Here is a 51161-nt window from a genome sequence, read left to right on the forward strand (position 1 = left end):
CTGAAAAGGTTGTTTTTTTGTGTTTTCTTAATAAGGACAATAACAATAGTAAAAAGTACGAAGTGTTTTTAAAGAAATTACGAATAGACATACACCCAATCGTGAACTGTTACATACTATATTAATTAAGATGGTGCGAAAAGATTATTCGAAAAATTGCATACAATTAAAATTTTCCGGGCAGAATGGATGTATGGAGGTGGAGGGATTGAGTTCATTTTTAGCACAGAAATATCATCAGGAAATGTGTGTTATATGTGAGAATTTAAAACCAAAAGGCATACATCTATATACTTCATTTATTTGTACAGAATGTGAAAATGATTTAATACAAACAGATACAAAGGATCCAAAATATAAATATTTTCTTAAACAGCTGAAAAAAATAACCACGCCAGAAATTTTTTCATAAAAGTCCATTATGGGCTTATTTTTTTTCAGTCAAATGAGAAAGGGGATCGTTTTTTTGTTAGAATAAATTAGACACTAAGAAGGAAGTAAATGAATGAATAATCAATCAAAAACACCATTATATGATGCTTTGAGTCAACACATAAATAAAAGACCAGTTTCCTTTCATGTTCCTGGACATAAATATGGGGAAGTGCTTCAACCCAAAGCTCACCGCTATTTTCAGAATATCCTAGAAATAGATGCGACTGAATTATCGGGATTAGATGACTTGCACTCACCCGAAGGGGCGATTCTAGAGGCAGAAGTGCTATTAGCGGACCTCTATCAGACGAGAAGAAGTTATTTTCTTGTGAATGGTTCAACTGTCGGAAATCTAGCAATGATTATGGCAGCATGTGAGGAAGGGGCAAAAGTTCTGGTCCAAAGGAATTGTCATAAGTCTGTTCTGAATGGTCTAAGTTTGGCGAAGGCCAATCCTATTTTTCTAGAGCCTGAATATAACCAAGAGTGGAAAATTCCCTCTGGAATCAGTTTAGGAACAGTCAAAGAATCTATCAGTCTATATCCTGATGCGAAGGCACTCATTCTGACCTATCCCAACTACTATGGTTTGGGATATGCATTACAAGAAATAATAGATGAAGCGCATCGGCACAATATCTTGGTACTAGTGGATGAGGCTCACGGGCCGCATTTCATCCTTGGCGATCCCTTCCCGTCTTCCGCTCTTCAATTAGGTGCAGATATTGTGGTTCAATCCGCGCATAAGATTCTCCCAGCAATGACAATGGGCTCCTACTTACATATTAATAGTGATTTAGTTAATCGCAATAAGCTGGAGGAATACCTCGCTATGTTCCAATCAAGCAGCCCGTCCTATCCAATTATGGCATCTCTGGATTTGGCGAGGAATTATTTAAGTGCCTATATGCATGAAGATGTAACCTTTCTTTTAACGGAAATCAGACGTTTTAGGGACGAGTTGATGAAGATTCCGGCCATTAGGGTGCTTGACTATCCTAACGAGAGCGGCGACCCTCTAAAAATAACGATTCAGTCCCGGTGCCATTTAAATGGATTTGAACTTCAACGAAGGCTGGAAGAGGCAGCGATTTTTACAGAATTAGCTGACCCGAATAATGTGCTCCTTATTTTACCTTTACTTAAAGAGGGGCAAAGGTTCCCTTTTGAAGAAACACTTTTGAAAATAAAAAAGGCACTGGCTGGCTTGCCAGTACATACTCCTCATGAGATATTTGAAACAGTCAGGCAGAAAATCTCCACTTTAGCCATTCCCTTTAAAGAAATGGAGAATTTAGAGATAAAGGAACTACCAATAACTAAAGCGTTAGGAGAGGTATGTGCCGAAACCATTATTCCATACCCGCCAGGTATCCCTTTGCTATTAAAGGGAGAAAGAGTCACAAAAGAAAGGCTCAGTCAGCTTAGCCTCCTAATACAAACCGGGGCAAGGTTTCAAGGAGAATCTTCGTTAAAAGAAGGTTACATAAAGATTTATTGCACAGCCTAAAAGAGCAAGATACAGTTTTGGAGGATTATATAAATGAACAATGGATTATTTATTACATTTGAGGGACCGGATGGTGCAGGTAAGTCTACGATTATTGATATGGTAGCAAATCAGCTTGGGGATGTCCTTCTTACCCGTGAACCAGGTGGTATTGATATCGCAGAACAGATTCGAACAGTCATATTAGCAAAAGAGAATACGGCCATGGACCCTCGGACGGAAGCGTTACTCTATGCTGCTGCTAGAAGACAGCATTTAATAGAAAAGGTAAAACCGGCACTAGATGAAGGGAGAATCGTTTTGTGCGACCGGTTCGTTGACAGTTCTTTAGCATATCAAGGTCATGCACGCGGATTAGGGATTGATGAGGTGTTTGCGATCAATCAATTTGCCATTAAAAATTTGATGCCAGAGTTAACTATCTACTTTGATATCGAGCCAGAGTTGGGTCTGCAGCGGATCAATAAAAATAAAGGCCGGGAAATCAATCGTTTAGATTTGGAAAACTTGGAGTTCCATAAAAAGGTAAGTGAAGGATATCATCTATTAATTGACCGTTTTCCAGAGAGAATACGATGCATTGATGCTTCGGGTACGGTGGAAGAAGTTTTTCAGCAAACGATAAAGGTCATTGAAGAAACACTAACAACAAGGAAGCCTTCACTGTAGGGCTTTTTTTTATCCTAAAGAATCTGTCATTACGAATGTAAGGAGCTCTGTTACCTGTTATAATATAAGAAACGAAACTAGTAATAAAAAAGGAGAGGGTGGTTCGGATGAAAATGATCATAGCTGTCGTACAGGACCAGGATAGTAATCGATTATCAAAGGCACTAGTAGATAATAATTTTAGAGCAACCAAATTAGCTAGTACAGGTGGATTTCTTAAGTCAGGTAATACGACCTTTATGATTGGTACAGAGGATATCCGCGTGGACCGGGCCCTCCAGATTATTAAGGATAACTGCAGGGCTAGAGAGCAATTAGTTGCCCCAGTATCGCCCATGGGCGGGAACGCTGACTCCTATGTTCCTTATCCAGTAGAAGTGGAAGTAGGCGGAGCCACCGTATTCGTCCTGCCAATCGAACAATACATGCATTTTTAAATATTTATAGCACATTGCTGATAATGACACTCTGTTGATTGGAGTGGAAGGCACGAAGACTCCTGCGGGAGAACGGACCAGGGAAGACCCCGCAGGAGCGAAGCGACGAGGAGGCTTCCCGGACCGCCCGCTAACCGCTTGTGCCTGGAGCGGAAATCAACAGACAAATAACAGCGCTTTAATTTTAAACAATAGATCCGTTATTATAATAAGGTTAGTGAGTGATGAACTTGGGAAAATCATGGGAGCAACTAGAAGAGCTTCAGCCAACTGTGTTAAAAATGCTAAAAAACAGTTTAGTGAAAAATCGAGTGGCCCATGCATACCTTCTTGAGGGCATCAGAGGGACCGGGAAGCGAGAAATCGCGTTGTTACTGACAAAATCGCTATTTTGCGAAGCAATCATTGATCAGTACCGGCCATGCGAGGAATGCAGCAATTGCCGGCGCATCAACCATGGGAACCATCCCGACGTACATATTGTCGAACCAGAGGGGTTATCCATTAAGGTTGACCAAATTAGAAACCTACAGGTAGAGTTTTCTAAAAAGGGATTAGAATCTCTGAAAAAGGTTTATTTACTTGTCCATGCCGATAAAATGAGTGTTAGTGCGTCCAATAGTTTACTAAAATTCTTAGAGGAACCTAATCCCGGGACGGTTGCCTTTCTCTTAACAGAACAGCCGCAAAAAATATTACCAACCATCCTTTCGAGATGCCAAATACTTACATTTCATCCCTTATCACCACAAGTGATGATTAAACAATTGGTGGAAAACGGCGTAGAACCGCAAAAGGCCCCATTGTTAGCACAATTGACCAACAGTTTGGAAGAAGCCCAAAATTTAAATGTCGATGAATGGTTTGCACAAGCCCAAAAAATAGTGGTAAAATTATATGAGGTGTTGAAAAAAAATCCGCTAGAGGCAATGGTAACGCTTCAGGCTGACTGGTTCTCACACTTTAAAGAGAAAGAACAGATACATCGTGGTTTAGACCTTTTACTTCTTATTTTTAAGGATTTACTATATATACAATTAGATAGGCAGGAGCAAATTGTTTTTCGAGAGGAAAGTGAACGGCTGCGACAATTTGCCCTGCATACATCTGGACGGCGCATATCGGATCAAATGTCAGCTATCCTTGATGCAAAGAGGAAGCTGGAGAGGAATATGAATCCTCAGCTGATGATGGAACAGCTTGTGTTAAAATTGCAGGAGGGATCTTCATTTGTATGATGTTGTAGGAGTACGCTTTAAAAAAGCGGGGAAAATCTATTATTTTGATCCAGGAGAACTCTCCATTGAAAAAGACGACTTTGTCATTGTCGAGACAGTTCGTGGAGTGGAATATGGCAAAGCAGTAATTGCTCGCAAACAGGTTGAGGAGCATGATGTTGTCCTTCCACTCAAAAAAGTGGTTAGAATTGCCGACCCGAAGGATAAGATGATCGTTGAAGAGAATAAGCAAGCCGCCAAAGAAGCTTATGAGGTTTGTAATGAAAAAGTGAATGAGCATCAGCTGGATATGAAACTAGTTGATGTTGAATATACATTTGATCGAAACAAAGTGATTTTCTATTTTACGGCTGATGGAAGAGTTGATTTCCGTGAGCTTGTAAAGGATTTAGCAGCTATCTTCCGGACGAGAATTGAATTACGCCAGATTGGTGTTCGGGATGAAGCGAAAATGCTTGGCGGTATTGGTCCATGTGGCAGAATGTTATGCTGTTCCACCTTCTTAGGGGATTTCGATCCTGTTTCGATCAAAATGGCAAAGGACCAAAACCTGTCATTAAATCCTACAAAAATATCCGGATTATGCGGCAGATTAATGTGCTGTTTAAAATATGAAAATGATGAATATGAATCTGCAAAAGCATTGCTGCCGGATTTAGGAGAAATCATTGAAACACCGCAAGGTAAAGGAAAAGTAGTAGGATTAAATATATTAGAGCGGGTACTACAGGTGGAACTAAAGGAACAGGAACGTGTTCTGGAGTATACCTTGGAGGAAATCAATAAAGAAGGTGCCTTTTCTATACAATCCACAGATTAATGAGGTGGAAGACGTGGATAAAAAAGAAATATTTGAATCAGTAAGTAATATGGAAACACAAATTGGCCATCTTTACCAAAAGCTAGGAGAATTAAAGCAGCATTTAGCCGAGATACTAGAAGAGAATCATTATTTAAAGCTAGAAAATGAACATTTGAGACGCCGTTTAGATGTAACAACCGAAGAGGAAAAGAAAGAAGCAGAGAATAAAAAAGGGTCCTCTGTGCCCGAGGCTTCTGGTGTAAAGCCATTTGATGTAGGGGAAGGATATGATAACCTTGCCCGTCTATATCATGAAGGTTTTCATATTTGTAACCTTCATTTTGGAAGTTTACGCAAAGAAGGCGATTGCTTATTCTGCCTTTCCTTTTTAAATAAGAAATAACTTTAAGAGGCTGAAAATAATCAGCCTCTATTTTCATACATTTTGTTGGAGGATGGAAACCTTGGTTAACTTAAAGGAAGATGAACGGTTAGATTATTTGTTAGCAGAAAACTTACGGATTATTCAAAGTCCATCCGTTTTTGCCTTTTCCCTTGATGCTGTTTTACTTGCACGATTTGTCTATGTTCCGATTCAAAAAGGTAACTTAATTGACCTATGCAGTGGGAATGGTGTGATTCCTTTATTTTTAAGTGCACGTACGAAAGGGCAAATAACCGGTGTCGAAATACAGGAACGATTGTACGATATGGCCGTTCGAAGTATTGAATATAATCAGCTGGAGAGTCAACTGAAAATGATTCATGGTGATATTAAGGAGATCCCTAAGCAACTGGGGTATGGCAAATTTGATGTTGTTACATGTAATCCACCCTATTTTCCTACCCCTTCTAAGGAAGAAATGAACCCGAATGAACATCTAGCCATTGCTCGCCATGAAATTCTTTGCACATTAGAAGACGCGGTTAAAGCCTCGAGTCAATTAGTGAAACAAGGCGGAAAGGTCGCCTTTGTCCACCGGCCTGGACGACTATTGGATATCATTACACTGATGAGAGAATACCGGCTTGAACCAAAACGGATTCAATTTGTCTATCCGAAGAAAGGAAAAGAGGCAAATACTCTTTTGATTGAGGCAATCAAGGATGGCAGTCCAGATTTGAAAATTCTCCCACCGTTATTTGTCTACAATGAAACGAATGAATATACTTCAGAAATAAAAGAGATTCTATATGGAGAAAAATGAACATTTTTTTTATGTGCTCACCTGTAAGGACGGTAGTTTGTATGGTGGATATACGAATAATCTGGAAAAGCGGATCAAGATGCATAATGAAGGAAAAGGCGCAAAGTATACACGGGGCCGTGGCCCAGTCGAACTTACATACTATCAAGGTTTTGAAAATAAAGGGGATGCGCTCCGGGCAGAATATAATTTTAAGCGGCTAACAAGAAAGAAAAAAGATGAGTTTTTAAGTCGCGAAAAGGGTGATTGTGATGTGGCAGCAAAAGAGCTTTGAAAATGAAGCAACAAAGGGGATCTTATATTTAATTCCTACCCCGATAGGAAATTTAGAAGATATGAGTTTCCGAGCAATTCGATTATTAAAAGAGGCAGATCTAATTGCAGCTGAAGATACAAGAAATACAAAGAAACTGTGCAATTACTTTGAAATTGGAACACCTGTGGTCAGTTATCATGAGCATAATAAAGAAACAAGCGGTGATAAATTGATTCAAAAGGTAAAGGAAGGGTTAAAAATAGCCCTTGTAAGTGATGCGGGTATGCCTGCAATTTCTGACCCTGGTTATGAGTTGGTACTAGCTGCTACACGGGATAAGGTAACAGTTGTTCCTTTGCCAGGTGCAAACGCTGCATTAACCTCATTAATTGCTTCAGGTTTGCCGTGTCAGCCCTTTTACTTTTTTGGATTTTTAAATCGAAATAAGAAGGAGAAGCGTTTGGAATTAGAAGCCTTAAAGTGGCAGTCGGCAACGTTAATCTTCTATGAATCTCCGCATCGGTTAAAAGAAACCTTATCCATTATGGCAGATGTACTGGGAAACCGGAATATGGCCATATGCAGGGAATTAACGAAAAAGTATGAGGAATTTATTCGAGGAACAATCAATGAAGTAATCGCTTGGACTCAACAGGATGAAATCCGCGGGGAGTTTTGTTTGATTGTTGAAGGGACAGACCAGCTACAGGAGGAAGCACCAAGCTGGTGGCAAAACTTAACGCTTGAAGAACATGTTAATCATTATATTTCTGAAAAAAATATACCTTCGAAGGAAGCCATTAAGTTAACGGCAAAAGACCGTGAAATGAATAAGAGAGATGTGTATCAGGCCTATCATGTCGAATAATTAAATCATTATATGAAAAGTATAAAGGCTCCAGCAAATATGCTGGAGCCTGTTCTTATTTTACTAATTCAAAGTTGTTTTGGATTTCTTTAATTAATTGTTCTGCACCTTCGCGGCTTAGAATCAATTTACCGCCAGCAAGAGATAGATTATCATCTGATACTTCTCCTGTTACTTGGCAAGTCATATTTGGCTTGTATTTCTTTAAGATGATACGCTCGTCATCCACATAAATTTCAAGAGCATCTTTTTCTGCGATACCAAGAGTACGTCTTAATTCGATTGGAATTACCACACGGCCTAACTCATCAACTTTACGAACGATACCTGTAGATTTCATTTTTGTAGCTCCTCTCATATTATGAACATATTTTTCTCTATCTATTTATTCGTCAATATTCGACAAAATTTTCATAACCCTATAATACAAGATATTCCCATATCCGTCAATTACTAAATTTTGAAAAATAATACTGGTATTTTTTAGGCTAGAGAAGTGTTGATGCGGCGACGTTTTATCTGGGAATTATCAAAATTATACCAATAAATAGTATAATTGGCCTTTGAGGAATCGTTTGCTCAACCTGATGTTATTCGACAAATTCCTGCATATTTTGATACTATTGAACTACAAATACTTCGAAGGTAGTAAAGCGATTATGGGTGTAAGCGGTAATAATTTTATAAAACCGGAAGTGAACGACAGCGTGTCTCCTTGCACAAAAGTTGATTTTTAGGTATATTTTGATGATAGAGACGGGAAAAAACAGGCAATAATGGTTTAATAGGGTTGTGCGCTAGCCAACTATTGGAGGTATACAAATGGAGAATAAATTAAAGACTTTTTACCTGACAACACCAATTTACTATCCTAGCGGAAATTTACATATTGGGCATGCCTATACTACCGTTGCAGGTGATGCAATGGCACGTTATAAGCGGATGCGCGGCTATGATGTTATGTACTTAACTGGGACGGATGAGCATGGACAAAAAATTCAACGGAAGGCAGAAGAGACGGGGATTACTCCGCAGCAGTATGTTGATGATATTGTTGATGGTATTCAAGAGTTATGGAATAAACTTGATATTTCCTATGATGATTTTATACGAACAACCCAGGAAAGGCATAAACAAGTTGTCGAAAAAATCTTCGCAAGACTCCTTGAACAAGGCGATATTTATCTCGATCAGTATGAAGGCTGGTATTGTACACCGTGTGAATCCTTTTTTACTGACCGGCAATTAGTGGATGGGAATTGTCCAGATTGTGGAAGACCAGTTGAAAAAGTGAAAGAAGAATCCTACTTTTTTAGAATGAGTAAATATGTAGATCGTCTCCTGCAGTATTATGAGGAAAATCCTGATTTCATCCAGCCTGAATCTCGTAAGAATGAGATGATTAATAACTTTATCAAGCCAGGTTTAGAAGACTTAGCGGTATCGAGGACTACGTTTGATTGGGGAATTAAGGTGCCGGGAAATCCAAAGCATGTTATTTATGTTTGGATTGACGCTTTATCCAATTATATTACAGCGCTGGGGTTTGGGACAGAAAATGATGCCAAATACAAAAACTATTGGCCAGCTGATGTACATCTTGTTGGGAAGGAAATTGTCCGTTTCCATACCATCTATTGGCCAATTATGCTCATGGCTTTAGACCTTCCACTTCCGAAGAAGGTTTTTGCCCACGGCTGGTTGTTAATGAAAGATGGAAAAATGTCCAAATCAAAGGGGAATGTGGTTGACCCTGTTACTCTCATTGACCGTTATGGTCTCGATGCTCTTCGTTATTACTTATTAAGAGAAGTTCCATTTGGAGCGGATGGCGTCTTTACACCAGAAGGATTTGTTGAAAGAATCAACTTTGATTTAGCCAATGATTTAGGAAATCTGCTTAATCGTACCGTTGCAATGATCGAGAAGTATTTTAACGGGGTGATTCCTGATTACACTGGCTCTGTTAGGGAATTTGATGCGTCACTGCTGCAAGTGAATCAAGAAACCGTTCAAAAATATGAGGAAGCGATGGAGAAGATGGAATTCTCTGTAGCGTTAACAGCGATTTGGCAGTTAGTCAGCCGAACCAATAAATATATTGATGAAACAAAGCCATGGACATTAGCGAAAGATGAGGCGAATCGTGAGGATCTTGCTAGTGTAATGGTCCATTTGGCTGAATCATTACGACGGATAGCAATTTTATTACAGCCTTTTCTAACCCGTACGCCGAATGCAATCTTTACACAGTTGGGTATTCAAGAGGAATCGCTAAAAGCATGGGAAAGTCTTGCTGATTTTGGCTTGATACCAAATGGAACAAAGGTCGAGAAGGCTGCGCCAATCTTCCCAAGGCTTGAAATTGCTGAAGAAGTAGACTTTATTAAGACGAAAATGCAAGGCTCAGCGCCAGCAGAGGAAGAAAAGAAAGAAGAAAAGCCGGAAGAACAACCAGAAGAAATCGCTGAAATTGCGATTGATGATTTCATGAAAATAGATTTGCGTGTGGCGGAGGTCATTCAAGCAGAGCCAATAAAAAAAGCAGATAAACTCCTTAAACTTCAACTTGATTTAGGCTATGAAAAGCGTCAGGTTGTTTCGGGAATTGCTCAATATTATAAGCCTGAAGAATTAGTCGGCCGCAAGGTGATTTGTATTACGAATCTAAAACCAGTCAAACTGCGCGGCGAATTGTCACAGGGGATGATCTTAGCCGGCTCAAAAAATGGCCAACTTTCCCTCGCAACAGTTGATCAGACATTAGCAAATGGTGCTAAAGTAAAATAATAATTAAGGTTAAGGCGCCTGATAAGGGCGCTTTTACTTTTTGTTATATCCAGATGCAAGTGCCTAGGGGCTCGGGGTTATAAGCCCCTGATCAAGGCGCTTCCGCTTTTAGATGTTCCACGTGAAACATTTTATCGGGACATTCCCTTTTTTTATTCGATTTTTTGACATTAGATGGCCGTAAGTGCACAATTTAGAGAAAAATAAGGAAACGAGGTTCTTACTTACTATGCTATTCGACACACATGCACACTTAAATGATACACAGTACAACGAAGACCTAGAAGAAGTGATTGGAAGGGCGAAACGAGAGGGAGTCACACATATGGTGGTTGTCGGATTTGATCGTCCAACCATAAAACGGGCTATGGAATTAGCCGAATCCTATGAGTTTATTTATGCCTGCATTGGCTGGCATCCAGTTGATGCGATTGACATGACGGAAGAAGACTTAGTGTGGATAGAGGAATTAACCGCCCATCCAAAGGTTGTTGCCATTGGTGAGATGGGCTTGGATTATCATTGGGACAAATCACCAAAGGATATCCAAAAGGAAGTCTTTCGGAAACAAATTAGGCTGGCTAAAAAGGTGAAGCTGCCCATCGTCATTCATAATCGGGAGGCAACCGCCGATATCGTGGGAATTTTAAAGGAGGAAGGAGCAGAAGAGGTAGGCGGGATTATGCACTGCTTTAGCGGCAGTCCTGAAGTGGCGAAACAATGTGTGGAAATGAACTTCTATATTTCGCTAGGTGGACCGGTGACCTTTAAAAATGCCAAAAAGCCGAAGGAAGTAGCAGCTGAAGTGCCTTTAGAGATGCTGTTAATCGAAACAGATTGTCCGTATTTAGCTCCTCATCCATACCGTGGGAAAAGAAATGAGCCTAGTTATGTAAAATTAGTTGCTGAACAAATTGCCGAAATAAAAGGGTTGACATTTGAAGAAGTAGCAGAAGCAACGACACGAAATGCTAAAAAATTATTCGCCATAAAATGATAGGGGAATTTGTCGAAAGCAGTGGAAGCTTGTCTTAAAATTTAATGAAAACTAAAAGTTCTACATGTCTCCTTTTCTACATAGGATAACCGTGTCGAGAAGTTTCTCTTTGCAAATATTCTAACTTTGTGCATAATTAAAAATACCCTCGCAGAGTATGCAAGGATAGACAGCCGGCAGCATGGTTCATTAATCTCTCTAAGAGAAGGAGGCGTTTTTCATCGTATTCAAAAACATGAAAAACCTGTTTCCCAAGTCTTTGAGCCGGAAGACATTGACCATTGCTTTTGCTAGTTTCGTAGTTTTGTTGACATCTCTTGGAATTCTTTTTTATGAAGGGTCAAAGAAAACTGTTGCCATCACTCTTAACAATCAGCAAAAGGTCGTAAAGACACATGCGGATACAGTCAATGAATTATTGGATGAAATGGATGTATCCATCCGCTCACAAGATTATTTGCAGCCAAAAGCGAATTCAAAGGTGAAGGACCACCTAATGGTCGTATGGAAGCAAGCTAAACAGGTTCACATTGTCAAGGACAACGAGAAGAAAACGATCTGGACGACAGCTGATACATTAGCTGGACTCCTAAAAGAGCAGAAAATTGTTTTGAGCAAGCATGATGAAATCTCACCTAGTCCGCAAACAGCAATTAAAGATAAGATGGAAGTTGGAATAAAGAAGGCGTTTCATCTTACATATGTTGACGGCGGTAAAAAGCAACAAGTTTGGGCCACTTCGGCTACGGTCGCTGACTTTTTATCACAACAGGGCATTAAGCTAAACAAATTAGACCGAGTTGAACCGTCATTAACAGAAACCATTGCTAAGAATGGTGTTGTTAATGTCATTCGGGTAGAAAAAGTCACCGATGTAGTGGAAGAACCTGTTCAATTTGCTGTGGTAACCAAAAAGGATGAAAGTTTAGAAAAAGGCAAGGAGAAAACCATCACCAAAGGTAAAAAAGGCCGCATTTCTAAACAATATGAAGTCTGGCTTGAAAATGGCAAAGAAGTATCGAGAAAATTGTTAAGTGAGCAAAAGATTGCAGAGAAACAAGATCAAGTTGTGGCTGTCGGAACGAAGGATTTATCATTACAAGTTTCCCGTGGTGCTGCTAATGAGTCGGGAAAAGAGTTTTATGTGACTGCAACTGCCTATACTGCGTATTGCAATGGGTGTTCAGGAAGAACAGCAACAGGACTTAATCTCCGGGCGAATCCGAACATGAAGGTAATCGCGGTTGACCCGAGAATCATTCCACTCGGATCAAAGGTATATGTTGATGGTTATGGTTACGCCGTGGCGGGTGACACAGGCGGTGCTATTAAGGGATATATCATTGATTTATTCATGCCATCAAAAAGTGATGCATACCGCTGGGGGCGGAAAAAAGTAAAGATTAAAGTATTAGATTAATTTCCTTTATGCAGAGGGTCCTATCCTCTGCATTTTGCTTTTTTCGTAAATTTCTTTATACTAACAACGAATACATATCATTTCATCTGTTCCTTACACTTATTATATGAAATCGTTCAATAATATAGACGATTGACATTACAAAAATGTTTCAAGATTTTTTCAATTTTTAAAAAATATTTAAGTTTGAAAGTTTGAACTTAGATAACTGTCTAGCTCCAGCGCCTAGGGGCTCGGGGTCATAAGTCAATCCGTCAAGAAGGTTAAAGAGCAACCTTCTCGCCGGCTCGTCTAGACTCACGCCCCTGATCAAGGCGCTTCCGCTTTTCTAATTTTTATTACGGAGGCCTGCATTCACAAAATGAAGATTAAAGAAATTATTGTTGTTGAGGGCAAGGATGATACAACAGCGATTAAACGAGCAGTAAATGCTGATACAATTGAAACAAATGGGTCTGCTGTAAATGGGACGACCATCGAAAGGGTACGGCGTGCGCAAGAGACAAGAGGCGTAATTATCTTTACCGATCCCGATTTTCCAGGTGAAAAAATTAGGAAGACCATTGCTGAAGCTGTCCCTGGTTGTAAACATGCTTTTTTAACAAAGGAAGCAGCGATGGGAAAAGCCGGCGAAAGCCTTGGTGTGGAGCATGCCAGTCCAGAGGCAATCCAAGAGGCACTAAAGGATGCCCAGGTTATGAGTGAGACATATAAAGAAGAAATAACGCAAGAGGACTTACTTACCGCTGGACTTATTGGCGGCGAAGGAGCGAAAGAGAGAAGAATCGTCCTGGGTGAATTTTTAAAAATAGGATATACAAATGGGAAACAGCTCCATAAGCGCTTAATGATGTTCCAAATCAGTAAACAAGAATTTTCAGAAGCACTAAGGGTTGTACGTCAGGAGGAACTACATGAATAATAAAGATATTGCTACCCCGGTAAGGACAAAAGAAATTCTAAATAAATATGGTTTTTCATTTAAGAAGAGCCTCGGTCAAAACTTTTTAATCGATACAAATATTTTAAAAAAGATAGTTAGCTTTGCGGATTTAACAGAAGACTCTGGTGCGATTGAAATCGGACCAGGTATTGGCGCGCTAACTGAGCAGCTTGCCCGGACGAGTAAAAAAGTCGTTGCGTTTGAAATCGATCAACGGTTATTACCTATCCTAAAGGACACGTTATCTCCCTATCCAAATGTAAATGTTATTCATAATGATGTGCTAGAGGCAGACGTTGCCGAAGTCATCACTGAAGAATTTTCTGAAACGAGCGATATCATGGTTGTTGCGAATTTACCGTATTATGTAACTACGCCAATCATTATGAAACTTCTTGAAGAGCATTTGCCGATCCGCGGGATCGTTTGTATGCTGCAAAAAGAGGTGGCAGACCGTATTTCAGCAAAGCCTGGGACGAAAGATTATGGATCTCTTTCCATCGCTGTTCAGTATTACACAGAGGCTGAGACCGTTATGATTGTCCCGAAAACAGTGTTTGTCCCGCAGCCAAATGTTGATTCAGCTGTAATTCGTTTGACAAAGAGGGAACAGCCAGCAGTAAAAGTGACTGATGAAGCGTTCTTTTTCAAAGTGACAAGGGCAAGTTTTGCTCAGCGTCGGAAAACCCTGCTTAATAATCTAACAAGTCAGCTGCCAGATGGGAAACAAAAAAAGGAGGAAATCCTTCAAGCCCTAAGTGCTAGTGGGATTGATCCTACCCGAAGAGGCGAGACCCTTTCCTTAGAAGAATTTGGCCGCTTAAGCGAAGAATTATATCCGTTTTTCCAATAGACCCCCGCAAAGGGTCTATTTTTTTTCACAATGAGGAAGTTATTTGCATAGCCTATGAGAGAAACCTTATTTAGGCCTATTTGCTGGTCTTATTGGAGTGACGACAGTGGATATAAAAATAAATGATATTGTCGGCAGGCGCTCGTATAACTGTGATATTCTCTTTCGAATAATTGATGTCCGAAAAATGAACGACCAGAAGTTTGCAGTCCTATATGGAGAGGATTTTCGACTCGTAGCAGATGCTCCATACGAGGATTTGGTTGTAATTGACCATAATCAAAGAGCCAAGCTGAAGAATGAATACCGGACATTGGAGGAGCAGTCATTTCGGCTGTTTACTCAAGATGTGGAATTAATTAAGCACCGGCAGGAATACGCGGCAACTGGCGGCTATGTAAAACCAAGTAATTATTTTCAAATGCCAGGGAAGGTTCTCCATCTAGACGGTGATCCATCCTATTTAAAGAAATGTATGACGGTATATGAAAAAGTGGGTATACCTGTTATGGGCTTACACTGTAATGAAAGGGAAATGCCTGATCGAATTGGTAACCTGATTGACACGTATCGTCCTGACATACTCGTTATTACTGGACATGATGCATATTCAAAAGTAAAAGGGAAGATGACAGATATTAACGCTTACCGGCACTCAAAGCATTTTGTTCAAACGGTTAAGGAAGCACGGAAAAGAATCCCTCACTTGGACCAGCTCGTCATCTTTGCTGGTGCATGTCAATCACATTTTGAATCATTGATTCACGCTGGGGCAAATTTTGCTAGTTCACCAGAAAGGATTAACATTCATGCTCTAGACCCAGTGTATATTGTTGCTAAAATTAGCTTTACACCATTCATGGAACGGATCAATGTATGGGATGTATTACGGAATACTTTAACAGGGGAGAAGGGACTTGGCGGGATCGAAACAAAGGGAGTGTTAAGGACAGGGATGCCTTATCGGCCAATCCAAGAAGAAGATGAAGATGAATAAGCCTTTCCAAAACGAAAAGGCTTATTTTTTTATTTTAATGGCTGGTACATAATCCCCTGCGATTTAAGGCAAGATAAAAATGTTGAAATTTAGAAGAAAAAGTAGAATAAAACATATTGACAATCTTTTTGTTTGACTGATATAATTTATGTTTTTGTTTGACATAACTATGTCAGTGTGTTATACTTTACACAGTGAGGTGGACCGAATGCCAAAAACCTTAGCCGATATTAAAAAGGCTCTTGACACAAATTTAGGGAAAAGATTACTGCTTAAAGCCAATGGTGGACGTAGAAAAACCATTGAACGTTCCGGTGTTTTAGCGGAAACTTATCCGTCTGTTTTTGTTATTGAACTAGATCAGGATGAAAACTCATTCGAACGTGTTTCTTACAGCTATGCGGATGTGTTAACAGAAACAGTTCAAATCACTTTCTACGAAGATGCATCAGGACATTTAGCCTTAAATTAGTATATAAGCAATCTACAGCAGTGAACAAATGTTTACTGCTTTTTGCTATTTATTAAGCGGAAGTAATGAGCTGCTGGAAATAGAGAGCAGATCTATGCAATCCATCATAAATACCAATATCTTTCCCATACTAAGAATGCTGTAGTATGAAAGGGGTTGTTTAGATGGGCAGAAGAAGAGGAATCATGTCCAGTCACTTTAAAGAAGAGTTAGCAAAGGAACTTGGATTTTATGATGTTGTTCAAAAAGAAGGATGGGGCGGCATCAAAGCCAAAGATGCGGGGAATATGGTCAAACGTGCGGTTGAACTTGCACAAGGACAATTAGCCAATCGGAGTCCAAGAGGTTAACTTTTAATAAAGGACTTCCGCTTATTATTATAATCAATCACTTACTGCAGCAAGACCAGAGGAATATGTTCCTTTGGTCTTTTTTCTCTAAAATATGACCTTATTTATATAAAACATATAATAAATTATGAAATTTGAGAGGTTTTCGCATATCTCACGTCTTACTTTTATCATTTTGTGGTAAAATAGGACAAAATGTGGATTTTTCGGAAAAAGAAAAGTGGCAGCGCTCGTTTAGCGCTGAAACTGGACAAGAAATTTGAAGCGCCCGTAGCGCTGATCTGGACAATATAGAAGTAGGTGGACGTAGTGAAGCTTTTAGTAAAAGCACCGGCCAAAATAAATTTAGCATTAGATGTTCTACACAAGCGCCCCGATGGCTTTCATGAGGTGGAAATGATTATGACCACGATTGATTTGGCGGATCGGGTAGAGTTAGAGTTATTACATGAAGATAAAATACATATTCTTTCTCACAATCGCTATGTTCCTGATGACCAGCGGAATTTAGCTTTTCAAGCTGCTCAGCTTTTAAAAGATCGATTTCATGTCAAACAGGGTGTGAAGATTTCGATTGAAAAAACCATTCCGGTTGCAGCAGGACTTGCGGGGGGAAGCAGTGATGCTGCGGCTACTTTAAGAGGGTTAAATAAACTTTGGAATCTTGGATTATCTATGGATGAATTGGCCGAACTGGGCAGCGAAATTGGGTCGGATGTTTCTTTTTGTGTCTATGGAGGGACAGCCTTGGCAAAAGGGCGTGGGGAAATTATTACACAAATCCCTGCCCCGCCAACATGCTGGGTCATCCTGGCAAAGCCTTTTATAGGGGTGTCAACAGCTGAAGTATATCGCAGGCTGAATATTGTTGAAACAGTCCATCCTAATATTGCTGGTATGATTGAAGCGATCAATGCACATGATTACCAAGAGGTATGCGTCAACGTGGGGAATGTTTTAGAAGAGGTGACCTTAAACCTCCATCCTGAAGTTGCGCTAATTAAAGAACAAATGAAACGTTTTGGTGCGGATGCAGTCTTAATGAGCGGGAGCGGGCCGACAGTGTTTGGAATAGTTCAGCACGATTCAAGAATGCACAGAATTTATAACGGATTAAGAGGATTCTGTGATCAAGTTTTTGCCGTTCGCATGTTAGGAGAACGACACTCACTTGATTGAAGACGTACGAAAATGGTATCCTTAAGTTAGAATATTCGTGTTTTTGGGGGATTGTTATGAAATTTCGCCGCAGTGAACGCTTGATTGATATGACAAATTACTTACTGGATCATCCTCGACAATTAGTTCCGCTCACTTTTTTTGCTGAACGTTATGCGTCTGCGAAATCTTCGATAAGTGAAGATTTAGCAATCATCAAAGAGACGTTCGAAAATAGAGGAATTGGGACGATCCAAACCGTGCCAGGGGCATCTGGCGGGGTTAAATTCTTTGTAAAAGTAAGCCATGAAGAAGCAGCACCGTTTATCAATGAATTATGTGATTTGATTGCTAATCCTGACAGGCTCCTACCTGGAGGATATTTATACTTAACGGATATTTTGGGCGATCCGCAGGTGGTCCAAAAGGCCGGACGAATTATTGCCTCTGCCTATACCGAAGCAAAAATTGATGTGGTCATGACCGTTGCCACAAAAGGAATTCCACTTGCATACGCAGTAGCAAGTCAGTTAAATGTTCCTGTTGTGATTGTTAGAAGGGATAGTAAAGTGACAGAGGGACCAACTGTAAGCATTAATTATGTTTCTGGTTCAACGAAAAGAATTCAAACCATGCTCCTTTCAAAACGAAGTATGAAAGAAGGTTCCCGCGTCCTTGTAGTCGATGATTTCATGAAGGCCGGCGGAACGGTTATGGGAATGATCAGTCTGCTTGAGGAATTCAATGGTTATCTGGCGGGAATTGCTGTTTTAGTAGAGGCAGAAAGAATACAAGAGCGGCTCGTCGATGAATATACTTCACTCGTGCAATTATCTAATGTGGATTTGAAAGAAAAGAAGATTAATGTTCAAGCTGGCAATTATTTTAAAAAATAGATGGAGGGAATACATATGAAAGTAGTTCAAACAAATCAAGCACCGGCTGCAATCGGCCCATATTCACAAGGAATTATTGTTAATAATCTGTTCTACAGTTCTGGACAAATCCCATTAACAGCGGAAGGAACTTTAATAACAGGCGATATTAAAGAACAAGCGCACCAAGTATTCCAAAATTTGCAGGCGGTATTAACTGCTGCAGGTGCATCATTTGAAACAGTGGTAAAGACCACCGTATTTATTAAAAGTATGGATGATTTCGCAGCATTAAATGAGGTCTATGGTGAATACTTCTCCACACATAAACCTGCTCGTTCATGTGTCGAGGTTGCTCGTTTGCCAAAAGATGTATTAGTGGAAATCGAAGTAGTCGCACTCGTTAAATAGGAAATTAGATTTTCCATTCCATAGTGTTCACGAATTTGCCTCAATTTTTCAAAAATATTTTGAAAATAAAGAAGGATTTTTGAAAAAATTGTTGAATTTATTTACTTAGCTTTTTATCTATTAGAAAAGGGTGTGAGCACATGGAAGTAACTGACGTAAGATTACGCCGGGTTAGCACTGATGGGAGAATGAGAGCGATTGCATCCATCACTTTGGACAATGAGTTTGTCGTTCATGACATTCGTGTTATCGATGGTAACAACGGTTTATTTGTAGCTATGCCAAGCAAACGTACTCCTGATGGAGAATTTCGTGACATTGCGCATCCAATCAATTCAGGTACACGCGGTAAGATCCAAGAAGCTGTTTTGGCTGAGTACCACCGTTTAGGTGAATTGGAAGTAGAATTTGAAGAAGCCGGAGCTTCCTAAGGATTTTTTACAACTAGGGCCTTTCTTCTATGAAGGCTCTTTTTACTGTGCAAAGGACAGACCATCATATGAAAGTCATAAAATACTCCTCTCAACAGCCTCCTATTTGACACTCCATTATAAATTAACTCATTATTACAAAAATAGACACTTCCCTCACATACCTTGAAAAGAGCGCACAATTACGTTAATATTTTTAATGGATAAAAAGGTTAATTGGAGGACTGTCCATGTCTAATCGTTATGCCGTGATTTTAGCCGCGGGACAAGGAACGCGGATGAAATCTAAGCTATATAAAGTATTACACCCAGTATGCGGGAAACCAATGGTACAGCACGTGGTTGACCAAGTAATGAAGCTTAATATACAAGAAATTGTCACAATTATTGGTCATGGGGCAGAAATGGTTCAAGCCCAATTGGGTGACAGCAGTCAATATGCTCTACAGGATCAGCAGTTAGGAACCGCCCATGCGGTAAGCCAAGCACAGAGCATCCTTGAAGGCAAAGCTGGAGTAACAATTGTTGTTTGCGGTGATACCCCCTTAATCAGAGCCGAAACAATGGAAGCTTTATTTAAACATCATGAGGAATTAGGGGCTAAAGCGACGATTCTTACAGCAAAAATTGGAGATCCGACTGGATACGGCCGAATCATTCGGAATGCAGACGGATTGGTAGAAAAAATCGTTGAACACAAAGATGCCTCTGAAGACGAGAGAAAAATAAATGAAATCAATACAGGGACATATTGTTTTGATAATACAGCCTTATTTGAAGCATTGAAGAATGTTTCGAATGAAAATGTACAAGGTGAATATTATTTACCCGATGTCATTGAAATTTTAAAGAAGCAAGGGGAAGTGGTCACAGCTTTCCAAACAGATGATTTTGAAGAAACACTAGGTGTGAATGATCGTGTCGCTCTTGCAGAAGCAGAGCGAATTATGCGCGCTCGCACGAATGCGGCTCATATGAGAAACGGGGTAACCATCATTGACCCTGCTAACACCTATATAGAAACGGATGTCGAAATCGGACAGGACACGGTGATCTATCCAGGAACAATGATCAAAGGCAAAACCGTGATTGCCTCAGATTGTCAGATTGGGCCAAACTCGGAAATTGCTTCGTGTGAAATTGGTGCGGAAACGGTTGTCCGTCAATCCGTTGCACATAATAGTTCTATCGGTGCTCACGTTAATATTGGGCCATTTGCTCATATTCGCCCAGACTCAACTATTAAGGATGAAGTGAAAATAGGCAACTTCGTTGAAATTAAAAAAGCCGTCTTTGGAAAAGGAAGCAAAGCCTCCCATCTAAGTTATATTGGTGACGCAGAGGTAGGTGCAGATGTGAATATCGGCTGCGGCTCAATCACGGTTAATTACGATGGCAAAAATAAATTTTTAACCAAGATTGAAGATGGAGTCTTTATTGGCTGCAATTCAAATCTAGTTGCCCCTGTTACCGTTGGCAAGGGTGCGTATGTGGCGGCCGGTTCGACGATTACAAAAGATGTACCAGGCGATGCCTTATCAATTGCCCGGGCACAGCAAGTAAATAAGGAAAATTACGTCCAAAAGCTGAATCTAAAGAAATAAGTGAATGATTTTAGGAGGCTATCATGTCGAATCAATATTTAGACCCAAATCTTAAGGTGTTTAGTTTAAATTCAAATCTCCCGCTTGCAAGAGAAATTGCGAAATTCATCGGTGTTGAATTAGGTAAATGTTCGGTTACAAGATTTAGTGATGGAGAAATTCAAATTAATATCGAGGAAAGTATCCGTGGCGGTGATGTTTATGTCATCCAGTCTACTAGCCAGCCAGTGAATGAAAATATCATGGAATTATTGATCATGATTGATGCGTTAAAGAGAGCTTCGGCTAAGACCATTAATATTGTTATGCCTTATTATGGTTATGCACGTCAGGATCGTAAGGCCCGTGCCCGTGAGCCAATTACAGCTAAATTAGTGGCCACTCTGCTTGAAACAGCGGGAGCAACCCGTGTGATTTGTCTTGATCTGCATGCACCACAAATTCAAGGATTCTTTGATATTCCTACCGATCATTTAATGGGTGTACCGATCTTATCAGATTATTTTAAAGCGAGAGAATTCGGAGGGGAGATTGTCATTGTTTCTCCGGACCATGGCGGCGTGACAAGAGCTCGAAAGTTGGCTGAACGTTTAAAAGCTCCAATTGCGATTATTGATAAACGTCGTCCAAGACCAAATGTAGCAGAAGTAATGAATATTGTTGGTAATATCGAAGGTAAAATAGCCATTTTAATTGATGATATCATTGATACAGCTGGTACAATCACATTAGCTGCAAATGCCTTAATCGAAAACGGGGCATCTGAAGTATATGCCTGCTGTACCCATCCTGTACTCTCTGGACCTGCAATTGAACGGATTCAAAATTCGAAAATCAAAGAATTAGTTATTACTAATTCGATTTCACTTCCAGAAGAGAAAAAGATTGATAAAATTATTAACCTATCCGTTGCCCCGCTTCTTGGTGAAGCAATTATTCGGGTTCACGAAGAGCAATCTGTAAGTACGTTGTTTGATTGATCAAAAGTTTAAGGATCTGGCCAGTAAGGCTGGATCCTATTTCTGTTATCGGCATTCTCCTGTTTTGGATAGACGATCAAATTTAAATGTTTAGACCTCCCTGTTTTGGGGCATTTTTATATAGACGGTTTTTGATAAAATAGGAGGGTGTTAATCATGAGTACAGTTTTACAAGCAAAGGAACGGAAGGAATTGCGCCACTCAGCACTAAAACAAATTAGAACGGGTGGAAATATACCAGCCATCATTTATGGGTCAAAAGTTGATAGTAAGCCAGTGTATGTTAGTGCGGCGGACTTAACAAAAACAATTCGTCAAGTGGGCAGAAATGGAGTCATCTCCTTGGATGTTGATGGGAGCAAGCAAGATGTAATCTTAACCGATTATCAAGAGAATATGATTAAAAGAGAAATCATTCATGTGGATTTCTTAGCAGTCGATAAATCCTCGAAGATTAATGTAGATGTAAGACTTGTTTTAGCTGGGGATGCAGCAGGTGTAAAAGATGGCGGTGTCTTACAGCAACCGCTCCATCAATTATCGATTACGTCGACACCGGATAATATCCCACAGCAAATTGAGGTCGATGTGACGAATCTGCAGGTCGGCGAAACGCTAACCGTTGCAGACATTCTCAATCAAGGATCTACTTTCCAAATTAACCATGAAAATGATGAAGTGATCGCTTCCATTCTTCCTCCGCAACAAGAAGAAGAAATTAATGCAGGAGAACAGCAAGATGGCGGACATCCTGATAATGAAGAAGGCCGAGAGACCACTCCAGAATAAAAAGACCTGTATCTTAGGCTAGACAATCTTCACTGTTCACTGTTAAATTAAAGAGTAGCAACAAGGCGTAATCTTTACAAGGTTACGTCTTTTACCTCATTACACTCTCATGGGAGAATAAAGATGTTTCAAAAAATTATTAAAAGGTTGGCTAAAACGGATTGGTGGGACCCAGAATGAAATTAATAGTTGGTTTAGGTAACCCTGGAAAACAATATGAACATACAAGACATAATATTGGATTCGAAGTCATTGATGCCCTATCAAGTACTTTTTCAATTCCACTTAACCAGTCAAAATTTAAAGGATTGTATGGAATGGGCTTTTATAATGGCGAAAAGGTCATTTTGTTAAAGCCGCTAACCTATATGAATCTATCCGGGGAATCAATCAGAGCTGTCATCGATTATTATGAAGTTGCTGAAGAAGATCTCCTTGTAATCTATGATGATCTTGACTTGCCTGTCGGAAAGATTAGACTAAGGCAAAAAGGGAGCCCGGGCGGACATAACGGAATTAAGTCAACCGTTGCTCATCTTGGTACACAGGTGTTTAATCGAATTAGAATTGGGATTGATCGCCCTCAAGCAGGAATAAGCGTCCCTGACTATGTCCTTGGCCGTTTTCGCCCAGAAGAAAAGGGGCCAATGGAAGAGGCTGTCAAAAAAAGTGCAGAAGCTTGCTCAGCGTGGCTTGAAAAGCCTTTCTTGCAGGTCATGAATGAATTTAATCAGTCGTGATGATTCATGAATTAACTATTTGTTTCATACAATAAAAGCAATAAAAAGATACGATGGGTCGTGATGATAGCGGTTTCTAATTGAATAAGTTCCTCCCAAAAGGTTCATACTATGAAGGAATCCTAGATTAGGGAGGGACAGGCGTGGCCATCCATTACCATTGTCGTCATTGTGGTACGAACCTTGGGTCGATTGAAAAAGCATCCATACACAGCGAAGCACTCGGTCTTCATAAATTATCTGATCAAGAAAGACTGGAAATGGTTGCGTATGACTCATCTGGCGATATTCACATCACAGCCATTTGTGAAGACTGTCAAGAAGCTTTAGAACGAACACCAGATTACCACCAATACGATTTCCTTATTCATTAACCAGCTTTGGAGCTCCGTCCAAAGCGTTTTTCTATTTATAATTTACTAATATAAGAATGAAAATCATATGATTTTTGATGGAAGAAGGAGGGAGGAGAAATCTTGAATGCTTTAACATCGTTATTCCTCAAGCAGGAAGATGTCCATTCCGTGATTGCCGGAGTGGAAGAGGGCCTAAAGGAACAGCTGATTGCTGGGTTATCAGGATCGTCTAGAACCGTGTTAGCCGCATCTATTTACGAACAAATGCAAAGGCCGATCATGCTCGTCACACATAATCTACTACAAGCACAAAAACTTTATGATGATATTGTCAATCTATTAAGCGAAAAGGAAGTTTTTCTTTTTCCTGCGAATGAGTTAATTGCTGCCGAAATGAGTATTGCCAGTCCTGAATTAAAGGCACAAAGAATAGAAGCCTTGAATTACTGGAGTAAACATAAAAAGGGAATATTAATTGTCCCCGTTGCAGGGTTAAAGAAAATTGTCCCACCTAAGTCAATCTGGGAGAAATACCAGCTCTCATTAAAATTAGGAGAAGATATAAATATTGACCAAACCTTAAACACATTTATCAAAATGGGGTATGTTCGAGCAGAAATGGTAACAACACCAGGGGAATTTAGTGTAAGAGGCGGGATTATTGATATTTATCCGCTAACGGAGGCCAATCCGCTCCGAATTGAATTATTCGATACAGAAATCGACTCGATTCGTTCCTTCTCTTTAGAAGACCAACGTTCGAAGGAAAAGGTTTCAGAGATTCAGATTGGACCTGCAACAGAGGTAGTACTGGAAGCAGAGAATTATAGCCAAATTGTTGAGAAGCTTGAAGCAGGGTTAGGGAATAGCCTTCGAAAGCTGAAGGATGATAAGGCCAAAATGCAACTGTCACAGAATATCAGTTTTGAATTAGAGCAATTAAAAAATGGACAGAAGCCTGACCAAGTATTTAAATACCTATCACTAGCGTACGATCGTGCTAGTAGTCTACTAGACTACCTGCCAAGAAATGGACTTGTATTTGTTGATGAAATAAGCCGAGTTCAAGAAATGAATGATTCATTAGTAAAAGAAGAGGCAGAATGGTATACAAGTTTACTTGGCACTGGTCAGATTATCCATGATTTACATATTTCCCATGACCTAACTGTACTTTTGCATAAAAAGGAATGGCCAATCGTTTATATGTCCTTATTTTTGCGGCATGTGGCAAATACCAGCCCGCAAAATATTATTAATATATCCTGCAAGCAAATGCAAAACTTCCACGGTCAGATGCATTTGTTAAAAGCAGAGGTGGACCGTTGGAAAAAAAGCAATTATTCTATTTTATTTTTAGGACCTGATGAAGAACGGGTTAAAAAGCTAGAGCGTGTCCTCGAGGATTATGAGATCAGTGCGAGTGTAATCAAAAGCGGACAACAGCTGATGCCTGGTAAAGTTCAAATTATGCATGGGAATCTGCAAACAGGTTTTGAACTGTCCATTCAGAAAATAGCGGTGATTACTGAGGAAGAACTATTTAATAAACGTGTCAAAAAATCTACTAATCGCCAAAAACTATCAAATGCTGAAAGAATTAAAAGTTACTCTGAGCTAAAAATCGGTGATCTTGTAGTTCACGTCAATCATGGAATCGGTAAATATCTAGGGATTGAAACGCTTGTCATTAACGGAATTCATAAGGATTATCTCCATATCCGTTATCAAGGGACAGACAAACTATATGTCCCTGTCGAACAGATTGACCTGGTCATGAAGTATGTTGGTTCGGAAGGCAAAGAGCCAAAGATCTATAAGTTGGGCGGAACGGATTGGAAAAAGGTCAAGAAGAAGGTTCAATCTTCTGTTCAAGATATTGCTGATGATCTAATTAAATTATATGCAGAGCGGGAAGCGGCGGTTGGCTATGCCTATTCACCTGATGGAGATTTGCAGAAAGATTTTGAAACGTCTTTTGCTTACCAAGAAACTGATGATCAATTGCGCTCTATTCATGAGATTAAAAAAGACATGGAAAGGCCGCGTCCGATGGATCGTCTTCTTTGCGGAGATGTTGGCTATGGAAAAACAGAGGTAGCCATTCGTGCCGCATTCAAGGCCATCGCTGACGGCAAGCAGGTAGCTTTTCTGGTTCCAACTACCATCTTGGCCCAGCAGCATCATGAAACATTACGGGAAAGGTTTCAGGATTATCCCATTAATATTGGCCTGTTAAACCGCTTCCGTTCGAAGAAACAACAAACAGAAACAATTAAAGGATTAAAGGCAGGGACGATTGATATTGTCGTTGGAACACACCGCCTGCTATCCAAAGATATTGTTTACCGGGATTTAGGCCTGTTGATTATTGATGAAGAGCAGCGTTTTGGAGTGACTCATAAGGAAAAGATCAAGAAACTAAAAACAAATGTTGATGTCTTAACCTTGACGGCAACGCCAATCCCTCGAACGCTGCATATGTCTATGCTTGGTGTCAGAGATTTATCGGTCATCGAGACGCCGCCTGAAAACCGATTCCCTGTCCAAACGTATGTAATGGAATATAATGGTGCATTGGTGCGGGAAGCGATCGAAAGGGAACTAGCCCGAGACGGACAAGTTTATTATTTATATAACAGGGTGGAAGATATTGAGCGAAAAGCGGAAGAAATATCAATGCTTGTGCCGGATGCACGCGTGGTATGTGCTCATGGTCAGATGACAGAAAATGAATTAGAAACGGTGATGATCGGCTTTTTAGCGGGTGAATATGATGTTCTTGTTAGTACCACCATCATTGAAACCGGTGTGGACATACCGAATGTAAATACCTTAATCGTTTATGATGCGGATCGAATGGGTCTGTCTCAGCTTTATCAGCTCCGCGGCCGCGTCGGTCGTTCAAATCGTGTCGCCTATGCCTATTTCACTTATCGAAAAGATAAAGTTTTAACGGAGGTCGCAGAAAAGCGTCTTCAAGCTATTAAGGAATTTACCGAGTTAGGTTCTGGTTTTAAAATTGCCATGCGTGATTTATCGATCAGGGGAGCGGGTAATTTATTAGGTGCCCAACAGCATGGATTTATTGACTCTGTTGGTTTTGACCTTTATTCCCAGATGTTAAAAGAGGCGATTGAAGAGCGAAAGGTAAGCATCGGCGTACCTGGAACAGCTGTAAAGAAATCAGTCGAAATTGACCTTGAAATTGATGCTTATATTCCTGATACATATATTAAGGATGGGCATCAAAAGATAGAGATGTATAAACGGTTCAGGGGTGCTGAGTCCCTCGATGATATTGAGGAACTTGAATCAGAAATGCTCGACCGTTTTGGGGAGTATCCGGAAGAGGTTGCCTCTTTATTTCAGATTGCTGAAATGAAAGTTTATGCTCTATTAAATGGCGTGGACCAAATTAAACAGTCGAAACAAGAAGTAACCATTTTAATAAATGAAGAGGTGACCAACACCATTGATGGAAGTAAGATTTTCCAAATTGGCAGTCAGTTTGGGCGAAATGTTTCTCCAGGAATGGAAGGTCCTCGACTGAAAATTGTTATTAAAATCAAGGATTATTCTGTTTCAGAATGGTTGAATATTACCTTTGAAATGGTTAAGGGTGTATCCAAGGCCAAAAAGGTTCATGAAAATCCCGTGAATTAAGAGGAATTGGCTAACACAGAGTTACTCTAACCAAGTTAATCCGTTTGATCGAATCATTCCAAAGAAATGAAGCATTATCCAATTTGGGATAATTCTAAGATATTTGAAAAAAAATTACGTTTATGTATATAACTTTCCAGATGAAAGATACTAAGTTCAAAGTTGGTGATGATTGGCAAGAAAGGCGGAAGCGACCGAATTATCTAATTTGGAAAAGCTAGTCTATTTCTTACCTCTCAAGGATCATTACCAAGTTGAATAATCATCAGATGAAAGTGAGGCAACATTGGATGAAAGCAACTGGAATAGTTCGTCGAATCGATGATTTGGGTCGTGTTGTCATTCCCAAAGAAATACGCAGAACTTTGCGTATACGCGAAGGGGATCCGTTAGAGATCTTTGTGGATCGAGACGGAGAAGTCATCTTGAAAAAATATTCACCTATTAGTGAATTGGGTGATTTTGCCAAAGAATATGCTGAAGCGCTTTTTGATAGCCTTGGAAACCCTGTATTAATTTGTGATAGAGACTCTGTTATCGCAATGGCCGGCGGTTCTAAGAAGGAATACTTAAATAAAAATATTAGTGATGTCATTGAAAAGTCCATGGAAGAGCGAAATTCAATCTTGAATACGCAAAAGGGCGATATTGCCTTAGTGGATGGAAATGAGGAAGCAGTAACTTCCTATACGATTGGACCTATTATTGCAAATGGTGACCCAATCGGAGCAGTCATTATTTTTTCTAAAGAAGGAACTCTTGGCGAGGTTGAACAAAAGGCGGTTGAAACCGCAGCTGGGTTCCTCGCTCGACAAATGGAATCATAAAAAAGGCAGCGACAGCTGTCTTTTTTATTTAGCTTAAAAACGGCTGTGCGTGTGCTATAATAACCTTCGAGTTTGTATTTTTTGGCAGGTGAATGAATGAAGTCTGTAAATGTGAATCAGTCTAGGGCTCTGTTTAGGGGGGCTTTTATTTTAATGCTGGCGGCACTAGTTACAAAAATTTTAAGTGCCTTTTACCGAATTCCTTTTCAAAATATTGTCGGTGATATCGGTTTTTACATATACCAACAGGTGTACCCGTTTTATGGAATGGCCATCGTCCTGTCGACGACGGGCTTTCCGGTGGTTATTTCTAAGCTGTATGCGGAGCAGAAACTAAAAGGTGACGATATCAAATCTCGTCTCTTGTTATTTTTCTCCTTTATTTATTTGCAATTATTTGGTTTTCTTTGTTTCTTGATTCTTTATTTTGGGGCGGGCAGCATCGCGGTTTGGATGAATGACCCGCATCTAGCGATTCTTTTACGGGTTGTCTCAATCGTGTTTTTGATGTTTCCACTGATATCAATCCTACGCGGGTATTACCAAGGCAGCGGCAACATGGTTCCTACCGCCTTATCCCAGGTGGGCGAACAATCAACCAGGGTGGTAACCATCCTCTTTCTAGCATATCTTTTTATGGAAAAGGGCTATTCACAGTATCTTGTTGGCGGAGGGGCCATGTTTGGCTCAATTACAGGCAGTATGGTCTCAGGAATCATCTTGTTTATGTTTTTGTGGATTCGTAAAGAATGGAAGGTAATAGCACCCAGTCCAGGTATGTTTCAAAACTATACTGGCGAGGCCAAAAAGATCCTGAAGGCACTGATCTTCCAAGGTCTAACGATTTGTATCAGCGGGATGCTGATGATTTTTATCCAATTAGGGGATTCGTTAAGTCTCTTCTCCCTGCTTGTCTCAAGTGGTGTGGAAAAAGACATGGCCAAGGGCCTTAAAGGGATATTTGATCGGGGGCAGCCGCTTATTCAATTAGGTACCATTGCTGCGACCTCGATGTCATTAACACTGGTTCCTTTAATTACAAGAGAGCGTTTATCAGCCAAACCGGAATTTTTGCAACACAAAATTCAAGTAGCTCTTAAGGTAAGTGTGATCATTGGTGTCGGGGCATCGGCTGGACTATGGGCAATTATTGAACCAACCAATACGATGCTGTTTGAAAATAACGCAGGATCTGAGGTCATCGGTGTGCTTGGCTTTATGATTCTATTTACATCGATTACATCAACGATTATTGCCATTATGCAAGGGCTTGGAGTCATGCTTTTTCCTGCCATCGCGGCAGCCCTTGCCTTTCCGGTGAAATATATACTAAATGGTGTGTTCGTTCCCTTATATGGAACAATGGGGGCAGCCATTTCTTCACTGCTTTCACTATTTCTCGTCACAGTTCTGTTATTCGTTCAATTTAAAAAGATCACCAGGATTTCGCTATTTTCTCTGCGCTTTTCGTGGACGGTGGTCATGGCGACAGCAACTATGGTCGTCTTTTTAAAAGTTTATTTATATTTATGGGGCACAGATGATGTTGGACGAATCGAGTCCGTCTTTCAATCGCTAAGTTCCGCTCTATTAGGTGGATTCCTCTTCTTATTGGTGATGATTAGGGGGAGAGTGTTTCTTGAAGAAGAACTATCATTATTTCCATTTGGAAGTAAATTAATAAAATTAATGGCACGAAAGGATAGGAATAGATGGTGAAAAAGATTGAGATTCTTGGTTTAGGTGCAGGGGATTTAGCGCAGCTTCCCGTTGGAGTGTATAAGAAATTAATGAACGCAGGAGAGGTATTTTTACGGACGAAGGAGCACCCTGTCGTCGCTGAGTTAGAGAAAGAAGGATTTACTTATCTTTCGTTTGATGCGATTTATGAAAAACATGATCAATTTGAGGATGTGTATGAAGAAATTGCTCAGACACTATTGGATAAGGCCGGCCGCGAGGCGGTGGTTTATGCGGTCCCCGGACACCCGCTAGTGGCGGAGCAGACCGTACAGCTCCTTTTAGAGTATGGTCCAAAGCGAGAGATTGAGATTACGATTGGCGGCGGTCAAAGCTTTATTGACGCCTTATTTACGTCGTTAAAAATTGACCCCATTGAAGGATTCCAATTGCTTGATGGGACATCACTGTCCAAAGAGCAGCTGCAGATTCAACAACATATGATCATTGGCCAAGTTTACGATCAATTTGTTGCTTCGAACGTGAAACTAACGTTAATGGAAAAATTACCTGATGATTATTTGGTGTATATTGTAACGGCCGCAGGAAGCAGCGCTGAGATTGTCGAGAAAGTACCTTTGTATGAGTTGGATCGAAATGTATCAATCAACAATTTAACGTCCGTTTATATCCCTCCAGTTAAAGAAGAACAAATTCTATTGAAGAATTTTTCAAAACTCAGGGAAATTATTGCCGAACTCAGGAGTCCGACAGGCTGTCCATGGGACCGGGAGCAAACACATGAATCCTTAAAGAAATACTTAATTGAAGAAACCTTTGAAGTGATTGATGCAATAAATAGTGGAGATATTGATCATTTAATTGAGGAACTTGGCGATGTACTGCTGCAGGTCATGCTCCATGCACAAATTGGTGAGGATGATGGTTATTTTTCGATAGATGACATTATTGAGGGATTATCAGCAAAAATGATTCGACGCCATCCCCATGTCTTCGGAAATGTTGAGGCAGAGAATGCGGATGAAGTCGTTCGAAATTGGCAGGAGATTAAGAGACAGGAAAAGGGTGAAGAAGCACCCAACTCTTTACTTGAGGGGGTGTCAATGGCATTACCCAATCTGTTAAGAGCCTATGAACTGCAAAAGAAAGCAGCCAAGGTTGGCTTTGATTGGCAGGAAATTACCCCAGCTTTGGAGAAAGTGAAAGAAGAGCTCGAAGAATTTGTGCAGGAACTTGATGGAACAGAAGAAGGAATGAAACGTGCGAAAGGGGAATTCGGTGATTTATTATTTGCGTTTGTAAATGTCGCCAGATTCTTAAAGATTCATCCGGAAGAAGCTTTGTTTGAAACCAATGAGAAGTTTACACGCCGGTTTCAGTTTGTCGAGGAAAGGGTAAAGGAAAGCAGCAGGACATTTGAGGAACATACACTTGAACAACTTGACCAATATTGGGATGAGGCAAAAGTTAAGGGATTATAAAAGAGGAGGACAACTACATGCGTCTTGATAAATTTTTAAAAGTATCTCGTTTAATTAAAAGAAGGACCTTAGCAAAAGAAGTATCGGATCAGGGACGAATTGAAATTAATGGGAAAGAGGCTAAGGCCAGCTCAACGGTAAAAGTCGGTGATGAATTAACCATTCGTTTAGGGCAGAGGAAGGTAACAGCGAGAATTGACCGAATTCAAGATACCACACGCAAGGAAGATGCAGCAGAAATGTATACTATCATCAATGAAGAAAGAATTGGTTCCACCGAATCGCCCTTTTAGTAACCGGGTTCTAATTTTTTCATCCCTCACATAAATATGTATCAAAAAGGTTGTACAAAGATTGTGAGGGATGTTAATGAGCCAATTTTATGAGAATAATCCATCAAAGAGCACCGTTCCAGAACATGATGTCATCATGAGGGGCAGAAGGCTGCTTGATATTACTGGGGTTAAACAAGTTGAAAGTTTTGATAATGAGGAGTTTTTACTCGAGACCACCATGGGGTTTTTAGCTATCAAAGGGCAGAACCTGCAAATGAAAAACTTAGATGTAGAAAAGGGGCTTGTTTCGATCAAGGGGAAGATCTTTGATCTAGTTTATCTTGATGAACAGCACGGGGAGAAAGCTAAAGGATTCTTTAGTAAGTTATTCCGATGAGCCTCTCGACTCAATTTTTCACCCTGCTTTCGATGATTGGAATGGGCACCTTGTTTGGTGCCATGTTCGATACTTATCAACGGTTTTTAAAACGGCCGAAACGAAAGCAATGGATAGTCTTTTTTAATGATTTACTCTTTTGGATTATCCAAGCAGTGATTATTTTCTATACCCTATTTTTAGTCAATAATGGCGAGCTTAGATTTTATATCTTCCTCGCTCTTATTTGTGGATTTGCTGCTTACCAGAGTCTATTTAAAGGGATCTATCTTCGCTTGCTCGAATTTGTGATAAAATCTGTGATTGCGATCAGCCGCTTCTTAAAAAAGACCTTTCAGCTATTGATCTATAAACCAATTGTTGGTCTTGTTCAGTTTATTATCATCATTATCATTGCGATTGGCAGGGGCCTTTTCACCCTTGTAAAATTTATTGGTAAGGTTTTATTATTAATAGTCAAAATTATTGTCGTTCCGATGCAAAAAATCCTGTTGCTCTTTTGGAAACTTTTGCCGAAAAGTATTAAAAAATCCGTCGAGAAGTTATATAATAAAACGGCAGGAAATTTTCAGAGAATCAGGAATTATATTACTAAGTTTATAGATAGATGGAAAAAACGAAATGAGTAAGGCGGTGAGGGAAATGGGAGCAGAACAAAAGAGTAGTGTATCAAAGATTCAGACAACCTTTGTAAAGCAGCAAGAATATGCAGAAATTGCTTCAGCTAGGAAAAAGAAGTTATTAGCAAGAAGGCTGACAATGTTTCTGGTATTTGCGAGCATTCTCTCTTACTTGATGATTTCCAGTAACATTTCCCAAACGGCAAAGCTCAATGCTAAGATTGCACAGAAGAAGCAGCTGGATCATGAGTTAAGGCAATTAAAAGGGCAGCAAGATATTCTAAATGAAAATATTATTAAATTAAATGATGATGATTATATTGCAAAGTTGGCAAGAAAAGAGTACTTTTTCTCCAGTAAAGGTGAAATCATTTTTAATATTCCAGATGAAAAGAAGGGTAAATGAACCATTTTATAGTCATATTGACACTGATTTTTTTCTTTTTGTATAATATAGAGTAAGATTGATTTTTTAAACTTTTAAGGAGGAACATTCTTTTTATGTCAATTGAAGTAGGCAGCAAGTTACAAGGAAAGGTAACCGGGATTACTAATTTTGGAGCGTTTGTGGAGCTGCCGGAGGGCTCAACAGGACTCGTACACATCAGTGAGGTCGCAGACAATTATGTGAAAGATATTAATGACCATTTGAAGGTTGGCGACCAAGTAGAGGTAAAAGTCATTAATGTTGAGAAGGATGGGAAGATTGGGCTGTCGATTAAAAAGGCAAAGGATCGCCCTGAGTCACAGCAAAGATCCCACTCAAACTCACACTCACAACGACCTCGTCAGGGTAGAAACAACGATCGTAATAATTTTAAGCCGGAAAATTTTGAAACCAAAATGGCCAAATTTTTAAAAGATAGTGAAGATCGTTTATCTTCCTTAAAAAGGAACACAGAGTCCAAACGTGGAGGAAGAGGAGCTAAGCGGGGGTAACTTGCTGCTAAACTTTTAATAGGATAAAGAGTGGATTCACTTCATATCTATAGGTAAAGACAGGTCGAAAATGACCTGTCTTTTTTGTACTTTAAACGGAAAATGGGTGTCAGGCACCATGTGAATTTATTCACATGGTGCCTGACACCTATTTTGTTTCGACACTAATTAATATTATTTGAATGATAATAGTGAAAACAGTCGAACGATTTTTTTTGCTAGTTCACTAATTTGACAAACTTCTGTGTCTATTAATTTTATAATTATCTGAACAATGAAAGAATAGGGAGTGTGATTTATGGAAAAGACAAATGCTAGTTTCATAGAACCGGTCAGTGAAGTTAATCTTCAGCCATCCAAATGGGCTTTGCAGAGTGGATTGAAAAAAATTCAACTAATGCTGGAGTCCTTTTTCATAAAAAAAGGGTTCTTACTATTATTGGTTGGTTTTTTACTTGGACGGGCCTTGATTTTGGCGAAGCTGACCCCTTTTTGCCTTCCCTTTTTTGCTTCTGTTTATTTAATTAAGCGAGATCGGGCACCGCTTGCCTTGATCGGACTGGTTATCGGGGCAGTGACCATTTCCTTATCAAATGCTGCCAGTACCTTTATCATTACCCTTTGCTTTATCGTTGTTTTTCGTATTAGCAAGAAATGGCTAAGAAATGAGTTGAAGGCAGCGCCGTTTTTTGTCGCCATTGTACTTGGACTGGGGAAACTAGCTGAGGCATTTATCCTTTCAACACAATTGACACTATATGATTTCATGATGGTAGGGGTACAAACAAGTCTAGCTTTTATATTGACGCTTATCTTTTTACAAAGTATTCCCTTGTTAACCTTTAACAAACGAAGACAATTGTTAAAGACAGAAGAAATCGTCTGTTTGATTATCATGCTCGCCTCTATCATGACAGGGACGATCGGCTGGAAGGTATATGATTTATCGGTGGAACATATCTTGTCGAGATACTTAGTGTTAGTGTTTTCATTTATTGCTGGGGCAACAGTCGGCTCCACTGTTGGGGTGGTCACGGGGTTGATTTTCAGCCTTGCAAGTGTTTCAAGTTTTTATCATATGAGTCTACTAGCTTTTTCAGGTGTTCTGGGCGGCCTTATGAAGGAAGGGAAGAAAATAGGTGTTTCGATTGGTTTATTTATTGCCACGCTCCTCATTGGCATGTATGGGGAAGGTGGCGATGGTTCGATTCTGATGACCGTTTTGGAAACATCGGCGGCTGTTTTCCTATTCCTGCTGACACCTCAAGTATTAACCTCAAGATTAGCGAAGTATATCCCTGGTACGCCGGAATACACTGCTGAACAGCAAAAATATATGCGGAAGATGCGCGACGTCACCGCGCAGCGGGTGTCACAATTCTCGAATGTCTTCCATGCTTTGTCCAAAAGCTTTTCGCAGATGGAAGTTCAGCCAATGGAAGACGAACATGCACGGGAAATGGATTACTTTATGAGTAACGTGACCGAAAAAACCTGCCAAACTTGCTTTAAGAAGGATCAATGCTGGGCGAGTAATTTTAATACAACCTATGCTTATATGGAAGAGATTATTCACGAGATGGATCAAAATGATGGGAATATTTCTTCTAAACTAGCAAGGGAGTGGGAAAAAGTTTGCACACGTTCCAAAAGAGTCTATGAATCAATTGGACAGGAATTAACCTTCTTCCAAGCGAACCAAAAACTAAAAAGACAGGTTCAAGAGAGCCGTAAGCTTGTTGCTGATCAATTGTTAGGTGTGTCAGAAGTAATGGAGAACTTCGCAAAGGAGATTCAGCGGGAAAGAGAAAATCACCACAAACAGGAAGAGCAAATTATGGAGGCGATGCAATCCTTCGGTATTCACATTGAGCAGGTGGAAATTTATAGCCTTGAACAAGGAAATGTCGATATTGAAATGTCCTTGCCATTTTGCAATGGCCATGGTGAATGTGAAAAATTAATTGCCCCGATGTTATCAGATATTCTTGGTGAAACGATCGTTGTAAAACTGGAAGAATGTGCAACCGTTCCGACAGACTTTTGTCATGTGACATTCAGGTCGTCAAAGGCGTATACGGTGGAAACAGGTGTAGCTCATGCAGCAAAGGATGGCGGACTTGTTTCAGGCGATAGCTATTCGACGATTGAACTAGGATTTGGTAAGTATGCGATTGCCATCAGCGATGGGATGGGAAATGGAGAAAGAGCACATTACGAAAGTAAAGAAACCTTGCTTCTTTTACAAAAAATCCTGCAATCGGGCATTGAGGAAAAGGTGGCGATAAAATCTGTTAATTCCATCCTTTCACTTCGGACAACGGATGAAATTTTTTCTACGTTAGACTTAGCCATGATTGACCTGCAAAATGCATCAGCGAAGTTCCTTAAGATTGGATCCACACCGAGTTTTATAAAGAGAGGAAATAAGATTATTAAAATCCAAGCCAGCAATTTGCCAATTGGGATGATCCAGGAATTTGAAGTGGACGTGGTAAGTGAGCAATTAAAGGCCGGAGATTTACTCATCATGATGAGTGATGGGGTATTTGAAGGACCCTTGCATGTGGAGAACTATGATTTATGGATGAAACGGAAACTACAAGGATTAGAGACAAACGACCCACAAGAAGTAGCTGATTTAATCCTAGAGGAAGTGATTCGCTCGCGCTCTGAGATTATCCATGATGATATGACAGTAACGGTTGCAAAAATAAACCATAATACACCAAAATGGGCGTCCATTCCTGTTCAAAAATTAAAGCGCCAAGCATGAACAAGTTATTTTATGCAGCTTCTATGTTAAATATGTATAAATCACCTTCTTCCCGTCGAAAATGGTACCAATACATGTAGTGAAGGGAGAAGGTTATGTATACAGGGAAGATTCGCCAAATTTTACTTATTACCGATGGATGTTCCAATCAAGGAGACGATCCAATTGCCATGGCTGCACTCGCTAGAGAACAGGGAATCACTGTTAATGTTATTGGAGTGATGGAGCAGGATACCATTGATGAAAAAGGGATGACCGAAATTGAAGGGATTGCCATGTCAGGCGGAGGAGTCAGTCAGATTGTCTATGCCCAGCAATTATCGCAGACCGTACAAATGGTTACCCGCAAAGCCATGAATCAGACGATTCAAGGAGTGGTAAACAGAGAATTGCAGCAAATTTTGGGACGGTCACAAACGATGGAAGATCTCCCGCCTGAAAAACGAGGCGAAGTTATGGAGGTTGTGGATGAATTAGGAGAAACTGTCGAATTAGAGGTGTTGATTCTTGTCGATACAAGTGCCAGTATGAAACACAAACTGCCAACAGTAAAAGAAGCACTCCTAGACCTCTCTCTAAGCTTGAACGCCCGTACAGGTGATAATCAATTTTCAGTTTATGTATTTCCCGGGAAAAAGAAAGATGTCGAAATGTTGCTGGATTGGACACCGAAGCTGCAAACATTGACAAGTGTATTTTCCCAATTGTCTACGGGAGGAATAACCCCGACAGGACCAGCGTTACGGACAGCGCTATCCTCGTTTGATCAAAAACAATCCTTAAGGAGCCTTCTTTCACGTGATGATGAATCATACTTTGAAGAGTCAATGTAAGGTAAGCCCAGGAACGGTTATTTCAGGGAAATGGCATTTGAACAAGTACACGATTATAAGGGAACTTGGATTTGGAGCAAACGGGGTGGTCTATCTTGCCAAACATAATAACACTCAAGTAGCGCTGAAAATGAGTGATAATGGGATGTCGATTACTTCAGAAGTAAATGTTTTAAAATCCTTAGCAAAGGTCCAGGGAACCCCAACCCTTGGGCCTTCTTTGCTTGATGTTGATGATTGGCAAAGTAATCAAGGACGGGTTTCATTTTATGTCATGGAATACATTGACGGCCCAGACTTCTTATCCTTTTTACAACAAAAGGGAAAGTCGTGGACGAGTGTGTTATTTTTGCAGCTGTTAAATGATTTAGACAAGCTACATGAAAATGGCTGGGTATTTGGCGACCTTAAGCCAGAAAATTTAATTGTCACAGGACCACCTCCCAAAATAAGATGTATCGATGTGGGCGGTACAACCATACAGGGGAGAGCCATTAAGGAGTTTACTGAATTTTATGATCGCGGTTATTGGGGGCTGGGTTCAAGGAAGGCCGAACCTTCGTATGACTTGTTTGCAGTGGCCATGATTATGATTAACACAGCCTATCCCAAACGATTAACGAAAACAACAGGGGGAATCGCGCAATTAAAGGAAGAGATACGTCAGAAAACAGAGTTAATAGCTTGGGAAAAAGTCATTTTAAAAGCACTTCAAGGCCAATATAGCAGCGCGAAGCAAATGAGAGCAGACCTATTAGATCTGATGATTGATAAAAAAAATCCCGATCCAGTTCCCAAAAAGACAGGCGGGACGAGCAAATTAGCATCAAAACAACAACCACAGCCGGGTTCGATGGGAAGTAAATCGATGACTAGGCAGCACTACCGCAAAAAAAAGAAAAAAAGCAGTTGGATGGAATTCTGGTTAATTGCCATTGTGTTAGGCCTTTTATATGCATGGTATACATTTAATAAATTACTATAAATGTTTGAAACTTATTATGGATTCATTCGTATAACATTTAATACATGAAAATTTCCATAAATGAATAGGAAATATTTCTAGGCTATTTGTAATATCAATGCTTTGATACTTTATTCTTAAAAGTGGTAGACTAAGGTTATTCTTACTATTTAAAGTTCTAAACATTGTTTTAAGGAAGAGTGCAATATTATGTTGGAAACAAAGGTCAAGACCTTTCTTCATCACCAGGCATTTAGTTTAACATCAAAAAAAATTGTCATTGGTGTTTCAGGAGGTCCGGATTCGTTAGCGCTGCTGCACTATTTGCTTTCGGAAAAGGAGAAGCAAAATATGCTCCTTGTTGTTGCTCATGTAGACCATATGTTTCGTGGTCAAGAGTCCTATGAGGATGCGATTTTTGTTCAAAAATTTTGTGAACAAAATAGCCTGCCTTTTGAAATGACTCGGGTCAATGTTCCGAAAATCATCGAATTAACGGGTAAAAGTTCGCAAATTGCGGCACGCGACGCGAGATATGAGTTTTTTTTAGAAATTATGGAAAAGTATCAGTATCCATTTTTAGCGCTGGCACATCACGGCGATGATCAAATGGAAACAATGTTAATGAGAGTAACAAGGGGCAGTACGGGGCTTGCTCGTGCAGGCATTCCATTTATCCGCCCATTTTACAGCGGCACCATTTTTCGTCCGTTCTTAGGGTTGGAAAGAGCTGACATAGAGGATTACTGTCAAAGGCATCATCTTAGCCCAAGAATAGATCCAAGTAATGAAAAAGGAATTTATAGCAGAAATCGGTTTCGTAAAGAAGTGATTCCCTTTTTAAAAAAGGAAAACCCGCATGTCCATGAACATTTTCAACGGTTTAGTGAAGAATTAACCACCGATGAAATCTTCCTTCAGGAATTAACTGTTCAACAAATGAATACAGTAATGACAAAAAAGGAAGAGTGCAAAATTACCATTGACATTCGCCGGTTTCGTGAAGTGCCTTTACCTTTACAAAGGAGAGGGATTCAACTAATATTAAACTATCTTTACAAAGAAAAACCAACATCTTTATCCGCTGTACATATCGATCAAGTATTTTTGTTAATTCAGCATCCTCTGCCATCAGGTAAGCTTGATTTTCCTAATGGTTTAAAAGTTATCCGTTCCTATTACTCCCTTACATTCCAATTTCAATCGAATGAGGTACCATCATATCATTTTGAATTGAGAGAACCGGGTGTGATTAACTTGCCGAATGGCGGGGAAATTAATTGCAGATATGTAACGGAGGAAATTCCGGATGCAGATGTAAACACGGCTTTGTTTAGTGTCGGCACGATAAAGTGGCCAGTTATTATTCGTTCTAGAAAAATTGGCGATCGAATGACGATCAAGGGATTGAATGGTTCTAAAAAATTAAAGTCCATATTTATTGATCAAAAAGTACCCATGCAGGAACGAAATATGTGGCCAGTACTAACTGACAAAGAAGGTAATATTATTTGGCTGCCAGGTTTAAAAAAGTCTTCATTTGATGGTATAGATTGCAGAGCTAAACAATATATACTATTCACATATCAAAAGTAGGGATCTTCTAGGAGGCACATTTAGATGAAACAGGACATTGAAAAAGTATTAGTATCAGAGGAAGAGATTCAAGATAAAATCAGGAGTCTAGCTGCACAATTAACGGAAGAGTACCAAGATAAATTCCCGCTTGCTATTGGGGTGTTAAAAGGTGCGATGCCGTTTATGGGTGATTTATTAAAACGGATGGATTGCTATCTAGAAATGGATTTTATGGATGTATCGAGCTACGGAACCGGACTTGTTTCTTCGGGTGAAGTAAAAATTATTAAGGATTTAGATACATCTGTAGAAGGAAGAGACATCCTTATTATCGAAGATATTATCGATAGCGGTTTAACGCTTAGCTATTTGGTTGATTTGTTTAAATATCGGAAAGCAAAATCCATTAAGATTGTCACACTGCTTGATAAACCAACAGGCAGAAAAAGCGCAATTCAGGCGGATTATGTAGGTTTTATTGTGCCAGATGAATTTGTTGTCGGTTATGGCTTGGATTATATAGAAAAATATCGAAACCTTCCATACATTGGCGTATTAAAACCTGAAGTATACACAAATGATCTCTAAGCATCCTTACCGTTAACTTGGAGGTAGTAAGCCCTATCAAAGTGTAATTTCTTGAATTTGTAAGATTTTCTATGATACCATTTACTATAGTTTGTCTATCGCGGGAGGAGGTAAGAGATGAATCGGATTTTCCGTAATACCATCTTTTATTTATTGATATTTTTAGTCATTATTGGTGTGGTAAGTTTCTTTAATGGAAGTAACGAGTCGACAAATCATATTTCATATGATAAGTTTGTTGCCCAACTAGAAAGCGGCGATGTAAAATCGTTCTCAATGCAGCCTGAACGCGGAGTTTATGAGGTCCGTGGTGAGTTAGATTCGAAGAAAAAATTCATAACGTATGTACCAAACAGTGAAGAAATAATTAACAAAATTAATAAAGCTGATTCAAAAGTGGAAGTAATGCCTGCGAAGGAAACAAGCGGATGGGTGACTTTCTTTACATCAATTATTCCGTTTGTGATTATTTTTATTTTATTCTTCTTCTTATTAAACCAAGCTCAAGGCGGCGGCAGCCGTGTTATGAACTTTGGTAAATCCAAAGCGAAGCTTTATAACGATGATAAGAAAAAAGTGCGTTTTAGAGATGTAGCTGGTGCTGATGAAGAAAAGGCAGAATTGGTGGAAGTGGTTGAATTTTTAAAGGATCCACGAAAATTTGCTGAATTAGGAGCCCGCATTCCAAAAGGGGTTCTCCTTGTCGGACCTCCAGGTACTGGTAAAACATTGCTTGCTCGTGCTACTGCGGGTGAAGCAGGCGTACCGTTCTTCTCGATTAGTGGTTCTGATTTCGTTGAAATGTTTGTCGGGGTCGGGGCTTCCCGTGTCCGTGATTTATTCGAAAATGCAAAGAAAAATGCACCATGTATTATCTTTATTGATGAAATTGATGCCGTTGGACGTCAGCGTGGCGCAGGCCTAGGCGGCGGACATGATGAACGTGAACAAACTTTGAACCAATTGCTTGTTGAAATGGACGGATTTGGGGCAAATGAAGGAATTATCATTATTGCTGCTACCAACCGTGCTGATATTCTAGATCCTGCGTTATTACGTCCAGGTCGTTTTGACCGGCAAATTACTGTTGACCGTCCGGATGTTGTTGGTCGTGAAGCAGTCCTTAAAGTCCACGCACGTAATAAGCCATTAGATGACTCTGTTAACTTGAAAAATATTGCGATGCGTACACCAGGATTCTCTGGTGCAGATTTAGAAAACTTATTGAATGAGGCAGCATTAGTTGCAGCCCGAAGCAGTAAGAAGAAAATCGATATGGAAGATATTGATGAAGCAACAGACCGTGTTATTGCTGGACCAGCTAAAAAGAGCCGAGTGATCTCTGAAAAAGAACGTAATATTGTTGCTTTCCATGAGGGCGGCCATACAGTGATTGGTTTAGTGCTCGATGAGGCGGACATGGTCCACAAGGTTACAATTGTACCTCGTGGTCAAGCAGGCGGATATGCTGTCATGCTTCCTAGAGAAGACCGTTACTTTATGACGAAGCCGGAATTACTCGATAAAATTGTTGGTTTATTAGGCGGCCGTGTCGCTGAAGAGATTGTCTTTGGTGAAGTAAGTACAGGGGCGCATAATGACTTCCAACGTGCAACTAGTATCGCTCGTAAGATGGTAACCGAATATGGTATGAGTGATAAACTTGGACCACTTCAGTTTGGTCAAGGTTCAGGCGGTCAAGTATTCTTAGGCCGTGACATTCATAATGAGCAAAATTATTCAGATGCGATTGCGTACGAAATCGACTTGGAAGTTCAACGCATTATTAAAGAATGTTATGAAAGAGCCAGAGTCATTCTTACTGAAAATCGTGATAAACTTGACCTCATTGCGAAAACATTGCTTGAAGTGGAAACACTTGTGGCTGAACAGATTAAATACTTGGTTGACCATGGCCATATGCCAGAGCCTAATCAAGCATTAGAAGCCGTGAAAATTGGCCCGAAAAAAACAGACGATGTGAAGGTTAATATTAATAAGAAAAAGGATGAACTCGAGCCAGAGAATCCTTCTGATGAATTAGATAAATAATAAATGTGTAAAGAGTGCTTCGTGAGAAGCACTCTTTTTTTTCATGATTAATCAAATCTATGGTATTATGTTTTCAGTAAAGAAGAGAATAATCTGAAAAGTGAGTGATAGATTTGATTTTCGTATTTGATGTAGGGAATACTAACATTGTTTTAGGAGTTTACGATGGTGAGGAGCTTAGATATCATTGGCGTGTTGAAACCAATCGAAACCGCACAGAAGATGAGTTTGGAATGAACATTAAAGCTTTGTTCGATCATGCAGGACTCTCTTTTTCAGATATTGACGGCATCATTATTTCTTCAGTCGTTCCACCAATCATGTTTGCGCTCGAAAGAATGTGCCAAAAGTATTTTCACATTAAGCCGTTTGTTGTGGGACCTGGAATCAAAACGGGTCTGAATATTAAATATGATAACCCAAGGGAAGTCGGAGCTGACCGAATCGTCAATGCTGTAGCTGCCATTCATGAGTATGGCAGTCCGCTGATTATCGTCGACTTTGGAACAGCGACGACCTATTGTTATGTGAATGAGGAACGTCAATATATGGGTGGTGCAATAGCTCCAGGAGTGGGTATTTCAACTGAGGCGTTGTATTCACGTGCGTCAAAACTGCCTAGGATAGAGATTGCCAGACCTGAAGGGGTAATCGGTAAGAATACAGTAGCGGCAATGCAAGCAGGAATTGTCTATGGGTATGTGGGTCAAGTAGAGGGGATTGTCAAGCGAATGATGGAACAAGGTGAGAAAAAGCCTACCGTTATTGCAACAGGCGGTTTAGCGAATTTAATTGCTCAAGAGTCCACCATTATTGATATTGTTGATCCATTTTTAACTTTAAAAGGTTTACAGCTTATCTATAAAAGAAACATAGGACAACCTAAGGAATAACAGCTAGAAAGGGGTTTATCAATGAAGGATTATCTTGTTAAAGCACTTGCGTATGATGGTAATATTCGCGCTTTTGCCGTTCGGACGACAGAAACTGTGACCGAGGCACAAAGACGCCATCAGACATGGCGGACAGCTTCTGCTGCATTGGGCAGGACGTTGACTGCAGGAGTCATGATGGGGGCTATGCTCAAGGGTGAGGATAAATTAACGATAAAAATTAATGGGGGCGGCCCGCTAGGACCGATTGTTGTTGATAGTAATGCCAAAGGGGAAGTTCGAGGATATGTAACAAACCCAGAGGTGGATTTTGAATCGAATGAACATGGGAAGCTTGATGTTCGTCGTGCGGTCGGGACAGATGGGATGTTAGCAGTTGTCAAAGATATCGGGCTGCGTGACTTTTTTTCTGGACAAGTTCCGCTTGTATCCGGTGAATTAGGCGAGGATTTTACTTATTATTTTGCTACTTCTGAGCAGGTTCCGTCTTCCGTTGGTGTTGGTGTTTTAGTGAATCCAGATGATACGATTCTTGCAGCAGGCGGATTTATTTTTCAATTAATGCCTGGCACACCGGAGCCGATTATTTCAAAAATGGAGGAACGGTTAAAAACAATTGAGCCGATTTCTAAATTAATTGAACGTGGACTAACACCAGAGCAAATTCTCGAAGAGCTTTTTGGAAAAGATCAGGTAAAGGTGTTAGAAACGATGCCGGTAGGGTTTGTTTGTAATTGCTCTAAGGAACGATTTGCGAATGCTATTGTCGGCTTAGGAGCAGCAGAGATTACAGCGATGATTGAAGAAGATGGTCAGGCTGAGGCACATTGTCATTTTTGCAATGAAAAATACCTTTTTACAAGTGAAGAATTAGAAGAGCTTAAAAAAGAAGCAAAATAACAGATCTTTGTTCTTTTCTGATTGGGGGAGAGAGGTTGGGAAAGAAGCAGCTTTGGATGGTGATTGGGGTCCTAATATTGGTGAATTGCCTAACGATCGCTTTTTCTCTTTCAAAGGCAAATACGGCTGGTGGGGCCCTAGGAAATGACGAGACAGTAGCTACAATTGGGAAAAAGTCAATTCTGCGGCAAGATTGGCTTAACGAGCTTGAATCTAGATATGGAAAAGATGTATTAAAGGAAATGGTCGACCAAAAGGTCATTGAAGAAATGGCTGCGAAATACCATATTAACGTATCCACCCAGGATGTCGACCGCGAATTTAGAATGCTGCAATCCACTACGAATTCATTTACTCAGCAGAATAGTAAGGATGAAAAAGGCTGGAAGGAACAAATTCGCAGCAATCTACTATTAGAAGAATTATTAACAAAGGATGTTAAAGTTTCAAGCAGCGAACTAGAAAGATATTATCAAGAAAATAAAGAGCTATTTGATGTACCGCCTGCATTTCATTTATCACATATTGTTCTCCCTACACAGGAAGAGGCAGATAAAGCGGTGCAAGAGTTGAATCAAGGATCTGATTTTTCAACCTTAGCCATGGAACGTTCAATTGAAGAGTTTTCTGCAAATAATGGCGGCGATATTGGGTATATTAGTGAAGGGGATGAGCGTTATCCCGGGCAATATATTGAAGTAGCTAAGGAACTGAAGACAGGTTCCTATAGTATGCCTGTTAAGGTGGAAGAAGGCTATGCGATCCTTAAGCTAGACGGAAAGATCAGTGGGAAGAAATATTCATTTGCAGATGTAAGAGAACAAATCCGCAGGCAAATTGCCCTGGAACAAATGAAATCGCCTGCATCTGCTTCGACTTTTTGGGATGATGCAAAGGTCGAATGGTTCTATGGTCATAAAGAGAACTAAAGCACAGGGTATTAATCTGTGCTTTTTCTTATATATCAAGAGTATAAATGTTTAAATATTGTAAAAATACGCAAACAAAACGATTGACAAACTCAGTATAGAACTGGTAAATTTAATAATATAAATCCAATCAATTTACTCGGAATAGGGGTGCTCTTAATGGTTCGTGTTGCAAATTCAGTTACCGAATTAGTCGGCCAAACGCCAATTGTTAAATTAAACAGATTAGTAGATGAAAATAGTGCTGAGGTTTATTTAAAACTAGAATATTTTAACCCAGGCAGCAGTGTAAAAGATCGTATCGCTTTATCTATGATTGAAGCGGCAGAAGAGCAAGGGTTAATCAAACCAGGTGTAGATACCATTATTGAGCCTACAAGTGGAAATACTGGTATTGGACTTGCAATGATTGCTGCAGCAAAAGGTTACAAAGCCGTGTTTGTTATGCCTGAAACGATGAGTTTGGAAAGACGGAACCTCCTTCGTGCATATGGAGCAGAACTTGTATTAACACCTGGTCCAGCTGGTATGAAGGGTGCAATTGCTAAGGCAGAGGAGCTTGTTAAGGAACATGGTTATTTCTTGCCGCAGCAATTTAAAAACCAAGCAAATCCTGAAGTTCATAAAAGAACAACAGGTAAAGAAATTGTTGAACAAATGGATCAATTAGATGCATTTGTTTCTGGAATCGGTACAGGAGGAACCATTTCAGGTGCAGGAAGTGTTCTGCGCGAAAACTTCCCTGAAATTAAAATTTATGCGATAGAACCAACAGATTCACCAGTTCTTTCAGGTGGAGCTCCAGGTCCACATAAACTTCAAGGTCTTGGTGCAGGATTTGTTCCTGAAACTTTAAATACTGACATTTATGATGAAGTAATCCAAGTTGGTACGGAGGAAGCATTTGCAGCGTCAAGACGTGCAGCTAGAGAAGAGGGGATTCTTGGCGGGATTTCTTCAGGCGCAGCGATTTACGCAGCCTTAGAAGTTGCTAAGAAATTAGGTAAAGGTAAAAAGGTATTAGCAATTATTCCTGATAATGGCGAGCGTTATTTAAGTACCGTACTTTACCAATACGATGCTGAATAAAAATAGCTAAGAGGCGTCGGCTTTGCCGATGCTTCTTTTTTTGTATTCGAATAAAGATTTCATGTATGATAATAGAAGTATAAAAAGGCTGGATAAGGAGGAAAGGTATGAAAACATCTCATGAACTAATCCAATGTGGACCCTATACCTTGGATAGTAGTAGAAAAACCATTATTATGGGCATTTTAAATGCTACTCCAGATTCCTTTTCGGATGGAGGTAAATTCAACCAGGTTGAAATGGCTGTTAAACGGGCAAAGGAAATGGTAGCAAATGGTGCGGATATTATTGATATCGGCGGGGAATCAACACGGCCAGGCTTTGCAGCTGTTCCTGCAGAGGAGGAACTCGAGCGGGTGATCCCGATTATTCAGGCAATCTCTGAACAAGTTCAAGTGCCGATTTCGATTGATACCTATAAAGCAGAAGTCGCAAAACAAGCAATAGAAGCTGGTGCTCAAATCATCAATGATGTGTGGGGGGCAAAAGCGGATGAAAAGATGGGACAAGTGGCGGCAGACTACGGTGTTCCAATCGTACTCATGCATAATCGTAAAGAACGAAACTACAAGGTATTTATGAGAGATGTCATCAATGATCTTTATGAAAGTATAGCCATTGTAAAAAAGGCAGGGGTGAAGGATGAACAGATTATCCTTGACCCGGGTATTGGCTTTGCGAGGGATTATCAAGAAAATCTGCTAACCATGCAGAATTTAGATACGATTGTTAATTTAGGCTATCCAGTATTATTAGGGACTTCTAGAAAGTCGATGATTGGACAAGCATTAGATCTCCCTGTTCATGAAAGAATGGAAGGTACAGGAGCAACCGTTTGTTTCGGAATTCAAAAAGGCTGCCATATAGTCCGTGTTCACGATGTAAAAGAAATGAGCAGAATGGCTAAAATGATGGATGCCCTAATGGGGAAGGGTGAAACCATTGGATAAAATTTACGTCAATAGAATGGAGTTTTACGGCTACCATGGTGTGTTTTCAGAAGAGACCCGGTTAGGGCAGCGTTTTGCAGTGGATTTATCCGTTTCTATTGACTTAAAAAAGGCGGGAGAAACCGATGAACTGGAATACTCAGTGAATTATGCAGAACTCTACCAAGTTTGCAAGACAATCGTGGAGGGTCCTCCTTTTAAATTAGTCGAGGCGGTGGCAGAGCGAATTGCAGCAGGTGTGCTGACAGGCTTCCCGCTTATATCAGAAGTAACTGTTACGGTGATTAAACCAGACCCGCCGATTCCGGGTCACTATCGGTCTGTTGCAGTAGAAATTACAAGGAGAAGATAAAAGTGGAAAACACAGCATTTATTGCCCTTGGCTCGAATATAGGAAACCGTTATGATAATATAACGAGTGCCATTAAAAGATTAACCAGTAATTCTGGGATTCACTTGGTAAATTACTCCTCTATTTATGAGACAGATCCCATTGGCTATGAGGAACAAGATTTATTTTTAAATATGGTAATTGAGATTCAGACCGCTTTTTCCTCCATGGATCTATTAGATTTATGTTTAGAAATCGAACTAGAACTTGGTAGAAAAAGGGAAATAAGGTGGGGTCCGCGAACAATAGACCTTGACATTCTTACCTATAACCAAGAAAATATTCAAAGCGAGAAGCTCATCCTTCCACATCCCAGGATGTTAGAACGAGCGTTTGTAATTATTCCACTTTTAGAAATCTATCAGGACAAGAAATGTTCGGAGATAAATCAGTTACTTGAATCATCATTAGAAGAATTACCAAATAAAGAAGGAGTCCGAATATGGAAGCGGAAAAATGGGGAAGACGTATTCGAGCCTATCGGAAGTTAAAGGGCTTTACACAAGAGGGTTTTTCGAAGGAACTAGGTGTATCTGTATCAATCCTAGGCGAAATTGAAAGAGGGAATCGACTTCCTGCCAGTGATTTACTGGAAAGGATTGCGGATTCTTTAAAAATCACCATAGATGACTTAACGCCAAAAGATTAATAAACAGGCGCTGGCATAGATCGTATGATAAGTTCAATCCTAAGAATAATTGAAAGAAGGAGGTGAGGTAGTTTCATGTTGAAAATTGGCGATATAGAATTGAAGAATCCAGTTGTCCTGGCTCCGATGGCTGGGGTATGTAACTCGGCATTCCGTTTAACGGTAAAAGAGTTTGGCGCTGGATTAGTTTGCGCAGAGATGGTGAGTGATAAAGGCATCATTCATAAAAATGAAAAGACAATGAATATGCTTTATATCGATGAGCGTGAAAAGCCATTAAGCTTGCAAATCTTTGGCGGAGAGAAAAAAACGCTTGTCGAAGCAGCTAAATTCGTTGATCAGAATACTAATGCTGACATTATTGATATTAATATGGGTTGCCCTGTTCCTAAAATCACCAAATGTGATGCCGGGGCAAAGTGGCTGCTTGACCCTAATAAAATTTACGAGATGGTTTCAGCTGTGGTAGCAGAGGTTGAAAAACCTGTAACTGTAAAAATGAGGATGGGCTGGGATGATGAGCATATTTTTGCTGTGAAAAATGCCCAAGCTGTTGAACGTGCTGGAGGGAAGGCGGTTTCCCTGCATGGACGAACACGTGTTCAAATGTATGAAGGCAGTGCTAACTGGGATATCATTCGTGAAGTTAAGCAAAACCTAAATATTCCGTTGATTGGTAATGGTGATGTTCATACACCGGAAGATGCCAAACGTATGCTTGAAGAAACTGGTGCAGACGGGGTAATGATCGGAAGAGCGGCTTTAGGTGATCCTTGGATGATCTACCGTACGGTTCAGTATTTAGAAACTGGTATTTTGATGCCTCAACCATCTGCTAGAGAAAAGATTGATGTATGCATCCTTCATCTAGACCGCTTAATCGCGCTTAAAAGTGAATATGTTGCTGTTCGTGAAATGCGTAAGCATGCTGCTTGGTATTTAAAAGGGGTGCCCGGTAACGCCATGGTTCGTAATGCGATCAATGAATGTGATACTAGGAATCAATTAGTAACATTACTAAACGAATTGGTCACAGAAGTCGAAGCAAAAGAACAAAGTCAGTTAATTGTAGGATAAACCTGTCACTTAAAGTGTCTTTCTATACTAATTTGGATGCTGCCAGTGAAAAAACTGGCAGTTTTTATTTTAATAACATCTTTTTTGATGTCTGAAAGTATAAGTTTGTGTAAAATAATAAAGTATGTAGAAAAATGGGATCGCCTTATTAATAGCATTTTACATAATAAAAGATTATTGGAGTTGATTTTATGAGTCAGGAAGATTTGAATGACCAATTAATGGTCAGACGTGAAAAAATGAATACCATGCGTGAAAATGGTCTTGATCCATTCGGGAAACGTTTTGACCGCTCACACAACACAAAGGAATTAGTTGAGCAATATGCAGAATTAGAAAAAGAAGAGATCGAAGCCAAAAATGTTTCCGTTTCTTTAGCAGGTCGGATTATGACGAAGCGTGGAAAAGGAAAAGCAGGCTTTGCGCACCTTCAAGATTTAACAGGTCAAATTCAAGTCTATGTTCGTCAAGATGCAGTCGGCGAGGAGAATTATAAACTATTCGATTCTTCAGACCTAGGAGACATAATTGGTGTATCCGGAACACTATTTAAAACAAAAGTAGGCGAATTATCAGTTAAAGTGGAAAACTTTGTGTTTTTAACAAAGGCGTTACGCCCGCTTCCTGATAAATTTCATGGACTTAAGGATGTTGAACAGCGCTACCGTCAACGGTATTTAGACTTAATTATGAGTCAAGAAAGTAAGGCTACATTTATTTCAAGAAGCCGTATTATTCAATCAATGCGTCGGTATTTAGATGACCACGGCTATTTAGAAGTTGAAACACCAATGATGCATTCCATTGCTGGCGGTGCATCTGCACGTCCATTCATAACACATCACAATGCTTTGGATATGCCATTATTTATGAGGATTGCGATTGAACTGCACTTAAAACGATTGATTGTGGGCGGTTTGGAAAAGGTATATGAAATTGGCCGTGTTTTCCGGAACGAAGGTGTCTCGACTCGTCACAATCCTGAATTTACAATGATTGAACTCTATGAGGCTTATGCGGATTACCGTGATATCATGAGTCTGACAGAGAATCTAATTGCTCATATTGCCCAAGAAGTAGTTGGCTCAACTACGGTTCAATATGGCGATTATGAGGTAGACCTTAAACCTGAGTGGAAAAGACTTCACATGGTAGATGCCATCAAAGAATACACTGGTGCAGACTTTTGGAAAGAGATGAGTGTAGAAGAAGCTCGTGACCTTGCGAAAGAACACGGGGTTGAAATTAATAACAACATGCTTTATGGCCATATTGTTAATGAATTCTTCGAACAAAAGGTAGAGGAGAAATTAATCCAGCCTACTTTTATTTACGGACATCCTGTCGAAATCTCACCACTTGCGAAGAAAAATGATGAGGACCCACGCTTCACAGACCGTTTTGAATTGTTCATTGTTGCTCGTGAACATGCGAATGCATTTACAGAGCTGAATGATCCGATTGATCAAAGAGAACGGTTTGAAGCGCAATTAAAAGAACGTGAACAAGGAAACGACGAAGCTCACATGATGGACGACGACTTCGTTGAAGCGTTAGAATATGGTATGCCGCCAACGGGAGGATTAGGAATTGGAATTGACCGTTTAGTTATGCTGCTTACTAATTCTCCATCCATCCGTGACGTACTATTATTCCCGCTTATGCGTCATAAATAATACGTAAAAAAGTGCCATGTTACTGGCACTTTTTTTATATTTATAACGAGGAAGAGTAAGAATATTATTACTTTGGATATTTTTAAGGGAAAATCGTAAAATACTATTGCACCTGTTCTCGAATGGTGGTATATTAATATCTGTTGCTGCGAGACAGACGCAGTGAGAAAAATAAATTAAAAAAGTTGTTGACTTTCAGTGAATAACTTGATAAGATTATAAAGTCGCCTTAAGGCGATTGGGTAATTGATCCTTGAAAACTAAACAAACAAAATCGTGCAAACAAACAATTTATTTTAGCTTCTTTTAAGAAGCTAAGCC

The 51161-nt window shown here is 39.9% G+C and carries 53 protein-coding genes; 52 read left to right on the forward strand and 1 reads right to left on the reverse strand.

Annotated elements, in window-relative coordinates:
* Positions 1–193 precede the first annotated feature (193 nt).
* From COJ96_RS27145 to rsmI, 10 genes are all read left to right on the forward strand, one after another.
* On the forward strand, positions 194–412 hold the full coding sequence (locus COJ96_RS27145) for a sigma factor G inhibitor Gin (protein WP_098576744.1): 219 nt from the start codon (positions 194–196) through the stop codon (positions 410–412).
* Positions 413–505: 93 nt separating this feature from the next.
* Positions 506–1945: an aminotransferase class I/II-fold pyridoxal phosphate-dependent enzyme gene (locus tag COJ96_RS27150; RefSeq protein ID WP_098576745.1), complete on the forward strand. Its 1440-nt coding sequence runs from the start codon at positions 506–508 to the stop codon at positions 1943–1945.
* Between the two features lie 33 nt (positions 1946–1978).
* Entirely contained in the window at positions 1979–2614 is a 636-nt protein-coding gene (gene tmk, locus COJ96_RS27155; protein ID WP_098576746.1) for a dTMP kinase, read from the forward strand.
* A 107-nt stretch (positions 2615–2721) separates the two neighbouring features.
* On the forward strand, positions 2722–3051 hold the full coding sequence (locus tag COJ96_RS27160) for a cyclic-di-AMP receptor (protein WP_026565487.1): 330 nt from the start codon (positions 2722–2724) through the stop codon (positions 3049–3051).
* A 230-nt stretch (positions 3052–3281) separates the two neighbouring features.
* Positions 3282–4289: a DNA polymerase III subunit delta' gene (gene holB, locus COJ96_RS27165; protein ID WP_098576790.1), complete on the forward strand. Its 1008-nt coding sequence runs from the start codon at positions 3282–3284 to the stop codon at positions 4287–4289.
* Positions 4282–5109 carry a PSP1 domain-containing protein gene (locus tag COJ96_RS27170; protein ID WP_098576747.1) on the forward strand — a complete coding sequence of 276 codons (828 nt, stop codon included), beginning with the start codon at positions 4282–4284 and terminating at the stop codon, positions 5107–5109. Before holB ends, COJ96_RS27170 begins: the two co-directional genes overlap by 8 nt.
* Before the next feature lie 13 nt (positions 5110–5122).
* The gene (gene yabA, locus COJ96_RS27175; RefSeq protein WP_098576791.1) at positions 5123–5494 is read left to right on the forward strand and encodes a DNA replication initiation control protein YabA; all 372 of its coding nucleotides are present in this window, start codon (positions 5123–5125) and stop codon (positions 5492–5494) included.
* 61 nt (positions 5495–5555) lie between these two features.
* Positions 5556–6299 (forward strand): tRNA1(Val) (adenine(37)-N6)-methyltransferase, encoded by a 744-nt coding sequence (locus COJ96_RS27180; protein ID WP_098576748.1) that lies wholly within the window; start codon positions 5556–5558, stop codon positions 6297–6299.
* Positions 6286–6573 carry a GIY-YIG nuclease family protein gene (locus COJ96_RS27185; RefSeq protein WP_098576749.1) on the forward strand — a complete coding sequence of 96 codons (288 nt, stop codon included), beginning with the start codon at positions 6286–6288 and terminating at the stop codon, positions 6571–6573. The genes COJ96_RS27180 and COJ96_RS27185 overlap by 14 nt, the downstream gene beginning before the upstream one ends.
* Entirely contained in the window at positions 6551–7423 is an 873-nt protein-coding gene (rsmI, locus tag COJ96_RS27190) for a 16S rRNA (cytidine(1402)-2'-O)-methyltransferase (protein ID WP_098576750.1), read from the forward strand. Before COJ96_RS27185 ends, rsmI begins: the two co-directional genes overlap by 23 nt.
* A gap of 55 nt (positions 7424–7478) precedes the next feature.
* Here rsmI and COJ96_RS27195 read toward each other — a convergent pair whose 3' ends face one another.
* Positions 7479–7763: a transition state genes transcriptional regulator AbrB gene (locus COJ96_RS27195; RefSeq protein ID WP_098576751.1), complete on the reverse strand. Its 285-nt coding sequence runs from the start codon at positions 7761–7763 to the stop codon at positions 7479–7481.
* Between the two features lie 482 nt (positions 7764–8245).
* Here COJ96_RS27195 and metG point away from each other — a divergent pair, with 482 nt between their 5' ends.
* The 42 genes from metG (at position 8246) to lysS (ending at position 50840) form a co-directional block, all read left to right on the forward strand.
* Positions 8246–10213 carry a methionine--tRNA ligase gene (metG, locus tag COJ96_RS27200; RefSeq protein ID WP_098576752.1) on the forward strand — a complete coding sequence of 656 codons (1968 nt, stop codon included), beginning with the start codon at positions 8246–8248 and terminating at the stop codon, positions 10211–10213.
* 229 nt (positions 10214–10442) lie between these two features.
* Positions 10443–11210, forward strand: coding sequence for a TatD family hydrolase (locus COJ96_RS27205; protein ID WP_098576792.1), 768 nt, complete (start codon positions 10443–10445; stop codon positions 11208–11210).
* Between the two features lie 235 nt (positions 11211–11445).
* The gene (locus tag COJ96_RS27210; protein ID WP_098576753.1) at positions 11446–12630 is read left to right on the forward strand and encodes a G5 and 3D domain-containing protein; all 1185 of its coding nucleotides are present in this window, start codon (positions 11446–11448) and stop codon (positions 12628–12630) included.
* 361 nt (positions 12631–12991) lie between these two features.
* Positions 12992–13552: a ribonuclease M5 gene (gene rnmV / locus COJ96_RS27215; RefSeq protein ID WP_098576754.1), complete on the forward strand. Its 561-nt coding sequence runs from the start codon at positions 12992–12994 to the stop codon at positions 13550–13552.
* Positions 13545–14426: a 16S rRNA (adenine(1518)-N(6)/adenine(1519)-N(6))-dimethyltransferase RsmA gene (gene rsmA, locus COJ96_RS27220; protein ID WP_098576755.1), complete on the forward strand. Its 882-nt coding sequence runs from the start codon at positions 13545–13547 to the stop codon at positions 14424–14426. The genes rnmV and rsmA overlap by 8 nt, the downstream gene beginning before the upstream one ends.
* A 106-nt stretch (positions 14427–14532) precedes the next feature.
* A complete protein-coding gene (gene yabG, locus COJ96_RS27225) occupies positions 14533–15423 on the forward strand; it encodes a sporulation peptidase YabG (RefSeq protein WP_098576756.1) in 891 nt (296 codons plus the stop codon).
* Positions 15424–15631: 208 nt separating this feature from the next.
* Positions 15632–15895, forward strand: a complete 264-nt coding sequence (gene veg / locus COJ96_RS27230; RefSeq protein WP_066249244.1) for a biofilm formation stimulator Veg — start codon at positions 15632–15634, stop codon at positions 15893–15895.
* Positions 15896–16059: 164 nt separating this feature from the next.
* Positions 16060–16245, forward strand: coding sequence for a small, acid-soluble spore protein, alpha/beta type (locus COJ96_RS27235; RefSeq protein WP_098576757.1), 186 nt, complete (start codon positions 16060–16062; stop codon positions 16243–16245).
* 309 nt (positions 16246–16554) lie between these two features.
* Entirely contained in the window at positions 16555–17424 is an 870-nt protein-coding gene (gene ispE / locus COJ96_RS27240; RefSeq protein WP_098576758.1) for a 4-(cytidine 5'-diphospho)-2-C-methyl-D-erythritol kinase, read from the forward strand.
* Positions 17425–17480: 56 nt separating this feature from the next.
* A complete protein-coding gene (gene purR / locus COJ96_RS27245; protein WP_098576759.1) occupies positions 17481–18299 on the forward strand; it encodes a pur operon repressor in 819 nt (272 codons plus the stop codon).
* A 15-nt stretch (positions 18300–18314) separates the two neighbouring features.
* On the forward strand, positions 18315–18689 hold the full coding sequence (locus tag COJ96_RS27250; protein WP_098576760.1) for a RidA family protein: 375 nt from the start codon (positions 18315–18317) through the stop codon (positions 18687–18689).
* Positions 18690–18829: 140 nt separating this feature from the next.
* Positions 18830–19120 (forward strand): septation regulator SpoVG, encoded by a 291-nt coding sequence (spoVG, locus tag COJ96_RS27255; RefSeq protein WP_026565468.1) that lies wholly within the window; start codon positions 18830–18832, stop codon positions 19118–19120.
* Between the two features lie 230 nt (positions 19121–19350).
* Positions 19351–20724, forward strand: coding sequence for a bifunctional UDP-N-acetylglucosamine diphosphorylase/glucosamine-1-phosphate N-acetyltransferase GlmU (glmU, locus tag COJ96_RS27260; protein ID WP_098576761.1), 1374 nt, complete (start codon positions 19351–19353; stop codon positions 20722–20724).
* A 23-nt stretch (positions 20725–20747) separates the two neighbouring features.
* A complete protein-coding gene (locus tag COJ96_RS27265) occupies positions 20748–21704 on the forward strand; it encodes a ribose-phosphate diphosphokinase (RefSeq protein WP_098576762.1) in 957 nt (318 codons plus the stop codon).
* A gap of 156 nt (positions 21705–21860) precedes the next feature.
* Positions 21861–22493 carry a 50S ribosomal protein L25/general stress protein Ctc gene (locus tag COJ96_RS27270; RefSeq protein ID WP_098576763.1) on the forward strand — a complete coding sequence of 211 codons (633 nt, stop codon included), beginning with the start codon at positions 21861–21863 and terminating at the stop codon, positions 22491–22493.
* A 176-nt stretch (positions 22494–22669) separates the two neighbouring features.
* Complete coding sequence (pth, locus tag COJ96_RS27275) at positions 22670–23233, forward strand: aminoacyl-tRNA hydrolase (RefSeq protein WP_098576764.1); 564 nt, start codon at positions 22670–22672, stop codon at positions 23231–23233.
* 143 nt (positions 23234–23376) lie between these two features.
* Positions 23377–23607 (forward strand): anti-sigma-F factor Fin, encoded by a 231-nt coding sequence (fin, locus tag COJ96_RS27280; protein ID WP_098576765.1) that lies wholly within the window; start codon positions 23377–23379, stop codon positions 23605–23607.
* 102 nt (positions 23608–23709) lie between these two features.
* Positions 23710–27255, forward strand: a complete 3546-nt coding sequence (mfd, locus tag COJ96_RS27285) for a transcription-repair coupling factor (protein ID WP_098576766.1) — start codon at positions 23710–23712, stop codon at positions 27253–27255.
* Between the two features lie 290 nt (positions 27256–27545).
* Positions 27546–28082, forward strand: coding sequence for a stage V sporulation protein T (spoVT, locus tag COJ96_RS27290; RefSeq protein WP_098576767.1), 537 nt, complete (start codon positions 27546–27548; stop codon positions 28080–28082).
* Between the two features lie 96 nt (positions 28083–28178).
* Positions 28179–29801: a putative polysaccharide biosynthesis protein gene (locus COJ96_RS27295; RefSeq protein WP_098576768.1), complete on the forward strand. Its 1623-nt coding sequence runs from the start codon at positions 28179–28181 to the stop codon at positions 29799–29801.
* Positions 29795–31264 carry a bifunctional methyltransferase/pyrophosphohydrolase YabN gene (gene yabN, locus COJ96_RS27300; RefSeq protein ID WP_098576769.1) on the forward strand — a complete coding sequence of 490 codons (1470 nt, stop codon included), beginning with the start codon at positions 29795–29797 and terminating at the stop codon, positions 31262–31264. Before COJ96_RS27295 ends, yabN begins: the two co-directional genes overlap by 7 nt.
* A 17-nt stretch (positions 31265–31281) precedes the next feature.
* Positions 31282–31557 carry an RNA-binding S4 domain-containing protein gene (locus COJ96_RS27305; protein ID WP_098576770.1) on the forward strand — a complete coding sequence of 92 codons (276 nt, stop codon included), beginning with the start codon at positions 31282–31284 and terminating at the stop codon, positions 31555–31557.
* A 76-nt stretch (positions 31558–31633) separates the two neighbouring features.
* A complete protein-coding gene (yabP, locus tag COJ96_RS27310) occupies positions 31634–31936 on the forward strand; it encodes a sporulation protein YabP (protein ID WP_098576771.1) in 303 nt (100 codons plus the stop codon).
* Positions 31933–32565, forward strand: coding sequence for a spore cortex biosynthesis protein YabQ (gene yabQ, locus COJ96_RS27315; RefSeq protein ID WP_098576772.1), 633 nt, complete (start codon positions 31933–31935; stop codon positions 32563–32565). The genes yabP and yabQ overlap by 4 nt, the downstream gene beginning before the upstream one ends.
* A 13-nt stretch (positions 32566–32578) precedes the next feature.
* The gene (locus tag COJ96_RS27320; RefSeq protein ID WP_098576793.1) at positions 32579–32962 is read left to right on the forward strand and encodes an FtsB family cell division protein; all 384 of its coding nucleotides are present in this window, start codon (positions 32579–32581) and stop codon (positions 32960–32962) included.
* 95 nt (positions 32963–33057) lie between these two features.
* Positions 33058–33495, forward strand: coding sequence for a S1 domain-containing RNA-binding protein (locus COJ96_RS27325; protein ID WP_098576773.1), 438 nt, complete (start codon positions 33058–33060; stop codon positions 33493–33495).
* Between the two features lie 298 nt (positions 33496–33793).
* Positions 33794–36271, forward strand: coding sequence for a stage II sporulation protein E (gene spoIIE / locus COJ96_RS27330; RefSeq protein WP_098576774.1), 2478 nt, complete (start codon positions 33794–33796; stop codon positions 36269–36271).
* Positions 36272–36366: 95 nt separating this feature from the next.
* A complete protein-coding gene (locus COJ96_RS27335; protein WP_098576775.1) occupies positions 36367–37104 on the forward strand; it encodes a VWA domain-containing protein in 738 nt (245 codons plus the stop codon).
* Positions 37073–38089 (forward strand): serine/threonine protein kinase, encoded by a 1017-nt coding sequence (locus COJ96_RS27340; RefSeq protein ID WP_098576776.1) that lies wholly within the window; start codon positions 37073–37075, stop codon positions 38087–38089. Before COJ96_RS27335 ends, COJ96_RS27340 begins: the two co-directional genes overlap by 32 nt.
* A 189-nt stretch (positions 38090–38278) precedes the next feature.
* A complete protein-coding gene (tilS, locus tag COJ96_RS27345) occupies positions 38279–39664 on the forward strand; it encodes a tRNA lysidine(34) synthetase TilS (RefSeq protein ID WP_098576777.1) in 1386 nt (461 codons plus the stop codon).
* 24 nt (positions 39665–39688) lie between these two features.
* Positions 39689–40234, forward strand: a complete 546-nt coding sequence (gene hpt / locus COJ96_RS27350; protein WP_098576778.1) for a hypoxanthine phosphoribosyltransferase — start codon at positions 39689–39691, stop codon at positions 40232–40234.
* Positions 40235–40351: 117 nt separating this feature from the next.
* Entirely contained in the window at positions 40352–42286 is a 1935-nt protein-coding gene (ftsH, locus tag COJ96_RS27355) for an ATP-dependent zinc metalloprotease FtsH (RefSeq protein ID WP_098576779.1), read from the forward strand.
* Positions 42287–42399: 113 nt separating this feature from the next.
* Positions 42400–43179, forward strand: coding sequence for a type III pantothenate kinase (locus COJ96_RS27360; RefSeq protein WP_098576780.1), 780 nt, complete (start codon positions 42400–42402; stop codon positions 43177–43179).
* A 21-nt stretch (positions 43180–43200) separates the two neighbouring features.
* Positions 43201–44079, forward strand: a complete 879-nt coding sequence (gene hslO / locus COJ96_RS27365) for an Hsp33 family molecular chaperone HslO (protein WP_098576781.1) — start codon at positions 43201–43203, stop codon at positions 44077–44079.
* Between the two features lie 35 nt (positions 44080–44114).
* Positions 44115–45008, forward strand: coding sequence for a peptidyl-prolyl cis-trans isomerase (locus tag COJ96_RS27370; protein ID WP_098576782.1), 894 nt, complete (start codon positions 44115–44117; stop codon positions 45006–45008).
* A 159-nt stretch (positions 45009–45167) separates the two neighbouring features.
* Complete coding sequence (gene cysK, locus COJ96_RS27375; RefSeq protein ID WP_098576783.1) at positions 45168–46097, forward strand: cysteine synthase A; 930 nt, start codon at positions 45168–45170, stop codon at positions 46095–46097.
* A gap of 107 nt (positions 46098–46204) precedes the next feature.
* Positions 46205–47047, forward strand: coding sequence for a dihydropteroate synthase (gene folP / locus COJ96_RS27380; RefSeq protein ID WP_098576784.1), 843 nt, complete (start codon positions 46205–46207; stop codon positions 47045–47047).
* On the forward strand, positions 47040–47399 hold the full coding sequence (gene folB, locus COJ96_RS27385) for a dihydroneopterin aldolase (RefSeq protein WP_098576785.1): 360 nt from the start codon (positions 47040–47042) through the stop codon (positions 47397–47399). Before folP ends, folB begins: the two co-directional genes overlap by 8 nt.
* Before the next feature lie 2 nt (positions 47400–47401).
* Positions 47402–47929, forward strand: coding sequence for a 2-amino-4-hydroxy-6-hydroxymethyldihydropteridine diphosphokinase (folK, locus tag COJ96_RS27390; protein WP_098576786.1), 528 nt, complete (start codon positions 47402–47404; stop codon positions 47927–47929).
* Positions 47881–48087 (forward strand): helix-turn-helix domain-containing protein, encoded by a 207-nt coding sequence (locus COJ96_RS27395; RefSeq protein ID WP_098576787.1) that lies wholly within the window; start codon positions 47881–47883, stop codon positions 48085–48087. The genes folK and COJ96_RS27395 overlap by 49 nt, the downstream gene beginning before the upstream one ends.
* 75 nt (positions 48088–48162) lie before the next feature.
* Positions 48163–49164: a tRNA dihydrouridine synthase DusB gene (dusB, locus tag COJ96_RS27400; protein WP_098576788.1), complete on the forward strand. Its 1002-nt coding sequence runs from the start codon at positions 48163–48165 to the stop codon at positions 49162–49164.
* Between the two features lie 191 nt (positions 49165–49355).
* On the forward strand, positions 49356–50840 hold the full coding sequence (lysS, locus tag COJ96_RS27405; RefSeq protein WP_098576789.1) for a lysine--tRNA ligase: 1485 nt from the start codon (positions 49356–49358) through the stop codon (positions 50838–50840).
* The last annotated feature ends 321 nt before the right edge of the window (positions 50841–51161 follow it).

Source organism: Bacillus sp. AFS073361, assembly GCF_002567005.1.
Taxonomy (GTDB): domain Bacteria; phylum Bacillota; class Bacilli; order Bacillales; family Cytobacillaceae; genus Neobacillus.

Excerpts from the sequence above, each read along its gene's own strand:
- COJ96_RS27145 (WP_098576744.1), top strand. The coding sequence starts at position 194 with ATGGAGGTGGAGGGATTGAGTTCATTTTTAGCACAGAAATATCATCAG.
- COJ96_RS27150 (WP_098576745.1), top strand. The coding sequence starts at position 506 with ATGAATAATCAATCAAAAACACCATTATATGATGCTTTGAGTCAACAC.
- tmk (WP_098576746.1), top strand. The coding sequence starts at position 1,979 with ATGAACAATGGATTATTTATTACATTTGAGGGACCGGATGGTGCAGGT.
- COJ96_RS27160 (WP_026565487.1), top strand. The coding sequence starts at position 2,722 with ATGAAAATGATCATAGCTGTCGTACAGGACCAGGATAGTAATCGATTA.
- COJ96_RS27185 (WP_098576749.1), top strand. The coding sequence starts at position 6,286 with ATGGAGAAAAATGAACATTTTTTTTATGTGCTCACCTGTAAGGACGGT.
- rsmI (WP_098576750.1), top strand. The coding sequence starts at position 6,551 with ATGTGGCAGCAAAAGAGCTTTGAAAATGAAGCAACAAAGGGGATCTTA.
- COJ96_RS27195 (WP_098576751.1), bottom strand. The coding sequence starts at position 7,763 with ATGAAATCTACAGGTATCGTTCGTAAAGTTGATGAGTTAGGCCGTGTG.
- metG (WP_098576752.1), top strand. The coding sequence starts at position 8,246 with ATGGAGAATAAATTAAAGACTTTTTACCTGACAACACCAATTTACTAT.
- COJ96_RS27205 (WP_098576792.1), top strand. The coding sequence starts at position 10,443 with ATGCTATTCGACACACATGCACACTTAAATGATACACAGTACAACGAA.
- COJ96_RS27210 (WP_098576753.1), top strand. The coding sequence starts at position 11,446 with ATGAAAAACCTGTTTCCCAAGTCTTTGAGCCGGAAGACATTGACCATT.
- rnmV (WP_098576754.1), top strand. The coding sequence starts at position 12,992 with ATGAAGATTAAAGAAATTATTGTTGTTGAGGGCAAGGATGATACAACA.
- rsmA (WP_098576755.1), top strand. The coding sequence starts at position 13,545 with ATGAATAATAAAGATATTGCTACCCCGGTAAGGACAAAAGAAATTCTA.
- veg (WP_066249244.1), top strand. The coding sequence starts at position 15,632 with ATGCCAAAAACCTTAGCCGATATTAAAAAGGCTCTTGACACAAATTTA.
- COJ96_RS27235 (WP_098576757.1), top strand. The coding sequence starts at position 16,060 with ATGGGCAGAAGAAGAGGAATCATGTCCAGTCACTTTAAAGAAGAGTTA.
- purR (WP_098576759.1), top strand. The coding sequence starts at position 17,481 with ATGAAATTTCGCCGCAGTGAACGCTTGATTGATATGACAAATTACTTA.
- COJ96_RS27250 (WP_098576760.1), top strand. The coding sequence starts at position 18,315 with ATGAAAGTAGTTCAAACAAATCAAGCACCGGCTGCAATCGGCCCATAT.
- spoVG (WP_026565468.1), top strand. The coding sequence starts at position 18,830 with ATGGAAGTAACTGACGTAAGATTACGCCGGGTTAGCACTGATGGGAGA.
- glmU (WP_098576761.1), top strand. The coding sequence starts at position 19,351 with ATGTCTAATCGTTATGCCGTGATTTTAGCCGCGGGACAAGGAACGCGG.
- COJ96_RS27265 (WP_098576762.1), top strand. The coding sequence starts at position 20,748 with ATGTCGAATCAATATTTAGACCCAAATCTTAAGGTGTTTAGTTTAAAT.
- COJ96_RS27270 (WP_098576763.1), top strand. The coding sequence starts at position 21,861 with ATGAGTACAGTTTTACAAGCAAAGGAACGGAAGGAATTGCGCCACTCA.
- pth (WP_098576764.1), top strand. The coding sequence starts at position 22,670 with ATGAAATTAATAGTTGGTTTAGGTAACCCTGGAAAACAATATGAACAT.
- spoVT (WP_098576767.1), top strand. The coding sequence starts at position 27,546 with ATGAAAGCAACTGGAATAGTTCGTCGAATCGATGATTTGGGTCGTGTT.
- COJ96_RS27295 (WP_098576768.1), top strand. The coding sequence starts at position 28,179 with ATGAAGTCTGTAAATGTGAATCAGTCTAGGGCTCTGTTTAGGGGGGCT.
- yabN (WP_098576769.1), top strand. The coding sequence starts at position 29,795 with ATGGTGAAAAAGATTGAGATTCTTGGTTTAGGTGCAGGGGATTTAGCG.
- COJ96_RS27305 (WP_098576770.1), top strand. The coding sequence starts at position 31,282 with ATGCGTCTTGATAAATTTTTAAAAGTATCTCGTTTAATTAAAAGAAGG.
- yabP (WP_098576771.1), top strand. The coding sequence starts at position 31,634 with ATGAGCCAATTTTATGAGAATAATCCATCAAAGAGCACCGTTCCAGAA.
- yabQ (WP_098576772.1), top strand. The coding sequence starts at position 31,933 with ATGAGCCTCTCGACTCAATTTTTCACCCTGCTTTCGATGATTGGAATG.
- COJ96_RS27320 (WP_098576793.1), top strand. The coding sequence starts at position 32,579 with ATGGGAGCAGAACAAAAGAGTAGTGTATCAAAGATTCAGACAACCTTT.
- COJ96_RS27325 (WP_098576773.1), top strand. The coding sequence starts at position 33,058 with ATGTCAATTGAAGTAGGCAGCAAGTTACAAGGAAAGGTAACCGGGATT.
- spoIIE (WP_098576774.1), top strand. The coding sequence starts at position 33,794 with ATGGAAAAGACAAATGCTAGTTTCATAGAACCGGTCAGTGAAGTTAAT.
- COJ96_RS27335 (WP_098576775.1), top strand. The coding sequence starts at position 36,367 with ATGTATACAGGGAAGATTCGCCAAATTTTACTTATTACCGATGGATGT.
- COJ96_RS27340 (WP_098576776.1), top strand. The coding sequence starts at position 37,073 with ATGATGAATCATACTTTGAAGAGTCAATGTAAGGTAAGCCCAGGAACG.
- tilS (WP_098576777.1), top strand. The coding sequence starts at position 38,279 with ATGTTGGAAACAAAGGTCAAGACCTTTCTTCATCACCAGGCATTTAGT.
- hpt (WP_098576778.1), top strand. The coding sequence starts at position 39,689 with ATGAAACAGGACATTGAAAAAGTATTAGTATCAGAGGAAGAGATTCAA.
- ftsH (WP_098576779.1), top strand. The coding sequence starts at position 40,352 with ATGAATCGGATTTTCCGTAATACCATCTTTTATTTATTGATATTTTTA.
- hslO (WP_098576781.1), top strand. The coding sequence starts at position 43,201 with ATGAAGGATTATCTTGTTAAAGCACTTGCGTATGATGGTAATATTCGC.
- cysK (WP_098576783.1), top strand. The coding sequence starts at position 45,168 with ATGGTTCGTGTTGCAAATTCAGTTACCGAATTAGTCGGCCAAACGCCA.
- folP (WP_098576784.1), top strand. The coding sequence starts at position 46,205 with ATGAAAACATCTCATGAACTAATCCAATGTGGACCCTATACCTTGGAT.
- COJ96_RS27395 (WP_098576787.1), top strand. The coding sequence starts at position 47,881 with ATGGAAGCGGAAAAATGGGGAAGACGTATTCGAGCCTATCGGAAGTTA.
- dusB (WP_098576788.1), top strand. The coding sequence starts at position 48,163 with ATGTTGAAAATTGGCGATATAGAATTGAAGAATCCAGTTGTCCTGGCT.
- lysS (WP_098576789.1), top strand. The coding sequence starts at position 49,356 with ATGAGTCAGGAAGATTTGAATGACCAATTAATGGTCAGACGTGAAAAA.